Origin of the sequence: Myroides odoratimimus, from assembly GCF_004337635.1 — a bacterium.
GTDB classification, from domain to species: Bacteria; Bacteroidota; Bacteroidia; order Flavobacteriales; family Flavobacteriaceae; genus Flavobacterium; species Flavobacterium odoratimimum.
Map to the genome: position 1 here is coordinate 1 of NZ_CP037427.1, position 57,671 is coordinate 57,671.

Below are 57,671 nucleotides of genomic sequence, written 5' to 3' on the forward strand. Positions count from 1 at the left end.
ATGCACGATAATACAATTAAGACAGCAGAATCTGTATGGAATAATTGTCTTGAATTCATAAAGGATAACATCCAAGAACAAGCATTCAAGACATGGTTCATGCCTATTAAGGCTATTGAGCTTACAGAGAATGCTCTTTATATTCAGGTGCCTAGTAAGTTTTTTTACGAGTGGTTGGAAGAACACTATGTAAAAATCCTAAAAGTAGCCCTAACAAAACAGTTAGGAGCTGAAGCAAAGTTATTGTATAAGATTCAGATGGAAACTCCTTCTGGAAACAAACAACCTTATACAGAACAATTACCAAGTACACAAAGAGGTCCAGTAAAACCTCAAGAGTTAGATGTACCTATTCAAAACAAGAATCCAGAATTAAAAAACCCTTTTGTAATTCCTGGAATCAGAAACGTAAAAATCGAATCTCAGTTAAATTCAAACTATTCATTTGATAACTTCTTAGAAGGTGATTCAAATAGATTGGCACGTTCTGCTGGTATGGCTGTTGCGAATAAACCAGGTGGTACTTCTTTTAACCCACTTCTTATTTTTGGAGGAGTTGGATTAGGAAAGACTCACTTAGCACACGCTATCGGTGTTGAAATTAAAGATCTTTACCCAGAAAAAACTGTCTTGTACATTTCTGCTGAAGTCTTTACTCAACAGTATATTGACTCTGTACGTAAGAATACGCGTAATGACTTTATCTACTTCTATCAATTAATAGATGTACTTATCGTCGATGATATTCAATTCTTATCAGGTAAATCAGGTACACAAGATGTGTTTTTCCATATCTTCAACCATTTACACCAAAATGGTAAACAAGTAATTCTTACTTCTGATAAAGCACCAGTAGATATTCAAGATATCGAACAACGTCTTTTATCTCGTTTTAAATGGGGATTATCTGCAGAGATATCACACCCAGATTTTGAAACAAGAGTAAAAATTGTTGAAGGAATATTATTCCGTGATGGAGTAGATATGCCAAAAGAAATAATCGAATATGTAGCTAAAAATGTAAACTCTAATATTAGAGAATTAGAAGGAGCTATCATTTCATTAATCGCTCAATCTTCATTTAATAAGCGTGAAGTAACAATTGACTTAGCAAGACAAGTTGTTGAGAAATTTGTGAAGAGTGTGAAGAGAGAAATCTCTATCGATTATATTCAAAAAATTGTTTCTGATTATTTCCAAATGGACACAGAAACATTGCGTTCTAAGACAAGAAAAAGAAACATAGTTCAAGCTAGACAACTAGCGATGTTCTTTGCTAAAAAATACACTAAAGCTTCTTTAGCTTCTATTGGTTCACAAATAGGAGATAGAGATCACGCTACAGTATTACACGCTTGCAAAACTGTGGATAATTTATTAGAAACGGATAAGGAGTTTAAGAAATTCCACGATGATATAAATATTAAATTCAGTATGTAATGACAAAAGTATTGATGGTTTGTTTAGGCAATATTTGCCGTTCGCCTTTAGCAGAAGGGATATTACAATCAAAGCTTTCTACAGAAAGTTTTTTTGTTGATTCAGCTGGTACTGGAGATTGGCATATAGGTAGTCAACCAGACAAACGATCAATAGCTGTTGCTAAAAAATACAATATTGATTTAACTACACAACGAGCAAGACAGTTTAAAGTAAGTGACTTTACTAATTTTGATCGCATCTATGTGATGGACAAATCTAATTACGAAAATGTAATTAAGTTAGCACCTAGTCAAGAAGCTAAAAATAAAGTAAAGTTAATTCTTAATGAAAACACACCAGGTCAAAACCTAGAAGTACCTGATCCATATTTTGGAGGAGATGATGGTTTTGAACATGTTTTTCATCTTTTAGATGAAGTTTGTAATGTAATAGCCAAAGATTTAAAATCTTAGATATATGTAAGTAAAAGGAAGAAAGTCATTTTCTTCCTTTTCTTTTTTGTACTATACTTTATCTTTACCTTTGTACTCTATTTGAGAGAAATTTGACAAATGACAAATAATATACCTACAGGTACACTATACCTAATCCCTATCACCCTAGGAGACACTACAAATCCTATGGACGTTTTGCCACAAACTGTAAAACGCGCTATCGAAATGCTTGACATATTCATAGTTGAAAATGAAAAAACAGCAAGACGTTTTATTAAAAGCATATGTCCTGAAAAAAAACAATCAGAACTTATTCTTTTTCCTTTAAATAAACACACTGAAGTAAGTGAATACAAAGAATATATTAAACCATTATTAGAAGGCAAAAGCGTTGGTGTAATGAGTGAAGCAGGTTGTCCTGGTGTCGCAGACCCTGGAGCAGTTATTGTAGACATAGCTCATAAAAGAAATATTAAAGTAACTCCTTTAGTAGGTCCCTCTTCTATCTTATTATCCGTTATGGCTTCAGGAATGAACGGACAAAGCTTTGCTTTCAATGGATACCTACCTATAGATAAAAGTGATAAAAAGAGTGCTCTTAAAGCTTTAGAGAGAACTTCTCAAGAGAAAAACCAATCACAGTTATTTATAGAAACTCCATATAGAAATAATCAACTGTTACAAGATATGGTACAGATATTAAATCCAAACACTCTTATCTGCGTAGCTTGTGATATAACCTTAGAGACAGAGTTTATACAGACTAAACCAGCTTCTCAATGGAAAAACACAAAAGAAGACTTACACAAAAGACCTTGTATCTTTATCATTCACAAGAACTAAATAGAACAAAAAAAGCTGAAAGTATTAACTAATACTTTCAGCTTTTTTATAAATATAATAATTGGTAAACTTCTTATTTATCTTTTGGCACTAAAGAACCAAAACCCATTCTTCTTAGCATTTTCATCACGAAATTCCAAAAAAAGCGATGTTGTCCAAATATAGTACCCACACAAATCAAAATAACTTTATAAACGGGCAGAATTAGCACAATATACAGAACCCAATATATAAACGGATTAGTTGTAGCTCTGTCTAGCCCTATGCTAGTTAAAATAGGTTTCGATATGTAAGCTGCAGTAGAACCTGTAATTGCAAAAACTAATAAGATTACACCCATTTGCCAATTTGATGTAATACCCCAACGTTGTTTTAATTTTTCCATTATTTAATTTAAATCTAAACAAAGGTAAGTCAATTTCCCTGATCTAAAAACATAAATATTACTAAATAAACGATTTACATCGTCTTACCTCTACCTCTACAATTCTAGTTTAGTAAGAGCTTCTATTACATATTCATGCATTACTTCGCGATAATCTAAATGTGTCACCATACGAAGCCATCCCCCTCCCATATCACTGATAAATATATTCTTTTGTTTCAACTTATCTATAAAGACTTTGTTTTGAGCTATTTCTTGCAGCCTAAAAACGACGATATTAGTTTGAACAGGCAAAACCTCCTTAACCCATATTTTCTTACTTAAAACCATCTCTATTTGCTTCGCTCTGAAATGATCTCTTTGCAGGCGACCAACATTATTTTTTAAAGCGAACAAAGCAGCCGAAGTTAAATACCCAATCTGACGCATTCCTCCCCCCATTAATTTACGTAGGCGAATAGCTTTTTTAATATCTTCTTTCGATCCTAACAACACAGAACCCACTGGAGCTCCAAGTCCTTTAGAGAAACACACTGATATCGTATTAAATAAAGCACCGAACTGACTTGGATGTTGTGATTTAGCCACCAATGCATTCCATAATCTAGCCCCGTCTAAGTGCATCTTTAATCCCTTTTCATTACACACCTCACGAATACGCTCTATCTCACTTAGCTCATAACAAGCTCCTCCACCTAAATTTGTCGTATTTTCTATACAAACTAATTTAGTGATTGGCAAGTGAATATTATTGGGGTCATTATAGTTTTCCAAGACTTGCTCTGCTGTAATACGTCCTCTATCTCCATCTATTAATGCACAACTCACTCCACTGTGCACTGCTATCCCTCCCCCTTCAAACATATTGATATGAGAACTTTTATCACAAATTAAATGATCTCCAGGTTGAGTATGCAATTTTATAGCGACTTGATTTGCCATTGTTCCTGAAGGAAAAAAAAGGGCTGCTTCCATCCCAAACAACTCAGCAACAGCAATTTCTAATTCATTGGTACTTCCATCTTGCTTGTAAACATCATCTCCTACCCTCGCTTTCATCATGTAATTCAACATTTCAGGTGTAGGCTTAGTGATTGTATCACTGATTAAATTAATTTCCATAAATTGATAGGAATAAGTATTTTTGTGCTATAAAAGTATTAAAAATTATGGTAACCACAGAACAACAGAAGGATATTATTGATCGCCTTGGTGCGTTAAGGAGGTATCTTTGACATCGATAAGAAGCTTATCGAAATAACAAACGAGGAAGAAAAAACTTTTGCTCCAGACTTTTGGAATAATCCTAAAGAAGCAGAAGTTATCGTTAAAGCCCTGAAGTCCAAAAAGAAATGGGTAGAAGGCTATGAATCTGCTATGTCTAACCTAGAGGAATTAAAGATTCTTTTAGAATTCTATGCAGAAGGTGAATACACAGAAGAAGAAGTAGTAGAACAGTATGAAAAAACGCTTCAGATTATAGAAGAACTAGAGTTTAAAAACATGCTTTCTGACGAAGGAGATAATATGAGTGCTGTACTACAGATTACGGCAGGTGCAGGAGGTACAGAGAGTTGCGATTGGGCAGCTATGCTGATGCGTATGTACATCATGTGGGGAGAGAAGAACGGCGTTAATGTAAAAGAACTAAACTACCAAGAAGGAGAAGTTGCTGGTGTAAAAACAGTAACCTTAGAGTTCGATGGAGAATTTGCGTTCGGATACTTAAAAGGCGAAAACGGAGTTCACCGTTTAGTGCGTATCTCACCATTTGACAGCAATGCTAAGCGTCATACCTCATTCGTATCTGTTTATGTTTATCCATTAGCAGATGATACTATCGAAATCGAAATTAGCCCATCAGATATCTCTTGGGAGACTATGCGATCTAGTGGTGCAGGTGGACAGAACGTTAATAAAGTAGAGACAGCAGTACGATTGCGTCACCACCCTACTGGTATTATTATTGAGAACTCTGAAACGCGTTCTCAATTAGACAACAAAACAAAAGCAATGCAACTTTTAAAGTCTCAATTATATGAAATTGAGCTTAAGAAGAAACAAGCAATGCGTGATGAAATAGAAGCAAATAAGAAGAAAATAGAATGGGGTTCGCAAATCCGTAACTACGTGATGCATCCTTATAAACTAGTTAAAGATGTCCGTACACAATTCGAAACTACTGATGTAGATTCTGTAATGAATGGAGAGATTGACAACTTCTTAAAAGCATATCTAATGATGATGGGACAAAAAGAAGAAGAATAAAAAAAGGAGCTAGCAGCTCCTTTTTTGCTTCATTAACACATCAACTTCCCGCAATAAAAAAAGTGGCACATCGCTGTACCACTCTATATATCTTTTAAACTATATGCTTACATAAAGAATGTAATCAAATAATATACTACCATTGCTATAATAGCTGATACAGGTATAGTTAATATCCAAGCCCATAATAGGTTAATAGTCACTCCCCATCTAACAGCAGAGATACGTTTAGTAACTCCTACCCCGATGATAGAACCTGTGATCGTATGCGTAGTCGATACTGGGATACCTAAATGCTCAGTCACATATAACGCAACAGCACCAGCTGTCTCAGCAGCCACCCCTTCTAATGGAGTTACTTTAGTAATCTTAGATCCCATAGTCTTCACGATCTTCCATCCTCCTGATAAAGTACCTAGACCAATGAATATAAATGATGCTAACGGAACCCACCACCAGTGCTCTACGAATACTTTAAATGTATCTACTCCATCCACTAGATAAGCTTCATCCATATCTATATTAACATGATAGAAGATAACAGCTGCACCGATAATACCCATTACTTTCTGAGCATCGTTACCACCATGTCCTAAAGAGAACATTGCAGATGACACTAACTGCAAACGTTTAAACCATGTATCACATTTATGAGAATTACCATTTCTACAAATCCACATAATACCCACCGTTATAAAATAGGCTAATATCATACCTAAAAACGGAGCTCCGAAGATAAATAAGAAAATTGGAATTACTTTAGAATATACAATAACATCCTCTCCTCCAGGTGCAAAACCACCTGCATGAGCTACTGCTGCTCCAATAAATCCTCCAATTAAAGTATGCGAAGAAGAAGAAGGAATACCCAACTTCCAAGTCAATAAGTTCCAAATAATAGCAGCTACTAATCCAGCGAATATCACCTCTAAACTAATAAAGTTTTCATTCACTGACTTGGCTATCGTATTACCAATTTTAAACTCTCCAATAATATAAAGAGAGATAAAATAAGCAGCAAAGTTAAATGCTGCTGCCCATAATACAGCTTGGAATGGTGTCAACACCTTTGTAGTCACAATGGTCGCAATAGAGTTTGCTGCATCGTGAAAACCGTTAATATAATCAAACCCTAATGCTAAGACGATAATGATCATCAGCATAATACCAGCTTGATTAGTAAACATTCCTAAGAAAAAATCCATAAATAATGTTTCTGATTAATTAAGCGTATTTTACTGTAATTGTCTCAAGTACATTAGCAACGTCTTTACAACTATCTGTTGCTGTTTCTAGAGCCATCATTACCTCTTTATATTTAATAATCTCAATAGCATTGCTTTCATTCTCAAAGATGTCCGCAACAGCTTTATCAAATACTTTATCTGCTTTACGCTCTAAACGAGAGATATTTTTACTGATTTCTGCTAATGCTGTAAAATTTTTATTGTCTTTTAAGATTAAAAGCCCCTTAGCCACTTCACTACAAGCTTCTAAATTAGCCTCAGTTAATTTGCGCAAAGGTTTTGTTACTTTATCGATTTGATATAATCTCATACGAGATGCAGCATCCGATAAGTGATCCGCTATATCATCTACAGCTGTAATCAAATTGTGGATATCCTCACGGTCAAAAGGTGTGATGAAGTTTTTTCCAAGTTCTACACGTGTAGTTTGAGCGATTGCTTCTATCTCTTGTTTTAATACTTCTACATTCTTTAATAACTGATCTCTTTCTTTAGCTGGAGCATTTACTGCTTCATTTAAAGTTTCTGAAATTTTCTTAATCTTACCTGCTGCCTTTTCAAATAATGGATAAAACACTTTATCCTTAGGCACTAAAAACTGAAAAATATTGTTTAATGACATCTTATAAATGATAATAATCGGGCGCAAAAGTAAACCTTTTAAGTTAGCTCAATGTTTCCTTAACGTTAATTTTTACGACTTTATTAATACTATTACTTTACGATAAAAACATAACTATTTGAATTACAAATATAAACCTATTTCCCTATATTAATTTAATGTTATGTAATAAAAGTACACTTTCCCCCTTATATTCTTATTTAGCGACGACAATTACCCTCATTAATTACAATTCATCACACCCTCACTTCTTTTTATCTCATTATTCACCATTCCTGATATATAATTTTAAAAGAAGACAATACTATAACCTCATTACCTAACTCACTTTTATCCCTCTTCATTTCATTACTATATCTTACTCATCAATCTACAGAACTACACTTTTATAAATCACCAAATTATACACATTTATCAACTATTCTCCTGAATCTAAACCTCCTTTTACTTCAACAACTGTCATTATAAATATTAATAAAATGAACAAAAGAAAATAGGTATCATGCTAAAAATCGCATCTCCTCATTTTTGGATAGTCAAAATTCTAGTATATTTTGTATTTTAGCGAAAACGATCAAGGATTAGTACACTATTTACTCTCTAAATATAACTTGTACTAAACCACAGACAACAGTGAATCAACCCAACAAACTATGGATATAAACTTCAATAAAAACGAAGACCACAATAAGCTTTTGCTTTCTGATTTAAAAAGAAAATTAGTAAAAGTAAAACAAGGTGGTGGCGAAAAAAGAATAGCTAAACTACACGAGCAAGGCAAAATGACTGCTAGAGAACGTATCGACTATTTACTAGATGATAAGACCAATAGTATAGAGATCGGTGCCTTCGCAGGAGACGGGATGTATGAAGAGCATGGAGGATGTCCTTCTGGAGGTGTAGTGGTTAAAATAGGTTATGTAAAAGGAAAACAGTGTATCGTAGTAGCAAATGACGCTACTGTAAAAGCAGGTGCTTGGTTCCCGATTACAGGAAAAAAGAATCTAAGAGCCCAAGAAATAGCAATAGAAAATAAACTACCTATCATCTACCTAGTAGACAGTGCAGGTGTTTATCTACCTCTACAAGACGAAATCTTCCCTGATAAAGAACACTTCGGACGTATATTCAGAAACAATGCTGTGATGAGCAGTATGGGTATCACACAGATAGCTGCTGTCATGGGTAGCTGTGTAGCCGGTGGTGCTTACCTTCCTATTATGAGTGATGAAGCACTTATCGTAGACAAGACAGGAAGTATCTTCTTAGCAGGTAGTTATTTAGTAAAAGCAGCTATCGGAGAGAGCATTGACAACGAAACTTTAGGTGGAGCAACTACGCACTGCGAAATATCAGGTGTAACTGATTATAAAGCTAAAGATGACAAAGATGCCCTTGACACAATCAAAAATATCATTGATAAAATAGGAGACTTTGACAAAGCAGGATATAACCGTATCAAAGCTGCCAAACCTGCTTTAGCTCAAGAAGACATCTACGGTATCTTACCAAAAGCGCGTAATGAGCAGTATGATATGATGGAGATTATCAAACGTCTAGTAGATAACTCAGAATTCGAAGAGTACAAAGAAGGGTACGGACAATCGATCATCACGGGATACGCTCGTATCGATGGATGGGCTGTAGGTATCGTAGCGAACCAACGCAAAGTAGTAAAAACTAAAAAAGGCGAAATGCAATTCGGAGGAGTGATATACTCTGACTCTGCAGATAAAGCTACTCGTTTTATAGCGAACTGTAATCAAAAGAAAATACCACTAGTATTCTTACAAGATGTAACAGGGTTTATGGTAGGGTCTAAGTCTGAGCACGGAGGTATTATTAAAGATGGTGCTAAGATGGTTAATGCTGTATCTAACTCTGTAGTACCTAAATTCACTGTAGTAGTAGGAAACTCTTATGGAGCAGGTAACTATGCGATGTGTGGTAAGGCTTATGACCCTAGACTTATCTTTGCATGGCCTAGTGCTGAGCTTGCTGTAATGGGAGGTGCTCAGGCAGCAAAAGTATTATTACAAATAGAAGCTTCATCTCTTAAAGCAAAAGGGGAAGAACTAACTAAAGAACAAGAAGAAGAATTATTCAATAAAATTAAAGCGAGATACGACAATCAAGTTTCGCCTTATTACGCAGCAGCACGTCTTTGGACAGATGCTATTATCGATCCATTAGATACGCGTAAGTGGATCTCTATGGGTATTGAAGCTGCAAACCACGCTCCTATCGAAAAACCGTTTAACTTAGGAGTTATTCAAGTATAATAAATAACCTTAAAGGGCTTTCAAGTGCATTGAAAGCCCTTTTTATTATTTGAGAGTTTCTCCTTTTCATTATGGAAGCTCTGTTCTATAAGTTGTATCGTGTATGCTAAACTTACCTTTTATTGATGCACCTGTTTTAGTCTTTGCTTCTAACCAACATTGAGTAAACCAAAATTCAAGTATTCGTTCTTGTTGCTCAGATAGAGTTTGCATTAACTCGTCATACATTTCTTCTCCATCTTCAGTCTCTGTCCATGATTCTTCTAAATCGTGTAAAGAAAAGTACAATTCTCTTGGAAACAAATTATCACTTAAGTTCTCTGGAATACCCATTGATATACTTGAAATAACTTGCTCTGCCTTATCCTCTGCCCAAACTACAATATCAAGTGTTTCATAGTCATATTCAAAATAAAATGTATCTACATCTCTAACAGTACATGGATCAACTAAAGGTATATATTCCCTTACAAATAAACTACATAAACTATCTATCATAGTAGGTCTTACTACTTCTAATCTATCTTTTAACCCTTTAGTGTAGTAAGCGATATACGTACTTATATTCATGATAAGTGTTAACTATTTATTGCTGATAAACTATAAAGATAATTTCTTTTGTCCAATTTAGTGTGATTTTCAATTTAAACACATTGTTTCCTATCTATTTTAATTCACATACATAATATAAAGCAGTGAAGTCACAGAGATAAATATCCACAGTCCTACTCCTTCTAATAGAGGTTTAAATCCTACAGATTTCACGGTGCGATAAGATAAAGATGTACCGATTAAGAATAAGGTCAAGGTCAATGCTGCTTTAGAAGCTTCTACGATATATGGTCCGATAGACTGTACTGCTGGGATATAAGAGTTCGCTAGCATTGCTAATACGAATAACCCGATAAAGTAAGGCAACTTCACTTTACCTCCTTTATTGTTAAAGAATACCATAGATAAGAATGCTACAGGGATCACCCATAATGCACGAGCTAGCTTCACAGTAGTAGCTACTTCTAGAGCTTGGTCTCCATACTTAGCCGCAGCTCCTACTACCGAACTCGTATCGTGTATCGCAATAGCAGACCATAGCCCGAAATCTACTTGACTTAATCCTAAGGCATGTCCTATAGGCGGAAATATAATTAAAGCTACAGAGTTTAAGATAAACACGATTCCTAAAGCTACTGATATCTGCTTCTCATCTGCTTTAATAACAGGAGAAACCGCAGCGATAGCACTACCTCCACAGATTGCAGTACCTGAAGAAACCAAATACGATATTTTTTTGTCTATTTTCAACACTTTTCCTAATAAGAATCCTAGTGCTAAAGTTAAAAAGATAGAGAAGATAGTAAGTATAAAACCATCCTTACCTGCAGATATTGCACTATACACATTCATACCAAAACCAAGCCCTATCACAGCTACTTTTAACAATAGCCCTGTTGCCTTCTTAGTCTGTTTTGCATACGGGTTCTCGAATAGCTGTGCATAGACTATCCCTATCACTAGTGCTACTGCGGATGAAATAAATGGAAATAAACTAAGCAAAGCTAGCCCTACTAGAAGCACTTTACCTATTGTCTCACGAGTGTTATTTTCTGTTGTCATTTGTATCATTATTTACAGATACAAATTTCCTTTATACACTAAGGAAAAGAAAATACATAATTGTTATAACCTATAACTTTAAGTTATGATTCTGTACAAAGCGAATGAACAGTTCTACCAAAGCGCTTTCTTGTCCTTGACGCTGTATTAAAGAGAAAGTTCTACTGATGTCTAATCCCTCTATATCTACAATGCTCAACTCGTTATACCTCAACTCTTTTAGAATAGCGTGTACGGATAAGAATGCAACGCTATCTGAGTGCATTAAATACATCTTAATACTCTCTGTACTAGAGAAGTTCATCTCATTAGTCAAATCACTTAAAGTTATACCTATCTCTTTAAGTGTAGTATCCACGACATCTAGTGTCCCAGACCCCGTTTCTCTTAATAAAAAAGACAACTCCTTTAGCTCTTGAGGTTTAATACTTCCTCTTTTGGCTAATTCATTATTGCTACTACACACCAAGACGATTTCGTCTTTGATAAAGTCAATATACTTTATCTGAGGATTTTTAGAATACCCTTCTACTAGACCTACATCTATTGTTTTGTTCAGCAGAAGATTCTCGATAGCATTCGTATTATCAGATACTACGTCTAGATGCAGATCATTTACCTTCTTTCTAAACTCTGCTAATAAGGGAGGTAATACATACTGTGATATAGTAGTACTCGCTCCTACTCTAAGGCTTCCGTCCATTTTAGCATTCAGTGCGTGTATATCGAACTCAAGATTGCGATAGATAGAGAATATCTCTTCTGCATACGTATAGAGTAGTTCACCTGCTTCTGTCAAGTGTATCTTCATCCCGTCACGTACAAAAAGTTTAGTCTGATAGCTAGCCTCTATCTCTTGGATATGCTTCGTCACAGCAGGCTGAGAAATCAACAATTCCTTAGAAGCCTTCGTGAAGCTCCCTCTCTTCGCTACTGTATAAAACACCTTTAATCTAAAGTCAAACATATCATCTCTTTTTTATCATAGAAGTAATTCTCTCTTAACATCTCCTCTTTCCCTAAACAACAAAATTAATGAATTAATATGGGTATTTTATACTATTTACACAGAGATAAAATCTGACTTATACCTATATTTGACTGTCCTTTTTAGACAAAGTCAATCCATAAAACTAAAAAACAAACTCAATGAAACGAATAGGAATACTAGGTGGTACAGCATACCCTTCTACAGCGTTATACTACACGCTATTAAACAAAATGGCAAATGAAAAATGGGGTGGATATCACTCATGCCCTATCCTCTTATACAGTATAGATTATCACAATATCAAAACTAGATATGCTAATCAATGGGATGAAGTACCTAATATCTTAAAACACGAAATCGAAATCCTACTATCGCTACAACCAAATTGTTTCTTGATAGCAAACAACACCTTACACAAAGCTTATGATGAGATCAAACAGGAAATACTAACTAATATTCCAATCTCACACAGTATAGAACTGACCAAAAAACATATACTAACGCATAATATGAAGAAAGTACTTCTGCTAGGTACACCCTTCACGATGGAAGATGATTATTTTAAATCTCCTTTACAGCAAGCAGGGATAGAAGTAATCATTCCTAACACTGAAGAAATAGCCCAAATAGGTCAATTCCAATCTATACTCGCTACAGGAGCCATCACAGAAGAGATGCGTTCATTCTTTATGACATTAATAGAAAATTATTCCTCTGTAGAAGGAGTGATTCTGGGTTGTACAGAATTGCCTTTAGTATTTAATTCACTTGATATTAAAATACCTATTATAGACACTATGGTATTACAGTGTGAAGACGCTTTTAGTAAGATATCCTAATCCGTAATCTTACAGATAATATTTCTTCATTAGACAAATCTTTAACTAAGCAGTAAGCAGGACTTATCACCTTTATGGATGAGTATATTGAGTTCTGTTTTACTGCTTATTTTCTATAAATAGAATACCTCTTCTAATCCCCATCGGAGATAATTTCTTAAATATTATCTACTCAACTCATCCCTCGTTATAATGACTCTTTTTCATAGACATATTCACTCGTATGTACTATACCCTTCTTTATTTTAGCATGTACATTATTAGAAGGAGAATACATGGAGAATAGAAGAAGCATTGTTCGACAAACATCTTCTCTGCTCCACTATGTATGGGGTATTCTCCATGAATTGTCGAGGGATTCTAGTCAAGTGCCCTATTTTACTGGGGTTAAGGCAATATCCATATTGGCTAAAAAAAAGTCAAAAACAAATAACAACTTAAATATCAACACTTTACAATAAAACCTATTTAAAAAAAGTATCTATGTTTTTTTAAAATAATCCCCTAAATAGACTTATATCCTCCTGATTTAGAAAAAAAACAGATTTTAAAAGTTTATTTTCCTTGATTTAAAGAAAAAAAGACTTGAAAACAAAAAAAGGATTCCTTTATTTCTTCATAAGCAAAGAATACGGATCATCACATAGATGAAAAAAAAGACTTCATCTTACTCTTTAAAAGAATTATATAACAACTCCTTAAAATCGTATAACAACGATAATGACACACTATCCTACATTTGTAATATAAATTATTAAACAAAAAAGAAATGGCAACAGTATATCAAATTAAAGGAATGGGATGCAGTAGTTGTGTCGGAAAGATTCAAGAAGAACTAAAAAAGTACCCTAATATAGAAGCTACAGTCACTCTAGATACACATAGTATAGAGGTTAAAACTCCTGAAGTGACGAAAGAAGAAGTACAAAAGATATTAACTTCTGCTGGAAAGTATGAGATACTTTAATAAAAATAAGGCTGTCCTTTTTGAACAGCCTTATCTTTTTAAGTATCGTTATATTATTTCTTAGAACGTAGCACCTAAAAACACACCTACTACAGGATATACTTCTGAGCACTTCGCATCATAATCATTAAAGTGTCCTACACCTAACTGTACTTTATAATACATTGGTCCTACTAACTTGCGTTTTATTCCCCAATGTACTTCACTTACTAGAACACTATTTAAGGAATTCATATATTCTTCACTATCTGTACCAAAACTATACTTAGCTTGAAACCCTACATAATTACCTGAATTATTGTCTAAAGTACGATTCTTCTCTATTCTCTTATTCTTATTATAATACCAATCTAGTCCCCCTCTCAGATAAGGAATTGGCTTCTTAAAGGTAAATACAACTGACATACTATTATTCCATACATCATAACCTGCGCCTATCCCCATACCCGTCTGAACGAATATATTCTCACCTATCAAAAAATCTCTTCCTGCATCTACTCCTAAAAAACTAGTCTGTATATAGAATCTACTCTTGTACTCATTTTCTTTCTGCGCAGTCATCAACAATGGCAGTAATAACATTAACAAAACAATTAGTTTCTTCATTTTTTTATATATTTTCATCTAATATATTTTCATCTAATATATTTACTAACAAAAAAGTAAGAAACATAATCTTTGTTTACTTTTAGAAATACTGCTCTAATATTTGAACAACTTCATTATTATTATACACTGTTTGGTAGTGAGTATGTTCTTCTCCTGCTAATCGATGAATTCTCTCTTTTATCTTATCCATACGTTGTATTAATTGTGGGATAAAATAAGCTACACTTCCCGATGGTATATCAGCCATACGCATATAATACTTAAGCATAATGATAGAAGCTTCTATCGGCATACAGTGATATTCTTCATAAGGAGTATAATCCATATCTATCAGATTATAACGCTTAAAGAATCGATTAAACAATTCTGTATTTAAAGTGATATAACGCGTATAATAATCTGTCAACTGTGGATGCTCACGCATAGCTTCTTCTATATCGACATTATCGTATAAGTGATACTTCCACAGTATCGTCCCATCTGTATACATCGACTGAGGAAGAGCTAAGAGCTTCTCTAAAATCTCTAATTGCATTGGGATTTTATAGCCTATTGGCTTATTCTGTGTAGCATATTCCTTTAATTCTAAAAAGTACTCATGCTCTTGGATAGTGCTTAATAAAGGATGGTCAAAGAACTCTTCCATATCAAATGCTCCATACATAATCGCTTTTCTCAGAGTATCTAATGCATGTTCTTGTTTTCCTTCTATACAATACATCAGTATCACATATTTATAACTATCTGCTTCTATCCATAAATAAGGTTCTACTAGACTATAGATCTTCCAAAACGGAATTAACTCTTCCTTGTCCTTCTTATCCTCATATTTCTGAACAATCAATTTAGCATAGTCACGCAATTCCTTTATTTGATAAAATACCCATGGAGTCTTACACTTTTTAGCAAACTCCTTATAATATGCAGCACTTGGTTTCTCTAGGCAGATACGTTCATCCTCTTCCATTCGCCAATATTTATTGCCATACTTATCTTGAAATAATTGTAACAATTGATCAATAGACAATCCTGTTGAACGAATAACTTGACCTTTATTATCTTCTATCAAGTACACAAACAGCCCCTCCTTATCCTCTCCTACAAAACCAGTATAAGAATAGGCTAAACCTTCTAACCTCTTTAAAAAACGAAAGCTCTGAGCATCTACCTCTAGCTTATATTGAGTATAATACACTGCTGTATCTGTGATCAAAAAGTCTGTGTGATAGGGATAACTCTCCACTCTGTAAGTTGAAAAAGAAGATTTAGAAACTACATGTCCCCAATAGTACAGATGAATACTGTCTTCTGCTAAGTAGTCTTCTGTCAGCTTAAAGGTAGTAGCATCGCTTCCCTCTATCCATTCGCCCTTCTCATCTAATACTCCTTCTTCAGATAAATAATAGACCGTCTCATACTTCGCTACTCTTTTAAACTTCTTAGGATTGGTCTTGATACACTTGCCATTAAAAATAACATGCTCTTGATCACAAGCCCCATATACCATTGGCTTAAAAGTAGCTAAATCAATCTGAGGGTACACTATCCCTCCCTCTTTACAACTAAACACCACCTTGCCATTATAATAAAAAGCTCCGAATAAGTGAATCGGGTTTAAAGGCGTTGCCTCTTTTGCAAAAACGGTTAAGTTAGCCAAGCGGTTCTTCCCTTGTAGTGTAGCTATTTTTTTGACTACATTACTATCTACCATTTTTGAATCAAACACTTTCTGCGCAAAAGGCTGATCAAAGTGTTCTAAACAACTAAAGACTAAAACTCGTAATGCTTCTAACTCTACAGCACTGATGGCCTGCACCTCCCATTGGTTATCTACTAACACCTCATAGCATTCTATTTCCTGCCAATTATAAGCATCTAATGTCAGTGCTATTACACCTGTTCTTCCCTCTTTTGCAAAAGGTGCAATGGTCTGAATACTTAGATAAAAATCTCCTCTGATAGTCTCTCTATTACCATGGTTATAAAAAGCTAAACACAGTAGTTCTTCTTTCTTTTTATTGTACTGATAACAATAGTTATCTTGACAATTATAAAGGATACATTGGTGCATCTCTTCACTAATCACAGTGATTGCTTTGGTTTTAAAAAATGCTTTATAATTAACCTCTGTTAGGTGTATTTGAGCAAAGACTCCTACTGGTTCTGCCATAGTGCGAATATTTAGAAGGTGTAAATATACTTATCCTAGATTAAGCATTGACCAAATATTACAAAGCAATTCTACTTCATATCTATTTCATTAGCTCTAAAACCACACTATAATATGCTTTGATCATTAATTCAGTCCTATTTGTATAATTCCTTTTCATTTATATGTCTATCTCTTATTCTGGGCTTATCGAAATGTTATCTTTGTCAATAAATCTAATTCTCTGTAGTCTTATGTCAGAAAGTAAACCTCGTCTAAACCGATTAACAGCTATAGTGACCCAGTTACAATCTAAGCGTATCGTAACCGCTACTGAGATAGCCGAAAAACACAATGTAAGTATACGTACGGTGTATAGAGATATCAGAACGTTAGAACAATCTGGTATTCCAATTTATACAGAAGAAGGTAAAGGATACTCTCTGGTAGATGGGTATGCTCTACCTCCTGTCATGTTTACACAAGAAGAGGCGAATGCTCTTATCACTGCTGAGCAACTGATATTAAAGAATAAAGATGCTTCTCTAATCAAACAATATCAAAATGCTATTCTCAAACTAAAAGCTGTACTGCGCTACACCCAAAAAGATAAAGCTGATCTGCTCTCTCAAAGAATAATCGTAAGAGATAATCCTGATAAAGCACAGACGAGTGATTACTTAATACAAATACAGACTGCTATTGTCAATCATCAGGTGCTTGTTATTGATTATTTGTCTTTAGAAAACCAAAAGAGTCAGCGAGACATAGAACCCTTTGCTATCTATACTACACAGGACAACTGGATATTAATAGCCTACTGTAGATTGAGACTAGACTTTAGAGCCTTTAGACTAGACTGTATCCAACACTTAAAAGATACCTTGCAAACATTCGAACCTCATCAAATCACAATGGAGCAATACTTAAAAGCGTGTAGAGAAAAATATTACCCACAAGACAACACCCCTGACATACCTATGTCATAAGGGGAACCTAACTTTGCTACATAATCTTAAACTCATGTATTATGAATCAAGTAACCTTAAAGAAATTCCACATCATCGGAATAGAAGTACGCACTACCAATGAACAAAACAAAGCAGCTAATGATATTCCCTTACTATGGGAACGCTTTTGGAAAGAAGATGTGCTAAACCGTATACCAAATAAAGTATGTACTGCTGTCTACTCCATGTACACGAATTATGAAGGGGACCATACGATGCCCTATACTACAATAATAGGCTGTGAAGTATCTGACCTATCTAATATCCCAGAAGGAATGACAGGGCATACTATAGAAGCAAGTACTTATAATAAAATAACTGCTACTGGAGATCTAACAAAAGGGTTGGTTATCAATGAGTGGTTTCAAATATGGGAACAACAGTGGGATAGAAAATACACAGCTGATTTTGAAATATATGACGAAAAATCCATGAACCCACAGGATGCTGAAGTAAGCATTTATGTAGCTATAAAATAACAATTATGAAAGAAACAGAACAATACTATTTACGACAAGAAGAACCCAATAGAGGTTGCTTACAGGCATTAAGAAACATTATCTTGCAGTTAGATGATCATGTCACAGAGTCGTTAAAGTGGGGGACTCCTTGTTTTAGCTATAAGAATCGTATGTTCTGTTTTCTCGCTTTGACTAAAGAACCTAAAACACCTTATCTATTAATAGTAGAAGGAATGCGTATAGAACATCCTTTATTAGAAATAGGAAGTAGAAAGCGCATGAAAACATTAAGTATAGATGCCAATGCTGATTTACCTATTGATGCTATAATAGATGTTCTACAAGAAGCCTTAAACCTATATCGAAATGGGGTTATCAAAACAAAGTAATTTAGACTCAGACCATTTAATAAGTGTTAATTATAAAAACAACTAAGACTAATTGCCCATACAATTAGTCTTTTTAATTCTCATAATGCATGTTAACCAAACACTAAACCCCTAATAAACAATCAATAACAACACAACGTTATCATATCAAAAAGTTTAATATTTTGTTATTGAAAACTATAAAATATGTCATACATTTGTTTATACTCAATCTAAATAAAATGCATACCTTATTATTTTCAATTACAGCATTTGCTTTCTTTATGCTATATAACACTTCTCAGAAAGTAAAATATGAGAAGAAATGTACATTAACTACCTGGATTAGGTCAAACACTAAATTATCCAAGATTATCGCTTACTCACTATTAATAATAGCCTTAACAACAGAGTCTATTTATGAAGGTCTAGGAGTAGGAAGCTTAACGTTCTTTATCTTCTTAATGTTTATTGGTTCTGCTATTCTAACATTATATCCTATGTTATCATTTAAGACTAAACACATCGTTAGTTTTATAGGGTTAGGATTATTTCTAGAACTACTAATATTTTAATTATGCCCGCAAATAAAAAGCATTTAGAAAGTTCAATTATACAACGTATACTGAAGATAACTGCAGGTCTATTCGGAGGATTCTTAGTAAGTACAACATTTCACATGTTTCTAATGTACTTTTTCCCTTCTCATCCTATTTATACAACGATGTTCGTCACAGGATATGTATTATGGACCATCTTATTCATTATGGCCTTTATCATTGGCAACGGATATAAAATATGGTTAGCCTATATCGTGCTAACACTGGTTTTTTATTCACCTTATTTAATCGCTCCAATACATACCTAAACACAAGACACATCACTATTATGAATATTAGAAATTATAATAAATACTTCCACCTACATACGATAAGTGGGATTATTATTACAGTATTACTATACATTATCTTCTTCGCAGGTTCTTTCTCTTTCTTTAAAAATGAAATAGCGAATTGGCAAAGTAATAAACCACAAGAAAAAATAGCTGTTCAATCTATCAACTACAATACCTTATTAGACTCATTAGACAATCAAATAGGATTACAGGGTAGAAATATTTACTTCCGAATGAATGATAGAAGTAGAGTCATGAGCTATAATATCTCTACTTCACAAGACACCTTGTTACCTAAAGCGAAAGAACGTGACTTCGGTCTATATGACACTGCTACAGAAGAAAAACACGGATATGAAGAATCGTATTCTTTAGGAGGATTCTTATACAGACTTCACTTTTTAGCACAATTAAATGGTCTAGTTAATATCCATATCTCTCCATTTGGTTACTTTGTAGCTGGGTTAGTTTCTTTCATTTACATTTTTGCACTTATTACAGGCTTACTTGTACACTGGCAAAAGATAGTATCTAACTTCTATGTATTTAGACCTTGGGAAAAGCTAAAAACCGTATGGACTGACCTACATACAGCATTAGGTGTTATTACCTTTCCTTTCCAATTAATCTTTGCTATCACGGGAGCTTATTTCTTATTAAACTATCGAATAGTCGCAGCTACTATCATTGCATTAGGATATGGTGGTGATGCAGACAAATTTAGCAGTGATACCACACAAGATAGAGGAGCTAAAGAGATCGTATACCAACATAAAGCCATTGATAAAGAAATAGATCTAAACGCCTATATTCTTCAAACAGTAGAAAAATGGGATGATCCATATATCTCTAATATCTCTATACTTAATTATGGGGATGAAAGTATGACTGTAGCCATCAGTGGTAGAGCGCATAATGAAAAACAGTTAAATAGTCGTGGAGAAATAAAATATCACATTCATTCAGGAGAAGTAGAAGAGATAAGTAATCCTAATGAAAATCCTGGATATAGTTATATATTCTCTAACTTAGTTTATTTACTTCACTTTGGTTCTTTCGGAGGTTTAGCGACTCGTATCGTTTACTTCTTAGTAGGGATAGCTGGATGTATAGTCATTATATCTGGAGTACTGATCTGGTTAGTGGCCAGAGATAAAAAGAATGTTCCTGAACACAAACGCAAGTTTAACTTCTGGCTAGCAAATATCTATATGGCTATCTGCTTATCTATGTATCCTGTAACGGCATTAGCTTTTATAGCAGTAAAACTAAACCCAACAGGAGGGCAAAACTTTGTTTACTCCTTTTATTTCTGGACTTGGTTAGCTATCACGATCTTATTAAGCATCAGAAAGAATATTTATAAAACCAATAGAGACTGTTTATTAGTCGGAAGTATTATTGGTCTTACTATTCCTATCTTTAATGGTGTCATGACAGGTAACTGGATATGGGTAAGTTGGGTTAAAGGTTATTCTGATATCCTGCTTATTGATTTATTCTGGATCATCGTTCCACTTATCACACTATACTCGTGGAAACTAGTCAAAGATAAGCAAGAGAAAAAATTAAATACAGCAGTAGAATAGTTTACTCATTATTTCTATAAATCGAAAAAGCCTTTATATGATAAAACATATAAAGGCTTTTTACTTATCTAGTCTTTAACCATCCTGTAATGCTATAACGAGTATGATTTACCATCTTCACCTCGTGTTCTATACTCTTACTGTCAAACACGACAAGGCGTCCTGGTAAGGCATGTACAATCTCTTCTCTTTCATTTCCATGTTCGTCTTGTAGGTAAAGTGCTAACTCTCCGCCATAAGCTGGAGTCCATTCTTGATCATTCAAATATAACACTACAGACAGCGTTCTACGGCTATCTGATTGGAAAATATCTAAATGACGCTTATAACAAGTACCTGGAGGATAACACGCATAGTGAAACTCTCCTTCTTGAATACCTAGATAGCAAGTTCTGTTTACATATTCTAAGAAGTGATTCACTTTATTGAAATACATCTGCTCTACTTCATCAGGTTCTTTCTCATCTAACCATAAGATAGAGTCTCCTCTAATTTCTTCTACTATTTGTTCGCTACTTGCCTGCCCTATAGCTGCTTTTTTAAAACTGTGTAAGTCTTGTTTTAAAAGCAAATTTGCTCTTAACAAGTTGATCTCTTCTTCCGAAAAAAAACAGTCAACCACCGAGTATTTACGATTCACTAAATCGTCTATTATTAACTCATAAAATGGATTTAATTCAAAATCACCCATACATTAACAAATAAAAAGTACACAAATATAATTTACAAGACAAAAAAATCAACACACAAAAAGGTGTTTTTTTAAGCCAATTCACTGTTAATATGCACTTTTACAGATTTGATAATTCAAGAGGTTTCAAAAGCTTTTATCGAAGAGAGTATTGGCATTTTTTTAGAATATTTTGCAGGATTTTCATCAATATTCCACATCCTTTTACATGTCAAATAACCTCTTTAAAGTTATGAGGCTATAATTGCTTATAATAAAGATCAAAAACAGACTCAAAGCATATCAAATGAGCATATTATTATCAATAAAAAAAGGAAACTATAAGCTTCCTTCTTCTATATTTTATTTCTTTATAAATCATTATTATTGATTACTTTTAGTGCTAATTTGGGGATTAGCTATAGCTCCACAAGCAATACCATCAATAGTAATAGCTGTAGGACGAGACTTACCTCTTTTTCCATTACTTCGATTATCCCCTTCAATAGTATAGTAGACCTCAGCCTTATCCCCTCCTACGATATCCACAGCATCTACACCTGTTGCCTTTTTCCCTTGTGCAGCTACAGTATTATATATTTCTTCTTTTACAGTATTCTCTTTTAATATCTCTGTGATATTCTCTACTACAGTCTGCTTCACATCTATAGTAGCCACTGGTATATCCTTACTTCTTCCATCGAAGAAAAGATACTTTCCATCTTTAGTCGATTCGATACGTAGGGTATTAGAATCAAAAGATTCTCCTACAGATCCCTCTATAAATTTTCCGTCTTTGTCAAAACAAGCTTCGTTATAATATGTCAAAGTACCATTACCATTATCTTTTAACAGCGTAATTGCTTGGTTCAGTGACAAGATTTCTTTTATAGAATCATCCGTAGCACTTACCCACTGTACATCTCCATTCTTAGCCGTAATTAAAAAAGTACCTATTGCACCAGGTGCTATTTTATTAGGTGTAATACCTTTCTCAGCTACAGAGACTTGCATTGGGTTTAATACAGCCTTCCCTCCATTATCGATCTTGATAGAAGTATCTGCTGGAGTAGCTGCCTTCCCATTATTAGCTACATTAGTATATATTTCATTAACGACTTGTTCGTCTTTCAGTATCTCTGTAATATTATTAATAACACTGCCTGTCACATCGATAACCTGTGCTACACCTGCCTCATTCGTATACGTATATATACCATTTGCACCTTCCTTAATAGTGGTAATGATATTCAAGTCTTTAATAGGAGTGTTCACTTTTCCTCCTTTAGTATCTTCTAATACTAAGTCATCCCCTTTAACACCTAATACTTTATTTCGAGGAAAATTGTCTATATTATCAATAACGTCCTGATTATTTACTAATCTAACCCATTCTTTTCCTTTCCAATAGTAAAACCCAGAAGTAACCACACTATTCTCTGTTGTATTAAACACCAATAAGCTAGTCTCTACATCCCCTTTGTTTATAAGTGATTTATCGGTTAAGTCTTTTAAAGGAATACGCGGAATCAATACCCCTCTATACTCACCTGCATCTGCTTTTAACTCTAATAATGCTGATTTGTGCGGTGCTCTTATCCCAATACCAACTTGTGAAAAAGCTAATCCACTCATCATTAAAACTCCAATAGTAATTACCTTTTTTTTCATATCTCTTTGTTATAAACTAGCCTAAAAGTACTCAATTATTAACAATTTTTACAGCAATTAAATATCGTTTTCACAATCGTTACAAGATTCGATTTTAATAATTAACAACAATTACACTGTTTATAGAATACTTTTTTATTAATTTATTAAATCTTAAAATTTAACTATCAACTTTCGTTTAGCTACTTCTAATTTTTAGTTTTAAAAATATTTGATTTTTAAAACTTTTATACCCATATCGTATTAATTTAAGCAAATATCAATATAGATACAGCACAGATTAGGTATATTAACGATTAATCAAATCTTAAAAAGATCTACTATTAAAAAGCCAAAAATCATACCATAAATGGTATGCATATAGAGATAAATGAAATCCTATTATTTGTTTTAAACCCTTACCTGCTATTTGTTTCTAAATAAAAAAAGCAATAAGAAGAATTCTTCTTATTGCTTTTTTTTATTTCTCTTACTTGTATATTTAAGGAGTAACTATTTCTGTAGATACATATTTTAGTACAACAATATAATTTTTAGCCACTGGCAAAGTGTTATAAAAATTACCACTACCAAAACGGAATTTAACAGATGTATTTTTACTATTAGTTACACCATTAATTCATAATTTATTACTACTATCATAAATATGAGCTGTTAATAAATAATCTATATTACTCAATGGAATAGCCTTTATTTCTGAATTATACGTTAAGCTTGTCCCTGGAGGGGTTTCTACTTCTCCATTTATAATTCTAACAGTATAAACTCTTTGTCCCTCAACAGTTTCATTGGTCGCTATTGGTTTAGTAGTAATTTTTATATCGCTACCTTTCAAAGTTTCCCATTGTGGTTTACCATTTATATCTGTTACTAAATGCATATTCTTTTTCTCAGGAACAGTAGCTAATTTATCTATTGTAAGAGTACTAGGTGCTATCTTATCATTATCAATAGATTCTTTTTTAATCGACAAATTTACTCCTTCAAGAAGTGCTCCTGTGGCTAGCTGAGTTCCTGTTGTAGCATCCCCTACCACGATAATACCATCAGTAGTTAAATCAGCTTTTGTTGGTTTAATATCACTTTTAAGTGCCCACTCTACTCCACCTGTAGCATTAGTAGTTAATACTTTATCATTACCTTCTCCCTTTATCTTTTCTTTTGATACTGCATTATTAGCAATATGTCCTTCTTCAATACCTAGAGCTTTTACTTTTATTGATGCTGCATTTACTAATGCTAAATCTCCATCTGTTACTTCAATAGAAGCATCACCACTTAACTTAGTTCCTGCTGGTTTAATATCACTTTTAAGTGCCCACTCTACTCCGCCTGTAGCATTAGTAGTTAATACTTTATCATTACCTTCTCCCTTTATCTTTTCTTTTGATACTGCATTATTAGCAATATGTCCTTCTTCAATACCTAGAGCTTTTACTTTTATTGATGCTGCATTTACTAATGCTAAATCTCCATCTGTTACTTCAATAGAAGCATCACCACTTAACTTAGTTCCTGCTGGTTTAATATCACTTTTAAGTGCCCACTCTACTCCACCTGTAGCATTAGTAGTTAATACTTTATCATTACCTTCTCCCTTTATCTTTTCTTTTGATACTGCATTATTAGCAATATGTCCTTCTTCAATACCTAGAGCTTTTACTTTTATTGATGCTGCATTTACTAATGCTAAATCTCCATCTGTTACTTCAATAGAAGCATCACCACTTAACTTAGTTCCTGCTGGTTTAATATCACTTTTAAGTGCCCACTCTACTCCACCTGTAGCATTAGTAGTTAATACTTTATCATTACCTTCTCCCTTTATCTTTTCTTTTGATACTGCATTATTAGCAATATGTCCTTCTTCAATACCTAGAGCTTTTACTTTTATTGACGCTGCATTTACTAATGCTAAATCTCCATCTGTTACTTCAATAGAAGCATCACCACTTAACTTAGTTCCTGCTGGTTTAATATTACTTTGAGGTACCCACTCCGCTTTTGTTCCATCATCACTTGTAACTAAAACTTGATTAGCTTTATCTTCAGCTGATATTTTAATAGGCATAACACTATTATCACCTATACCAATAGTAACATCATTCAACACAGAAGCTGTCCCATTAGTAATACTAATACCATCTAATACCTTCAGTTCTTTCTTATCAGTGATATTATTTCCATCTACTTTAGGTTTTCCTGGAGTCCATTTAGTTCCATCATAAACAAGTGCAAGGTCTTTATCTGTTGCAGGATTTGCTTTAGCTACTTCTACTCCTTTAATCTTATCTACGCTTGTACTATCCGCCTTTCCTGACACATCTCCTCCTAAAGTGATACCTGAAGGGTCAGCATTAACTGTATATGTAATTTGTCCATTTACTGGAGGTGCCTCATCAACTTTAATTCCTGTTCCTTCTTCAACCTTAACTTTAGTTGCTGCACTAGTAACTAAGTCTTTAATCCAAGTCTCAAAATTTGTACTTGATTGTAATTCTTTAGATATTTCTATTTCAGTATCTTTTCCATCCTCTGCTTTATACACTAAAACAGTTTCTCCTGCCTCTTGTTTAACGGATAATTTTGTTAATGTTTCAGATAAATGCTCACTCGATTTAGACATCAAAGCTCTCCAAAGTGTTCCATCCCAAAAATAGAATCCAGATTTCAATACATCTGTTGGAAGTTTTGCCTTGTGGTACACTAATAAACTCTCAGGATATATCCCCCCTTTAATAGTAGTAATATCTTTCTCACCTGTTAAAAAAACACGTGGGATTAAAACACCTTTAGTATCTGATCCTACATCTAACACTGCTGTCCCATCAGGTATAATTGATTTACCAATACCAATACCATCTTGAGCTTGCATCGTACTCAGTGCCATAAATGCTACACCAGCAAATAGTAATTTCTTTTTCATAGTATTCTTTTTATTTCACAATATTTTCACAAACAAAAACAGTTAAAAACAACCCATAACAAATACAAATTATCTTAACATAAAACAAAACTAATAAAAATATTAACACATTTAACAATAAAAGACAAAATAATTAATACCATTTAATCCTTTACGCTAAAAAAACACGCCTACATTCTCCTTAAAACCAAAAATTATCTCAGTAATCAAAAAAGAACTATTGCTTTAATGCAATAAAATACCAGATATTCCTAATAATAAATAACTCCTCTCTACTAGAAAGCCAACTAATCCGAATCACTATACCACAAAAAAAATCCCTCAGTAACACATGCTACTGAGGGAATCTTATTATCCTAGTATATTATCTACTTATTCTTCATCTGCGACTATGGCTTCCCATTGTCCGAATAGGGTGAAACCTACTGCCTTAGCTAAAGCTATAGAAGTATCATTATCTGTCTGGCATCTATACTGAGGTACATGCCCTCTATCAATCACCTCTAGACAAATAGCCTGAACTAAACGTGTCGCAATCCCCCTACCTCTATAGGCATCATCCGTTATCACTCCTATATCTGCTAGCTTAGTTTCTTCCCATGGATACACACTCACAGCGCCTACTAGCCGATCTCCATCGAAGGCGCCATATACGATCCAATGCTTTAAAGAAACATAAGCTCCATCGAGATCTTCTTCTGAGCATACAGATTCGAACTTTCTAAACGCCTCTTTATCCGTTTCTATAGACAAAGCTCTGATCACTATCCCTTCTGTGATATCACTAAGCTGAGAGACTCTATTATCTAATAGATAATAAATATAATCTGGTGAGTGCAATTCTAACTTACAGGTAGAGATAGCCTCTCTAAGAGTATGGATAGAGTACTCCTCTAATTCCCTTAGCTTTAATGCTTCTGCTACCATTGGGGTGACTACAGCCATGGTATGCTTATTCGTCATTTCTAAAATCATGACTTTATACAGCTCATCTAAGGCTGGATTAGACACTAATGTAAACACCTCATCTAGATGAATAATACTTCCCTGCACCATCTGAGATCTCCAGTAAGTATGTACTTCTTCTACAAATTCGCCCATGATCTATATACTTCTTATACCTTATTACTTTATCGTTGTCCCTATCAGAGCACGAGAGTCATAATGACTTATCCCTCTCAACTTATCCTGAAACACTAACATCAATACTCCTATTAATATAAACGGAACACTTAACCACTGCCCCATATTCAACATCATATCTTGTTCGAAGGCTACCTGATTCTCTTTAAAGAACTCTAACACAAATCTAGTCAGGAACATCAGAATTAAAAAATAAGAAAAGATCACTCCATTATTCCTTACCTTCTGACTGCGGTATAAAAACCACAAGATCACTCCTGTCAATATATACCCAAAGGCTTCGTATAGCTGAGTAGGGTGACGTGGAATCATATCATCATGAGCAAATATAACTCCCCAACTCCCACTCGTCGGCTTGCCATAGATCTCTGAATTCATAAAGTTACCAAAGCGAATAAATGCTCCTGCTATCGGTACTCCTAAGGCTATTCTATCCAAAATCCAAAATGCTCCTATCTTATACTTACGACAGTATAGATAGATCGCTAGCAGTACTCCGATAGCTCCTCCATGACTAGCTAACCCCATAAACCCTACATACTCATACACTCCATCGACCTTAGCGAAAGGGATAATAATCTCTAAGGGGTGCTGCATATAGTAATCAAACTCATAAAATAAACAGTGTCCTAACCTAGCTCCTAATACTGTACCTACGATAATATATAATAACAGTTTGTCTAAATACGCCTGCGGAATGCGCTCTTTCTGAAAAACATAACTCACAATCTTATAGCCTAGGATAATCCCCAAGGCAAAAAGAACTCCATAATAACGCACAGGTACAGCACCTATTTTAATCATTTCGGGATTGGCATCCCATAGCACAGCAGCTAAACTCATCTATTTAGTTTAATTATTAACAAGGGTACAAAGTACTGCATTTATAATAACCTAGAGATATAATATTTTGTTATTTTGTTAGCGCGATTTACTATTTGGGTACTCATTTATACATCTGCTAACACGGGAACATCTATGGTACTTAAAACCTCCTCACCCTGCGAATCCTCATCCAATAAAAGAGAATAATAGCACTGCAGCCACATTACTACTATCATCATAGGAGTAGATATCATCCCATAATCTCAGATTACCTTTTATAGATGATACAATGATACTTTCTAAGATAGAAGAATATTATACTTATTTAATGAGAATATATCGTCTTATTTTATGACCTCCTTGCGATTAAAAAAACTGTATGCATAGGCCCATCTTGATACTATCTTAGACTGATATTATGAATATACGAAACAAGAAACAAAATACTTAGCTTGCACTTCTTAGGAGATTCCTAGGAGATTTCTAGGGCTTTTCTTGCCCAGGAGGCGTCTTTGTCGAAGAAAGGTGCAAGAAACCCTCAAGCAATCTCCTAGCAAATCAATACAAAACTAGCCTTAGTTTATGAATAAAGACAGATAAGAAATAGGTCTTTTACGTACTTTTTTTAATCATGATATTTGAATATTCTATTATTCAAATATTTGTATTACTTTTTTTATTTTATTGCTTATATAATTACAACATTTTATTATTATTCGGACTCATATTTATGTTTCCATCTTAAAACCAGCTTGTTTTTTTCTATATATTTGGATATTATAATGTAAGTAATCTAAAGATTATTATGAGAAATATTTTTTGCTTATTGCTAGTTCTATTTTCTACACTTTGTTTTGGACAGAAGTCTGTGGATGTTATGATTATTAGAAATAATAATGACACTATTTATTCACAACTTAGGATAGAAAGAAATCTGTTTGATAGAAAGTTAATCGATGAAGCATCTTTTTATAGGAGATTAGTTCTTTTAGATAGCAATGGGAAAAAAACAGTCAAATTAAAAGCTAGTGATGTAAAGAAATTACAGTTTATTGATTTAAAAGGAGTGGAAAAAATTTATGTAAATGGTGGAGATGTTTTGCAACGCCTTGTATTTGATGGAAAAAAAATAAAATGGTATAAATTTCTTAGCCAACATATGATGGATAGATCTATTCAATATTTTGATTATTTAGTTGATCAAGATAATAAGAGATATAATATGGGTCTTTTTAATAGTAAAAGAAAAAAACTTCTTGAGGCTACTGCTTCTAAACCAGAGCTAATCGATCGAATAGAAAATTCAAGTTTAAATGATGCTGAAATACTTGGGATTTTAAGCGATTTTGAAAACTTAGATTAATTTTATAATAGAGTTTAATTATTCTTTTTTTAATATCGCTTATAGAGTTATTGACAGTATTACGCTTCTACTTTTATTAGATAAAATTAAATAACTAGAGAATAATAAAGTGAATTAGAAAAACTACCTTTGCTCCATGAATAAAGCAGAGATACTTAAAAACTTAAATATTGAGGCATTAAATGAAATGCAAACCAAAGCATTTAGTGCAGCTCAGAAGAACCCAAATATTATCCTTCTTTCCCCTACAGGATCAGGTAAGACAGTTGCATTCTTAATGCCTTTGTTAGAACGATTAGACCCTGCTATCAAAGGAGTACAGGCAGTTATACTAGTACCAACTAGAGAACTTGCTCTACAGATAGAGACTGTATTTAAGAAGATGGGAACACCTTTTAAGATTAACTCTTGTTATGGAGGGCATTCTACTAAAACAGAAATAAAGAATTTTAGCACACCACCAACAGTATTAGTGGGTACACCAGGTCGAGTGGCTTTTCACGTAGAAGAGTTTTCTTTTAACACAGAGACTGTGACTAGCTATGTAGTAGATGAGTTTGATAAAGCTCTAGAGATGGGCTTCCAGACTGATATGGATTATATTATCAATTCGTTTGATAATATCTCTTTCAGAATGCTTACATCTGCTACTGCTTTAAAGAAGATTCCTGAGTTTACAGGTATAGTAGATCCTGAGCGTATTCACTTCTTAAAGAAAACAGAGGTAATGCCAGACCTAACTTTTAGTCAGGTTATTTCTACTGCAGAAGAGAAGTTAGAGACTGTGATTAAGCTTATTGGTAAGATAGGTAAGGACACTATTCTTATCTTCTGTAATCACCGTGATGCCGTAGCTCGTATTAGTGAAACATTGACTAAAAAAGGAGTTGCGAATAGTGCTTTTCACGGAGGAATGTTACAAGAAGATAGGGAGCGTGCTATCATGAAGTTTAGAAATAAAAGTGCACATATTCTTATCGCAACAGACTTAGCAGCTAGAGGACTTGATATCCCTGAGATTGGTCATGTGATTCACTATCAGATACCACAGAAAGAAGATGCTTTTATTCATAGGAATGGACGTACTGCACGTATGAAGGCATCAGGTAAAGCCTATGTGATGATTACTAAAGAAGAGAATATCGAGTTTATCAACCCTGATATGCCGATAGAAGACCTTGATGGAAGCTATACTATCGACAATAAAACAGATTTTAAAACAATCTATATCAGTGCTGGTAAAAAAGATAAAGTCAACAAAGGGGATATAGTAGGCTATTTAATCAAGACAGGAGGATTAACTAAAGAAGATATAGGAATGATAGATGTACGTGATACACAGGCTTTCGTAGCAGTGAATACAAAGAAAGTTAAGGCTCTACTGACTGCACTAGTAGATACAAGACTTAAAAATAAGAGAGTAAAGATAGAGATAGCTAGAGACTAATTTAGCTAATATATACAATGAAAGCCTTGGTACATATCTTGTATCAAGGCTTTTCTTATTTAAACTTCATTCTATGACGCGGTAGATTGATTTCAGAAGCTTTAGGATAAGGCTGGCGATGAGTAAGACTCACATCTTCTCTTACCTTAGACTCTGTAGTCTGATAGTGTTCATCCTCATAGTGATAACGAGGATCAGCCATAAAAGGCAATCTCGCCATTTTTAGAATCTGTACATTGGGAAAGTGATATTCTACCTCCACCGTTCCTAATAACAAATAACAACCACCTCCTACGAAAGGATATTCCTCTAAGCTATCAGGGAAGTGTACCGTGTCAAAATACTGTCCATTGGCATCTATCCAAGTACCGAAGTACATACTCCCTTTAGAAGTAGGTACGTGCTTACGAGCAATTAAGTAACCGAGCATTCTTACTGTTTTCTTATGATGGTGTATTAAATCACAGACCATTACATCTCCTCTGAACTTCGTTTTTAATAAATCAAAAGGCATACAAGAAATAGGAAAGCCCAACAACTCTAACTCATCAAATGCGTCTTCGTATACAGAGCGCGTTAAGGTCGGAAAAGTGTATTCCTGTATAGGTTCTTGTAATAAAGTAAGTGTAGGAGTTGGCTCCTTTTTACTCAACAGTAGTTTTGCCTGAATCAATAACTCATTCTTTTGTTTGCCAAAGGATTGAAAAGCACCGATGAATATTAACTTCTGTAAAGAGTCCATCGCTATAGAAATACGTTGTATAAAGTCATAGAGAGATTCATATCTACCATTGGCTTTTCTCTCTTTTAAAATAGCTTTAAGCAACTCTATATTTAATCCTTCTATGAGTTTTAACCCTAAGAATAGCTCTTTACCTATTAAAGTAGTCTGCAATTCACTAGCATTAATACAAGGTGGCAATACATGAGCACCTGACATCGCTGCTTCGTGTATATAAACTTCTGTGCGATAGAACCCTCCTTCGTTATTGATAACCGCAGTGATAAATTCTAATGGATAGTAAGTTTTAAGATATAGACTTTGATAACTTTCTATGGCATAAGAGGCAGAGTGTGCTTTACAAAAAGAATACCCTGCGAATGACTCTATCTGTCTGTATATTTCTTCACTAAGTGCCCTAGGATGTCCTTTAAGATCACAATGCTCAAAGAACCTGTCTTTCACAGCCTGTAACCCTGCTAGAGAACGGCTTTTGCCACTCATTGCCCTGCGCAGAATATCTCCATCAGCAGCAGGTAGTCCGCCGTAGTGTAACGCTATTTTGATCACATCTTCTTGATAGACCATGATGCCATAGGTTTCGCCTAATTGTTCTTTAAATACAGGATGAAAGTATTCAAATTGATTAGGGTGGTTATGGCGATAGATATATTCTTGCATCATCCCACTCTGTGCTACCCCAGGGCGTATAATAGAAGAAGCTGCTACTAGTATTTTGTAATTATCACATTGCAACCTTCTTAATAATCCACGCATAGCAGGACTTTCTATATAAAAACAGCCAATCGTATTACCTATTTTTAACTGTTGGTTACACAGCTCTTCATCTTTAGATAAAGCAATATTTCGAATATCAACTTCTATTCCTTGATTTTGAAGAATGAGTTCAGTAGCTTCATCTATATGCCCAATGCCTCGTTGGCTAAGGATATCAAATTTATCAAAACCAATATCTTCAGCAGTATGCATATCAAACTGTACCACAGGAAATCCCTTAGGAGGAAAGTCTAATGCGGTATAGCGAGTAATAGGATCCTCCGAAATCAAAATACCACAAGCATGCATTGTACGCTGATTAGGAAAACCTTCTAACAATTGTCCGTATTGATGGATTAGAAGCACGATACTGTTCGTTTCGTGGTCTTCTATAGGATTACGCGTTAGTGTGTCTAATTCGTTCTTAGATAGCCCGTACACCTTTCCTATTTCTCTAATAATAGAACGATATTTAAAAGTAGATACTGCACCACAGAACGCCACGTGCTCTTTTCCATATCGCGTAAAGATGTATTGAAGGATATCATCCCGTTGATTCCAAGACCAATCAATATCAAAATCAGGAGGAGACTTTCTATTCTGATTTAAAAAACGCTCGAAGTACAAGTCTAGTTCTAAAGGACATACATTAGTAATACCTAGGCAATAGCCCACTATACTATTGGCACCACTACCCCGTCCGATATGCATATAGCCTTGACTATTGCTATACTGAATAATGTCCCAGGTAATCAGAAAATACCCCTCAAAGTTAAGTTGATCTATTACGCTGAGTTCTTTAGCTAATCTTTCTTGGGCAAGAGTATGATCTTCTCCATATATTTTGACCATCCCTTCATAGGCTAGTTGTTGTAATAAATTCAAGTCACTAACCTTATCTTCAGTATAGTGTTTTTTATTTCTAGGAACTTTAAAAGAAAAAGAATAATTGCACTCACTCATTAGTCTTTGAGTGTTCTCTATCAGCTCAGGATAATCCTTAAACTCTGCTATGATTTGTTCTTCAGATTTAAAACTATCTTGAGGAGAAGCGCAGTCTTTCTCTATTAATTTAGAGAGTAGAGTATTCTTATCTATTGCATGTAGAATACAGTGTAGTTTATATTCTTCTTCATTCAAATGATTGACTGTATGCAGGACAACTAGCTTATCCATTAATGATCTCCACTTCTCTGCATAGAGTAGAGAAAGTTGATTATTTTGTACTCCAATATATTCCCACTCTTTTAGAGTAGGAACCACAGTTGAGAATGGATAAATCACAAAACAGTTTTGAAAGTCTGGAGCAGTAGAAGATACTGTAATAATCTCTTCATTTATATCCGTCAAGAACTGACCTATTTCACTAAAGCCTTCTTCATTTTTAGCAATGAGAATATAGTGTAATTTATCCTCAGTTCTGATTTCAGTACCTATTATTGGTTTGATAGCGGTCTCTTTACAAGCTGTAATAAACTCATATACACCACTTAGATTATTGATATCAGTCAGCGCCATTGTACTAATATGATATTGTTTACCTAATTCTACAAGACGCTGTATAGGAATAGTCCCATAGCGCAAGCTATAATATGAATGACAGTTTAATAACATGTTTTTATTTAATTATGAATTTAAATTAGGAATTAGGAATCACTGCCTTTGGCAACAGATGATACACACAGCGCATACCACACTACATCAACACACAGTAAAGGCGATTACTATACGCCCCAAAACGTAAATACAATGTTGTATATCGCCATAAATCAAGACGATAAGAAGACACTGCTTAGATGTTTTGTGAAATCAGATAGTTTAGTTTATCATATCAATTGTCAGTTTATCACGTCACATAAGTACATCATAGCCTAGCCAAAAATTCCTAATTCTTAATAATCGTCCCTACGATTGGGTGTCGATAGGACGTGATATACATTGTGGTTACGTTGTCGGACGTATGTAATACGTCCCTACGGTTGTGTGCCGATGGAACGTGATATACATTGTGATTACGTTGTCAGACGTATGTAATATGTCCCTACGGTTGGGTGCCGATAGGACGTGTTATACATTGTGGCTACGCTGTCGGAAGTATGTAATCGTCCCTACGATTATGTGTCGATAGAACATGATATGCATACTGAATGCCGCAGGCAATATTCCTAATTCTTAATTCCTAATTTTTAATTCCCCGAAGGGTCTCATTCTTTCTTCATTTTCAAGAAAGCCCCAGAACACCTTGCTACAGCATCTACACCATAGCGTTTCTTCATTTTATCCATTGCCTGATAGAGCGCCATCATCTCTTCTGTATCTTCGAATAAGTTCATTTGGTATGTTCCTCGTACCAGCCCACTAAACTGAACACCTATAAGGCGAAGACGCATTCTTCTTTGGAATACTTTATCAAATAACTCATGGACTAATTTAATAAGCGTATGATCTGCTGATGTATAAGCTATCCGAGTTTGTTTGGTCTCTGTATCAAAGTTCGTATAGCGTATTTTCACAGTAATGATAGAAGTAAGCCATTCTTCGGAACGCAGTTGATAAGCCAGTTTCTCCACCATACCTGTAAAGATAGATTTGAGCATAGGGATGTCTATGGTATCTTGGTCAAAAGTGTGTTCGGACGAAATAGACTTTCGCTCTCTATAGGGCTCTACAGGTGTGAGGTCAATGCCATTAGCTTTTTTCCATAAGTCTATACCATTTTTACCCAATAACTTTTGGAGTATTTGATGTGGCATTTCAGATAGCGTCTGTATATTCCGAATACCAATGCGAGAGAGTAGCGTATAACTAACTTCTCCTAACATAGGGATTTTGCGGATAGACAGTGGATTGAGGAAGGGCTGTACTTCAGGTGTTGTAATATTGAGAGCTCCTTTAGGCTTAGCCTCTCCTGTCCCTATTTTAGAGACTGTTTTATTAATAGATAAAGCATAACTTAAGGGTAATCCAGATTCGTGTTGTATCGTTTGCGTCAATTCTTTGATCCAAAGTGCTGATCCAAAGAATTTGTCCATTCCTGTTAGATCTAAGTAAAACTCATCTATACTCGCCTTTTCCATAACGGGAGCTTTCTCTGTAATAATATCCGTAACGAGATGAGACATCTTAGAGTATAACTGCATATCTCCTTTTCGGACGATGGCTTGTGGACATAAACGAGTAGCCATACGAATAGGCATGGCAGACCTCACCCCGAATTGCCTTGCTTCATATGAACAACTAGAGACGACTCCGCGATCTCCTCCACCGATAATGATAGGTAGCCCATTTAGAGAAGAATCTACTAAACGCTCACAAGACACAAAGAAAGTGTCTAAATCTAAATGTGCAATCGCCCTTTCCATAATAGAAATAATTAAAAAATCTTGTACGAAATTACTATCTATATTAGCAATAATACGTATATTTGATGCTATAAATAATAGCAAATGTCGTTTTTATCAGATAATATAAGGTATCTACGTGCTCAGAAGATCATGTCTCAGCAGAAAGTAGCAGATGAGTTAATGATAACTCGTGCACGTTATTCAAAGTATGAAGAAGGAGCCTCTGAGCCACCTTTAGAAGTATTATTGCGTATTTCTCGTTTCTTTCATGTCAGTGTGGACTTGATGATTTCTGTTGATTTGCGCAAAGTTCCCATGCAAGATTTACTAAAGCTTGAGGACAACCGTATTCTATTGCCTATTATGGTAGATCCTCATGGCAATAACTTTATTGAGATTATTCCTCATAAAGCGAGAGCAGGATATTTGACAGGGTATGCAGATCCAGAGTTTATTCAGAACCTAGACCAGATCTCTCTTCCATTCCTAAAAGAAGGGAAGTATAGAGCCTTTCCTATAGAAGGGGATTCTATGCCTCCACATCAGGAAGGTTCTTTTATCATCGGTAGTTATATCGAGCGTCTAGATTATATCCGAAACGGACATACATATATCATCATTACAGCAAATGAAGGGGTGGTTTATAAACGTGTATATCGCATAGATGATGAGACGTTAGAACTACACTCAGACAATACCTTTTACGAGCCTTATCGCATTAAAGCGTATGATGTATTAGAAATATGGGAATATGCGAGTAGTATCGCTACAGAAGAGTTTAAACCAGAAGACCTAGGAGAACCAGATACTAAGGCAATGTTCCAAGAAATTAGACATATGCTAGGAGAAGTGATTAAGAAAGTGAAATAAGCCACTAAGAAATTACGAATTACCTTTAGATTTGCTAACTGAGAATATGATAATATTGTAGAGAATAAATAAAACAACCTAATCAACAAAGTGAACCAGACGAATTACAAGGATAACGCCCTAAAATTCGAGTAGGACTTTGTTGATTTTACTAAAGAGTATCAGACTAGTAATTAAGACGTCGAGGTCTAGTATTAAGGTTTAGATGATATTTTAGTAACAGGTTGCCTTAAATAATTATCATATGGACAAATTTACACAATTTATCGGAATAGATATTTCCAAAGATTATTTTGATGTAGCTATTTATGTAGATGCTAATTCTTGTAAACACAATCAGTTTGAAAACACTAAAACGGGAGTTGATCAATTTATGAAGTGGATGAAAAGCGAAGGATGTTGTGTAGAGGAAACATTGATATGTATGGAGCATACAGGTATTTATAAAAATATTTTAGTAGATATTTTGCTTTCAAAGAATTGTAATCTATGGGTAGAAATGGCTTATAGAATTATAAGAAGTAGTGGAATACAAAGAGGAAAGAATGACAAGATAGATTCTAAAAGGATAGCATTGTATGCTAAGAAAAATCAAGAAGAAGCGAAGCTCTTTAAAGCATCAAAGGCTGTATTGAATAAGATTCAGGCTCTATTGGGACAGCGAGAGATGAGTATAGCTCATAAGACAGCTATAGAAGTAAGAACCAACGAATTTAAGGGGTTTAATGATGAACTGTACAAGGTTTTGTCTAAAAATGATAAGGCTATTATCAAGGCTTTAGAGAACGCTATAAAGGTGATTGAAGAACAGTTAAATACTCTTATTAGAGAAAATCAAGAGGTATCTGAGATATTTGATTGTGTGATTTCTGTAAGAGGTGTTGGAGATATTACAGCGATGTTTTTAATATGTTATACCAATGCGTTTACATCATTTGAAGACTCTCGACAATTAGCATCTTATTGTGGTGTTGTCCCTTTTGAATATACTTCAGGTAAAAGTGTAAGAGGCAAAGCTAAAGTACACTTTATGGCTAATAAAAAGCTTAAAAAACTTTTACATCTCTGTGCTTTATCAGCTGTTAGATGGGACCCAGAGATAAGGGCTTATTACGAGAGGAAAGTTGGAGAAGGTAAGCATAAGATGCTTGTTTTAAACAATGTTAGAAACAAGCTTGTACAGCGTATATGTTCTTGTGTTAGGAATAAAAAAGCTTATGAGGTACGACAAGTAGCATAAACATCATACATTGAATTAGAAACAAAAATAGAGGATAATACGGATATAATCCTCAGGTTAGATATGCCTTGTTTTATTGAGTTATTCTCAAAAATAAGGTGTAAAATATATTAATAATGATTTGCTTTTATCATAGTAATCGAATTACGAGGCTTGCCTTTTAGGCATTAATAAAAGAATTAAAAATGTTGCTTGCAACACTCATTAATTAGGAATTGAGAATTAGGAATTTATGACTTCAGCATAGGTATGTATATCTGGCAGATAAAATCATAAGTGTTAAACCCATCAAAAAAGCCATTACTTGTTTTTAAGTAATGGCTTTTGTATTTATTAATAGAATCCTAATTCCCGAAGGGAAAGCATTCCTAATTCCTAATTTATAACTCCTAATTAAAAGTTATGCTCTATTGATATCAATAAGGATTTTAACTTGTTCTGGATTGCTTACTAAGGCTTCAAAACCATTTGTTACAATCTCGTCTAAACCAATTTTATTTGTCACTAATTTTTCTACCTCCATACGACCAGAGTCGATTAAGTTAATTACTTCAGGGAAGATATTTCTATAAGCGATAACCCCTTTTACAGTGATCTCTCTTAATACTTGATCTAAAGCATCGTGTTGAACTGGTTTTCCGAATAAAGCAACTAATACAGCAGTACCTCCATTACGAGTAGAAGCAATACCTGTATTATAAGAAGCTTGTACTCCAGCACAATCTAAGAATACATTAACTCCTAGACCACCAGTCAAGGCTTTAATCTTAGCAGGAAGATCAGCTTCCATAGCATTGAATACATGAGTAGCTCCGATTTCTTTTGCTTTCTCTAAGCGTTTCTCTGCTACATCTGTAACGATCACAGTAGACGCACCAGCTGCTAAAGCTGCTTGAGCACATAGTAACCCGATAGGTCCTGCACCAGATACTAATACTGTCTGTCCTACTTTTAGACCACTCTGTAGTACTGAGTATACAGCTACTGCAGCAGGCTCTACTAAAGCACCTTGTTCAAAAGACATCGTATCAGGAATTTTGTGAATCATATAATCTTCAACCACTACGTATTTTGCAAATCCTCCATTACCTGCTAATCCGATGAAACCTAAGTGTTCTCCTAAGTTGTATTCTCCAGAAGCTACGAATGGACTATCGAAGTTTTTATAGATAGGCTCAATTACTACACGATCCCCTACTTTAATATTTTTTACACCTTCACCTAATTCTTCAACGATACCTGAGAACTCATGTCCTAAAGTAGTTACACCCTGATGACCATTTAATGGATAAGGTTTGTCTAATGGAATTAATTGAGGCCCGTGTACATATTCGTGTAAGTCTGATCCACAGATACCAGCATATTGAACTGCTACTTTTACCTGTCCTTTAGCTGGAGTAGGGATTTCTGTTTGTTCTACTCTAATATCTTTGGCTGCATACCAGCGTGCTGCTTTCATTGTGCTCATAATAATATTCTTTTTTATGTTTCACTCAAATATACTGAGAAAACTAGAGAATATTCGTTTCCCGCGAAGCTTTGGTTGTTAATTATTAATCAATATTGTGTTATCATTTTAAGACTGCAAGTGTTTTAGAATGATAACTTCTAAAATGAAAGAGATAATGTAGTTTGTTAAGTATCTATGTTTAAATTTTAACGTAAAAGAGAGGAGTGTTTTTATAAGAAAACGATTATTGAAATAAGGTTAGATTGAGATTAGAATAATTGCTTTTACGAACTTTTTAAAGAAAGGTGCAAACTAGGTGCTCAAGGGCATAAAAAAAGCCCGATAACGAGTGTTATCGGGCTTTTCAGCGGAGAAAGAGGGAATATAACCTATATATAAATAGAGTGTGATAAAATACTATTATTTTGATTTATTGACAGTTATGTTTTTATTAAGTCGATTAAATACCTTAAAATACTATATGATAGTATCAAAATTGGGTGTATATTTGGGTGCTATTACAAATAACTATGACTATAAAAAGAAAGATAACTATTGCTATTGAAAAGAGAAAGAAAGATGGTGTATTAATCACAGAGAACGTTCCAATTCGTGCAAGAGTGGTATATAATGGTGGCCGTGTAGAACTCTTTACAGGCTACCGCATTGATGCTTCTAAATGGGATGAAGCAAAAGAAAAGGTACGCAATGGGTGTACCAATAAGCTAAAACAAAGCTCTTCCGAAATCAATACAGCAATACAGGAGCTATCTACTACAATTGATAGAATCTTTAAAGAGTATGAATTGAAGAATGAAGTACCTTCTTTTGAACTCTTTAAAGATGAAATAAAACGCTACTCAGATAAACAAACCATATCAGCGACAGAAAAGAACTTGTTTACGGCTTTTGATGAGTTTGTCAAAAACAGCGGAAAACGCAACGATTGGACAACTGCTACTTACACTAAGTTTAATACTGTTCGCTCACATCTTTTTTCTTTCAAAAGCAACTTTCAGTTTACTGATATTAACGAAAAGACGTTATTAGACTACGTTTCATTTCTACGCATTGAAAAACAGATGCGTAACAGTACCATCGAAAAGCAGATTAGTTTTGTAAAGTGGTTTTTGAAGTGGTGTAAAAACAACAATTATACAATTACCTATAATTTTGAAGAGTTTAAACCAAAGTTAAAAGAAACCTCTAAAAAGATAATCTTTTTAACTCAAGAGGAAATCGAACAGATTAAATCAACGGATTTAGGCACAAAGTCGTACTTAGAACGTGTGCGTGATGTATTACTTTTCTGTTGTTACACAGGACTTCGCTATTCAGATGCTTTTAACCTAACAAGACACGACATTAAAAATGATGCGATTGAGTTTGTTACCAAAAAGACAAATGATATGCTGAGAGTTGAATTAAACAAACATAGTAGAGCAATATTAGAGAAGTACAAAGATGTACCTTTTGAAAAAGGAAAGGCGCTACCTGTCATTTCTAATCAAAAGATGAATGACTATATAAAAGAACTTGGAGAGTTAGCTGAAGTTAACGAACCAATCCGAGAAACGTATTATGTAGGCAATGAAAGAATAGATGAAGTAAAACCTAAATACGAACATTTAAGCACTCACGTAGGGCGAAGAACATTTATATGTACAGCTTTATCGTTAGGGATACCTGTACAGGTTGTAATGAAATGGACAGGACATTCAGACTACAAATCAATGAAACCTTATATTGATGTAGCTGATACGATTAAAGCGAATGCAATGACTAAATTTGATATGATATGAATACAGTAGATGCCCAATTAGAATTAACAAGATTTATGACTGATAACACAATAGTGATGTGGGAAAAAGAATTAAACACATCAGGAAATTCGTTTAATTTCGATTCCCAAGATATTTATAGACAATATATGATTAATATCTTAATGTTTGATTTTAAAGACCGAATAGATTCTGCAAAAGACACACAAGAAAGAAAAGAAATTTTATCTATTGTTAGAGAAAATTTGGAGACAATAATTAAGTTGTATGAAAAAAATTCTGATTTCTTCACTAATCTTGATAGAGATGGACTTCGGTTAAAGAAATACCGAGAAAGAAATAAAAATAGTTTGTCAGATAATGATTTAACAATGGAATTGTATAGAGAAACGGAATTGCCTGAACGTAAAACCTACTTTGAGTCAAGTTTTTACAAAGAGATAGGTTTTTTAAACTACGACTACCACCAAGAGATATATAATCATAGTAAAAGGCTTTTAAAAGATGTGAAATCAAATTTTAAGGACTATGAAATGTATGACAATGATTATCTTTTTATTAATGACAAGCCTATATTTTCAATGAGACTTATTAGTAAACTACATAGTATTGTAAACAATCAATTTATTGAAGATATATCAGAATATGATTTTTATAGAGAGATAAATATCTTACATACAGTGAATAAAATAAAAATCAAAGAGGATTTTCTATACACTTTCTTTTATGTAATTCATTGCTTACATAATAACATAGAAAACAAAAGTTTAAAGAAAAAGTGGTTTGCTCAAATATTAAAAGAATTTAAGATTAAGAAAGCAACTTATGACTCTAAGTATAAACACATAACAGGTAGCAATGCCAATGATACATTAAAAGAGTATCGCAATCTCATTGATTCAGCTTTTAAACAATAAAGTACTATAAAAGCCTTTAAAATTTATAAATCCACCTTTGAACCACTTTAGAATTTTACTAAAGTGGTTTTTTTGTGCAATAAAGTGTGTATTTCCACCTCCTCTCCACCTTACCCTCTTCGTAGTTTTGAATTGTTCGAACATCACAAAATCGTATAATTTAAAAACTAAAACTATGTATATAAGTGAATTAAAAGAAAAGCCAGTTTGGCAAATGACAGGAGAAGAACTATTACAGTTATTACAAACAGTATCTATAAAGGAGTTCCAACAGCTCAATACTCCACAAGAAACGCAACAATCTACAAAGCGTTATGTTTACGGAATACGTGGTATAGCAGACCTACTTGGGTGCAGTATTACCACTGCTAATAAAATCAAGAAAGAAGGTCACATCAAAAAAGCGATTATCCAAAGAGGTAGAAAAATCATAGTCGATGCTGACTTGGCATTAGAACTATTCGCTAAAAAATAAAAGGGACAACCTCCGCAAATCGCCCCTTAATATCCAATTAAAGTATAACTCAATTCTTATCGTGTAAAGATAAGGATTATTAAAAAATAAGTAAATATGAGCTTAGATATACCCTATATCCGAGTAGGAACTGCTTACTTTAAAATCATCGAAAAACCTTTGATATCAGGCGATAAAGTTAAAGTAATGGTGCGTTGGACTCGTGAAACGATTGTATCAGATCACGGAAAGTCCTACTTAGAAAACGTCTTAAAATTAGATGGCTTTTGCTGTATTCCAGACCATCTTAACTATCAACCAATCGTAGAAAACTTTTTTAATACCTATAATGAATTAAATATGAAACCAATAGAAGAAGATTTTAACTTAAATGAATTAGAACAATTGATTCCAAACTCACTACACTTTGTAAAGCACATATTCGGAAGTGAACAATACGAATATGGTTTAGACTATCTAAAGCTATTGTATGAGAAGCCAACGCAAACCTTACCAATATTGTGCCTTGTTAGTAAAGAACGTGCGACAGGAAAAAGCTCTTTTATCAAATGGCTTAAAAATATTTTTGGGCTCAATATGACTTATATCAAAGGAGATTCTTTTGGTTCTCAATTTAACGCTGATTGGGCAAGTATGTTATTAGTTGCCATAGATGAAGTATTCTTTGATAAGAAAGAGATTACAGAGCGTTTAAAGTACCTTTCTACTACTGACAAAGACAAAGTTGAAGCAAAGGGAAAAGACAGACAGGAAATAGAGTTTTTCGCCAAGTTTATTCTTTGCTCTAACAATGAGGATGATTTCATTCAAATAGACGAAGAAGAAATACGTTTTTGGATTCGAAAGATTAAACCTATTGAATCAGAAGACGTTCACTTTATCAAGAAGCTAACAAGTGAAGTTCCTTATTTCATCAAATACTTACTTCTACGACCTTATTACACCACGCAACAAACCCGAATGTGGTTTACACCTAAACAGATACTTACAGCTTCCCTTTTAAAACTAATTAGTAAAAACAAAATAGAGATTTCACTTTTAGAACTTTTAAACCTGTGCTTTGAAAAGGTTGCCGAGGATGAAATTTGCGTAGCTCCCAATGATTTACTCTTGTTATTACGCAAGACAAACCCAAAACTAATAATATCTGCTAGTGAAATAAGAAAGATTTTAAAGAAATGGGATTTTGAACCACAAAACAACACAAAATCTTATCAAGGAATAGAGCTTTTATCTCACGGAGAATTTGTTAAAATAGAACGTAGAGGACGTTACTACATCATTAAAAAAGATTTATTCTATAAAATATTTGATGCAATGATGCAAGAATAGATTAAACTATTGTTTACTAACAAGTTATACTGCATCAAAGTTTGCATCAAACTAAAAACACGTCAAGTTTGATGCAAGAGTGATGCAAGAAACAAAATGAGTTTGATGCAGTGATGCAAGAGTGATGCAGAGTATTTTATTGAAATACAATTGATTAACACCTTTCTGCATCATTGCATCAAAAAAAAACAGATTTTTAACCCGACTATTTCAAAACGTATGAATTGTGAATTAGCTAAACAAATTAGCCTAACAGACTTACTTAAAAAGTTAGGTTATACCCCAACTAAAACAACGAGAATTGATTGGTGGTATCTCAGTCCTTTTAGAACTGAAAAAACAGCATCATTTAAAGTGAATATTGCTAAAAATGTGTTTTATGACCACGCGGAGGGATTTGGTGGAACAACACTTGATTTCGTGATAAAGTACAATAATTGCGATATTAAATCAGCTTTAGAATTGCTCAAAAACGATTCTTTTTCTTTTCATCAGCCAATTATTGTGAGTTCTAACATTATTCAAGAACCAACATATACAATTCAAGCGATTAAGCCATTAACACATCCAAACTTGGTACAATATATAAGAGAGCGTAATCTTAGCCTTAAAATGGCTCAAACTTATTGTAAGGAAGTACACTATACTCTAAACAACAAATCATATTACGCTGTTGGTTTTCCCAATACCACCATAAATGGTTTCGAGCTAAGAAACGTTTATATAAAAATGTGTCTTGGAAAAAAGGCAGTAACCTACTTTGACAACAAAAGTAAACATATTGTCTTGTTTGAATCTTGGAGTGATTACATCAGCTTTTTAACCCTTTATCCAAATGCAGAAAAGCAATATGATTTTTTGATTCTTAATTCTGTATCAATGCTGAATAATACAATAATTAAAACACCAAATAATTATTTGTACAAATGTACAAATGGGGAATTGTATAAATGTATCAATGTACAAATGGATAAAAGTATCAATAATACTTTGTACAAAGAATTAAAGTATGAACGTATTATTTGTTGTTTCGACAATGATAAAGCTGGAGAAAGTGCATTTCAAAAGGTAGTTCAGACCTATACAAACGTTATTGATGGACGAAAACTGTACGAGAATCACAAAGACTTGAATGATTATTTACTAACTATTAACCGCAATGATTTGACGTGAGAATTATCGAGATGTGTCTTTGTCCTTACAAATTGGAAATTTGACAACCAAAGACCACTCGTTTTTCTCCCGAAGGTCGCAAAATGGGTAAGACGATGAAAAAAACAAAGAAGATAGAATTTAGAGTAACTCTTACAGAGGCTCTAATCATAAAAAACAAAGCAGAAAAAGTAGGTTGTAGCGTTTCAGAATACATCCGAAACACCGCACTCGACTATTCTTTATCTTATAAATTAAATCCTGATGAAGTTGAAGTTTACAAATTACTCAACAAATACGCTGATAATTTTAGGCGAATAAGCAACCTTTTTAAGCTTGGTGATACAACAGGAGTTAAACAGCATACTATTGAAACAGCTAATCTAATTCGGACTCACTTACAAAAACTACTGTAATTATGATAGCTAAAGCAAAATCTTGTATTGGTGGTACAGCACTGTTTAATTACGTGATTGATTCCAAAAAAGGATATGAACTACTGAGAAATAATCTTTCGGGGGAGACTCCGAAAGATATGTTTCAAGCGATGCAGATATTACAAAATCAAAACAGTAGATGTAAAAACAATACAATATCCGCTGTTATATCTCCAACCATTGCAGATAGTCAAAAGATGAATGATAGAGATTTACGAACATTAGCTGTTGAGTTTTTACTTGGTTTAAAAATTGATCCTACCAAAGCTCAATACATTGCTTTTGTTCATACAGAAAAAGAGCACAAGCACATTCATATCATCGCCAATCGCATTGATGAAAACGGAAAAGCTCTAAAGGATAATTACATTGGTTTTGAAGCTCAAAGAGTAGCTCACGAAATAGCACTTAAATTTGGATGGACTTCTATAAGACAAGAAAATGAAAACAAGAAGCAAAGAGTCAACAATATCAATTTAATAGCTAAAAATGCTATTAAAACAGCTCATAAAGAAGTTTTAAGGCAGAAGCCGAAAGATTTACAAGAGTACATTCGCTTAATGCTAGAAAAAGAGATTGAAGTTAAACCAACAATTAATAAAAGGGGAAATATTCAAGGATATCGCTTTATTCATTTACCAACAAGTACAAACCTAAAAGCAAGTGAAGTTGACCGAAATATGAAATTAAATGATTTGTTTAAAAATACACTAAGTGCAGAGCCTAAGGATGAAGTAAATAAACTACTTACTAATCAAGAACTATCCGAACCACAAATACAGAATTGGAAAATAGATGTATCTGTTTTATTTAGTATGCTATCTGCTTTACAGTTTGGCGGTAATAATGAAGATGATGAACAAAAAAAACGCAAACGAAGAACATTAAAAAGATAAATTATGGCAAAGAATCAACCTAAACTTACTGATATTACCGAAATATTACTTCTGCAAATCATACAGTTAGAGCGCACGATAAAGCAAAGTGAAAAAGCGCATTTAGAAACAATCGAAGAATTGAGCAATATCAAAGTAACAGTAAATGTTACTGAACTTCGACAGATAGAAAAAGAACAACGTAAACGTTTACAGAATGACTTTAATGAGTTTCATCGAGAGATAACAAAAAACAATGAAGAGCTTTTAAAGGTTCATAAAGTTGTTAGCTCTAAAAGGTTGTTGTATTTGATTGTATTGAATATTTTTCTACTTTTAACAACAGGGTTTTCTATGTATGTAGCTGTTAAGAATACTATTGATAAATCTCTGTATGAACGTCTAACAAATGAAATTGAAAGAGTAAATCAGTTTTTAAATGAAAATCCAAAGACAGCTAAATCTTTCAAAGAATGGAAAAAAAGAATAAAATGCTAATCAAAGTTATTTCCGTTAAATTTTTAGAGCTGTGAAGACTCAAAATTTTACAGAATAACTTTATGGAATATGTACATACTATTTTAAAAGATTTACTAACTGTTCTTAGCTTTGTGAAGTAGCGGATATTAAAGCGAAAACTTTAAATTAAAAACCAACTTAAACGAAAGCCATTAATTGAATATTTTGTTTAAATATATTCAATTAATGGCTTTGGCGATACTTTTTCTTAAAACTTTAATTTTATGCCTAACCCCGACATTTTACAAAACCGATGTTAGCGGTTTAGGCTTTATTTGCTAATAATTCCTTTTGTTTCTTTTAGTAATTTAAGTACAATATCAATCGGAACTGAATCTTTATTTTCCTCTTTAATTAGATTGGTTTCTGTTAACACATCTGAAGATAAATTACGATTTAAATGATTTTCTAAAAGTCTGTTGATTGCATTATTAACACGTTCCGTAGAATCATTTATATTAAGTGAAAGTGAATTAATAGATAAAAGTAGTCCTTCAATATATTTAATTTCATGTATATGCTTTCCTAAAATAAGCAATTGTCTTTGAGTACGATTCAATTGAACTATAAATCCCCACAATAGACCACCAAATATTGGAATGGGAGTTAGAGCAACTATATAATTTTTCCATTCAGGAAATACATCACTATTATGTAATTTGGTAAAAATATAGATTTCTAGAGAAACAATTATTATGAATATTACAGTAATTAATGATGAATAAATCCAAAACATTCGATTCAGTCTAGTATGCTCATTTTTGATAGGAGATAAGCAAATTGTTAATTCTTCAAATGTAGATTTGATTTTTGAATTCCACTCAATAATAGCATTTTCACTTTTCTTTTTCTCTTCAAGCTCGTGCTGATAAAGTTTAATTTGCTCTTTAGCTTTTAATAAGGACATTTCTTTTTCTTGAATAATTTTCTTATTTTCAGCTATCTCTTCCTGACTTTTTCCCTCAATACTTTTTTGATCTAATAAATATTTTTGTAGTTCTTTTTTTTGATTTTCTAATTCAAGTATCTGTTCAGTATAATATTTTTCTGAATTATAAATGTTTTTGGATTTATGGATGTAACTATTTAGCTGATTTCTAATTCTTTGAATTATCAAATTCAGTGAATTGCTTAGAGTTGTAATTTTATTTTTAACCTCTGGTAATTCCTCAATACCAGATTCTATAGACTCTAGTATGTTTGATAGTCTATGGTACAAATAGCGTAAATCATTGTTTGTTAATTCGGCAATTAAATCAATTACTTCCATCGATCTATTGTCGAGATTATATATTTTTTCTCTTAAATCTCTTAATCCAAAAATAATTTGCTCTGATTCTATATTTTCGAAAATATCGTTAGAATAAATTGAAATAAGGCCATCAATGATTGAAATGCCCTCCTCATATTCCATTAGTCTTTTTTTAGCTTGCCCCATGAATAGGTATTATATTTTAGACACTTAGTTTTTAGCCTGACCGCTAACGTTTCGGGGCTTGGTGTCAGTGGCGGAAATTGAAGCGAAAAGTTTCAATTTAGCGACACTATAAGTAAAAGCCAATTAATTTGATTAGTTTAAGAAAAAAAGTCAATATAATTGGCTTTTTGCGGAATATAAAGTCAAAACCCTAATTTTAGCCTTAACCCGCCATTGCGCCAAACCCATGTTGAACTAAACCTTCGGTAGCTTTTCCGTTAGAAGTCATATATTTAGGATATTAAAAAAATAAAATTATGGTAACTAAAAAAAATCTCCGGAGGAATTAAGAGCGAACAAATATTTGAATCGCGCTTGTAGTGAAATTAATGGTTTCTCTGAACTTCTGCAACGTTTCGAACGAAATATTTCCATTTTAGGTAGAAGTAAACGCACTTTTGATAATTATTCCCGCCATGTGGCTGCAATGGCACTTCATTTTGGCTGTTTACCTACCGAATTAGATCCCGAACAAGTTAAAGACTATCTTTTTGAACTACAACAACGGTCGAATTCTCCTTCTCAATCGTATTTTAAACACACGGTTTACGGACTAAGGTTTCTATTAAAAACCGAAAATCTTCCGTACGATTATCTTCATTTACCTTCCATTCCTAAAGAAAAAAAACTTCCCGTAATTCTTAGTCGAGATGAGATTTGGAAATTGCTTCAACATGCCGATTTACTTAAACATCGCATTTTAATTGGTTTGATTTACAGTTGTGGACTTCGTTGTATGGAAGTGAGAAACATCGAATTAAAGCATTTAGATTTTGATCGGAAACTCCTTCATATCGTTCAAAGTAAAGGGAAGAAGGATCGTTATGTTCCGCTTTCTGATCATATCATTCGAGGGATTAAAAAATATATTTCAGTCGAACATCCCACCACATTTTTATTTACGGGTAATACCAAAGATACCAAAGGATTTGATTCTCGATACAGCCAACGCGGGGTTCAATGGGCGATTCAATCGGTTTGTAAAAAAGCAGGCATTTTAAAAGATGTGCATACACACACGCTGCGCCACAGCTATGCGACCCATTTATTGGAAGATGGTGTAAATATTCTGCAAGTTCAGAAATTGATGGGGCATGAACGCATCGAAACTACGATGGAATATTTACATGTTTGTCAGCTCGAAAACCAAAAAATACACAGTCCAATTGATACCGTTTTTGCGCTATGCAGCCGCAATGGGAAGTAGCTGATGTGCTGAGAAAAGTTGATTTATCCCATCAAAACTTCACGGTTCATCAGGAGAAAACACTCCGAGCACTGACTTTATGCCGAACTGCTGCTTTGGGCGGACATGTAGATGCGTGTGATACCTGTGGAAACATCAACATCAGTTACAACAGTTGTCGCAACAGGCATTGCCCGAAATGCCAAGGTCATAAACGAGAAGAATGGATTCAGGCGCGCGAACATGATTTATTGCCCTGTTCGTATTATCATGTGGTTTTTACTATTCCAGATTCGCTTAATGGTTTGGCGATTCATCAACCACAATTGATTTATAAAATCTTGTTTGATTCGGTTTGGGCAACGCTTTCTCAATTTGGTAAAACCGACGGTTTGCAATTGGGTATGATTGCTATTTTACATACTTGGGGACAAAATTTGAGTTTGCATCCGCATCTACATTGTATTGTTCCAGGTGGAGGAATTGATGCAAATGGTAAGTGGAAACGAAAGATAAAAACCGATAAATACTTGTTTGCAGTAAAAGCCTTGAGTAAGGTTTTTCGTGCCAAATATGTAGCCTTGTTGCGCAAAGAAAAATTGGCAGATGCTCAAGTCTTGCTAAGTTTGTTTGAAAAGGATTGGGTGGTTTATGCCAAGCGCCCCTTTGGTGGTCCCAAACAAGTCATTGAATATTTAGGGAGATATACGCACAAGGTGGCTATTAGCAACCATCGGATTAAAAACGTAACTCATCAAGAGGTTACCATTCATTACAAAGATTATAAAGACCACAGTAAAACCAAGCAATTAACATTAAAAAACGAAGAATTTGCCCGCCGCTTTAGTTTACATATTCTGCCTAAACGCTTTGTTCGAATTAGGCATTACGGTATTTTAAGTAGCAGTTGGAAACGGTGGGTATTTCGGTCAGACCGTGCCACCTATTTCGGTCAAATGGTGCCACTTTGAAAAGTCATACAATAATACAAAAAAAGTTATTTCAAACTCTAAAAGTTTGTCTTCCTCATTGATTTACCATTAAGGTCTATTCTATGTGAAGAGTTTACTATTCTATCAAGAACAGCATCCGCAATAGTGTTTTCGCCAATTAACGGATACCAAGCAGATACAGGTATTTGTGATGATAAAATAATAGAAGCCTGATTATATCTTTGATCAACGATATCAAAGAGTACTTCTCTAATAAGGTTGTCAAAAGGTTGTAGTCCAAAGTCATCTAAAATAAGTAAGTCACATTTAAGTATCTTCTTAATTTCTCTCTGATAAGTTCCATCTATTTTACTTGATTTTAGAAGGTTAAATAAGTTAGCTGTATTAAAGTAAAGTACTCTGTGTTCCATTAAACAAGCTTGATAACCTAAAGCTTGAGCTAGATAACTTTTACCAACCCCACTAGCGCCAGTTAAAATAATGTTCTGCTTTTTTAGCATAAAGTCTAAAGTAGTTAGTCTATTAAAAGCATTTTTGTCAAGGTCTCTATGATGGGTATAGTTGATATCAGCTATACTGGCACTTTGTCTAAAGTTAGCTTGTTTAATTAATCTCTGTACTTTTCTGTTTTGTCTATTTTCATATTCATGATCTGTTAGTAAGGCAATATACTCATCTATAGTAAAGGATGAGATTGTGTTGTCTTTAAGGTGTCTACTGTGTAGTAAAGCCATGTCATTTAATCGCATTGCTTTTAGTTTTTCAATTGTCTGATTGTTATCCATATAATTAATTATTAAAGTTTATTGATAAGAAGAAGCTCCTCTAATATTGATGTGTGAAGGGATGTGGGGTGTATTAGCATTAAGCTGTTGTATCGTTTCTTGATTGAGATCCATCTTGTGATGAAGAATGTTTTTGATGTGAGTATAGGTAGCAATATTTTCTTTTAAGGCTAGTTCACAAGCTTTATCTAATCTTTGTGAGCCATAGCTTTTAGATAACTGTATTAATCCCATAACTCGTTTATATCCTATTTCTGGATATTCAACGTTATCAAGTATTCTCTCTACACATTTAACTACATTATATCCATGTGTTTCTGCTTGCTTTTTAAAGAACTCAGGACTCCAATTGGTATAATATTGATGTGTACTAGATAGATGTTCCTTCTCTGTTGTATAAATCCCTTTAGCAAAACTTCTTTTATGTAATGCTATGCGCAAGTGATTATAATAAACTTCAACTGAAGTATTAGTGTAATGAATGGTAGTTTGGTGACCTATATAGCGATAAGGGACGCTGTAATAGCTCTTATCAGGTGAAAAGTATACATAACCTATCTTCTGTACTTTAGCTCTTGTATAGTCTTTGATTTGATAGTTAGTACAAGGCAAAGGTTTTAGATACTGTCTTTCTACAGATTGGAATAACTCTACACGACTTGCTTCTTTACGTTGAAAAAGAAGTTGATTATAATGAACTAACCTTGCTTGTATTTCTTGGTTTAATTCTTCTAATGAAAAGAAGGTCATCTCTCTAATAGGATAAGAGATTCTTTGATATACTAGATGAACCGCATTCTCCACTAAGGCTTTATCTTGTGGAGAGTAAGCTCTTGTTGGATTTACAATACAACCATAATGTGAGGCGAAGTCTTTAAAACATCTATTTATCTGTGCTTCATATTTACTAGAACGAGACACAGCTGATTTTAAATTGTCAGATACAATAGCTAAAGGGACACCTCCATAGAAGTGTAAAGCATTGGTACAGCACTGAATTAAATCTTCTTTCTTTTGACTAACACATGCTTGAACATAGGTGTATTGACTGTTGGGAAGAATAGCCACAAAGACCTCCACAGGTATTATTTCTCCTGTCTGTTTGTCTATATAAGAAAGCTTTTTACCTGCAAAGTCAATATACATTTCCTTACCAGGTTCATGCTCTAATTTCATGGAACCTTTTACTTGTTTATACTTGCGATTATAGTGTTCCATAAACTGAGTATAACTATAAGGATTGACTACACTATCGGCATATTGGCTATAGTGATACAAGAAGGTAAAACCAGGATGGTTACGAGCTTTATTAACTGTTTCAAAGTACAGCATAAGCTCATTATGACGCTGTGTATCAACAGTGGTAAAGCTAGAGAATAACTCTGATAATTGTAGAGTTTCAAACGATAAGAGCTGCTCGAGTGAATACTCACTGGCAGCAAAGAGTTGCATATAGGTATTGACTGTATTGCGTGAAATACTTAGTGTATTAGCTATCTTTCGATTGCTGTAGCCATCTAAATGCAAGGTAATAATTTGTTTTAAGTCCATTGGATCAAGTTTATTAGCCATATCTTATCATTTTGAAAACAACAAGATAATGGTATTAAACTTTTCAAAGTGGCACGGTTTGAACCGAAATAACTACAAGTGTTATTCTAAGTGGCACAAATCAAACCGAAAACTGGCACTATTCGAAACGGAATCACTGGCACAGTTTGACCGAAATAGGTGGCACAAATACTCCGAAATCACTGGCACAAATCAAACCGTAATATCCAAACGGGGTAAATTGCAACAATTACAAGAAGATTTAAATATCATTCGACCGATAGTTGAACCTAAAACACAACATCGAAAATGTTATTGTTGCAAAGTTGGTAATTTGGTTACGTTACATGTTTTTGGGCAAAGAGGTCCGCCAAAAGCATATCTTATCGAAAACACAATTGCTTCTGTGAATTAGGTTTTACGGGTAAGGGAACTTGTGTTTAATTGTTCCAAAAAACACCAAAAAACAATTGAAACAGCACAACTTTAACCATAAAAAAAGCAGTAATCCTAAAATTACTGCTGGTATATCTTAAAGTCATACTTCGAAAACTCCATAATACGTATTAAGCTTCCTACGGTTCCGTTCAACGGGCTTTCATCTCGTGCCCTCCGGGCAAGACGAAAGCTTAGTTATTAGCAGAAGTGTTTTTTTTCAGTTAGTTTATTTATAATTTTCAGACATTTCTTTGATAGTATTTGTAATATGTTTTCGGAAAGATTTGGGAGAAATTACTGTAACATTTCGTCCGTGAGAAAGAATTTCCTGTGTAAAATCGAAAGTAGGATAAAGCGTAACTTTTATTCTCAATTCTTTTTCAGTATCGGTTATTATTTCTTGTGAATGATGTAGTGGTAAAGATTTTATGTATTTTCCTTGATGTGGAGTGAAAGACAAAATAATTTCTTGCGGAACTTCATTTAATGTTGAAGAAACTCCAAATGAATTTTTGAATGATTCATCCAAAATTTCATCGTTACGTAATTGTCTTGTGTGATGAATTTCAACATTAGAAATACGGTCTAAACCGAAACTTTTAATCTTTGGCTTTTCATTGTTAGATGTGAAATCTTCAAGAGATTTTTTATTTTCGACAGAGAAATCAGTTGCCAAAAGATACCAACGATTTTGAGATTCTTTTAAAGCATAAGGAACTACAGCTCTTTTTTCGGGTTGGTTTTCATAGAATTTTTGGTATTGAAAAGAAACTATTCTATGTCTTTTTATTGCATCAACAAAATCTGTGAAATGATACAAACCTTTGGGTTCTCTTTTTTCAAACAGAATAATTTTAGAATTTCTTTTTGATTTTCGATAAGCTTCGATAAGCAAAACATCTTCTAAAGTACCTTCTGAATCTTCCTCTAATTCATCGTTGTTTAATGCAAAAGTTCCAAAGCCCTTTTTGTATTTGCTTTCTAAACCCAAAATTTCGCCAATCAAATTTCGGTCACGTTTAAAAGTTTTTTCGCTAAATTTAAGCTCAAATCCTTTTTCTTGAAATTTTTCTTCAAGAAAGACTTTGGTTTCTTCATACGTAATTCCGTTTGGTTTACTTTTTAGTAATTCTGCGATATACAATAAACGTTGAATTTGTTCGAGTTTTGCCATTATTTTAAATATTTTTTCCAATTGTATTCTGTCCAGGTTTTTCCGAAAGTTACGGATTGGAATCTTCCGAGAGAAGTCTCCGCAAACAAGGTATGTTGATTTTTTGCAAGCTCTGTAAAATTGCCAATATAGCTGCTTTCTATAACCGACCAAGAAATTCCTGCATTATCCGAAATTTCTAATTTAGATGCATCTTCCCTTGAAATGCGAATGAGTTTCATCCCAATATAGATGATTTCTGCCATTTTACCTGTTTTACTCTTCGATATTAAACTGGTAAAGAACATCCAATTCGTACCAAAAATCATCTGTTGCCAAAATATCTTCAATCCATAAATCATGATCTGCATGAAACAATGCACAATGCATGGTATAACCGAAATGCAAATCCTGCAAAGGTCCTTTTTTACTCCAATTGAATTCGTTCCAATTGGTATTGAAAAAGTCATCATCTGTTTGTATGAAATTGCTGGTTTTATACTCCAAAAAAGGATTTCCCAATTCTACATTTTTGCTTTTGCAAAAATTTTCATCGAAACTAAAAAAAGAATAGTGTTCTTCAATTTCGTAATCGCTGATGATGTTGTCTTCTACCATTTTGTCCAACTTAGGACGCAAATCGAGATACAGCTTTCGGGCACGGATTTCTTCGTTGCGAATTTTGGTGTTGATTTCGGTAAATCTTTGTATTTCTTGTGGAGTTAAAGACATTTTCTATTATTATATTGATTCAATTCCTACTAAGTTCCTTATGAAATTTACTCTTACTTTTTCGGTTTCGTCTTCTACTAAATCATCGGGTGCATAAATGATTTCTTTGGTTACGAAATCATATACAAAGCATTCATCTTTATGATAGTCAAAGCACATTGCTTTTCCATTGTTTACGATTTTTATTTCCGAATAACTTACAGTTGGAACAATGATTTCTCCTTTCAGATTGAGGATTCCAAATTTTAGCAATTTATCATCTTGAAAATCTAATAACTGCTGATTTTCTTTGTCATAATTTTCTATAACTTCATCCGATTTTTCGCCAAAAGATACATAATCATCGTTATATGTGATACTTAAACGATCATATACAAACGGAAGAATTATCTCATTCTTGAAATTGACAAGACCATATTTTAGTTTGTCGTGAGAAACACAGAGATAATCATCCGTGGCAGAATTTATTTCTTTGTACAGAAATGGGAAAACAATTTCATTTTTTGTATTGATGAATCCCATATTACCGTTCTTTCTTGCGATTGTTTCTCCATTTCGAAAATATCCAACAGTTCCTCTGAATGAACCATTAAATAAAAACTCCGCACCAATTGCAGAACCGTAAGTTCTTAGATTTTCATATTCAAAAGGGATAACGATATTGTGATTTTTATCTACATATCCCCATTTGTCATTTTTTTTCACAGCAAGCAATCCTTCGGAAAAAAGCATTGCACAGTGGTAAATTAACGGAATTACAGCTTCTCCATCTCGATTAACCGCACCATAAATTCCATCAACGGAAACAACTGCTAAATCAGTTACTTCATCAAAAAATGTTACTTGTTCCCATTCTGTCGGTAGTTCTCCTGTTGATTCGTAATAACAACGTAAATCATCATCGATGTCTTTGGGTTGGAGGGTTTTCATTTATTTATAATTATTATGATGCATTAATAATCTTATGATAAAGATTCGTGAGATCTGTCGCAATTAATTGATATAGAGCAGAAAGATTATCAAATTCATATTGTGAAAAGAATTTTTGTACCATCCAACTATTTGTTTTGAAAAATAAAGGTTTCGTAATCGTGCTGATATATAAATCCGCATTTTCAATATTTATATAAAATCGATTGGGAGAACCTGATGTTTTTGCATTGAAATCCCTAATACCAAAATATTTATCCTTTACAGAAAATCGAACTAAAATTTTATTTGTACCATTATCTATTATCCAATCATAAACATTTTTATTTTGCACAAAATCAGCTTTTATTCCTTTTTCTTCAATAATTTTTTCAATATTATTAATTGAAAATTGTGAGAAGTTTATTTTTTTAAATTCATAATTAGTAAAGGGTTTCTCTTCAATTAATTCTAAAATATTTGTATTAATAGCTTCAATTTCTTTTTCAGTTATTGCCATTAGTGACGGATGCGGAATTGCTATAACTTTTGTATTATTATAGTCTGCGGAAATCAATAATCTTTGATGATTTCCTGATAGAATTAGTCTTTTATTTTTAAACTCATCAAGTTGGTCAATCCCTTTTGAAGTGCCTAAAACTACAATTAGTTTAGGTTTGATGAGTTGAATCATTTCATAGGTCAGTTTTTTACATTTCTCGAATACATCTTTATGAAATGTTTCTGCTTCATAAAAATCAGCTGTACTCAAATAAAAATAATTAGCTAACACAAATTTGTTTTCATTTAAAGCCTTATCGAACATCGATATTTTTCGAAGTCCCTTGATAAATTTCCATTCATCCGAATTTATTTCAAAAAAAGGATTTCCTCCAAGCAATCTTTCAGGTTTCATTACCTTTATAGACTTACCCTTTTCGTCAAAATAGTCAATAAACTCCCATTTATCTTTTGTAGACTGACTTTCGTAACTACTTCCTCCTCCTGGATTCAATCCCAAAAACAAAATATCTGGATTTTCTATTGCCTTTGATTGAAAGGGATAATAGTCTTTATTCAAGTTTATTGCATCTGGAGTAATTTCTTTAATAACTTTCTCTGCCCAATTTTGTAATTCTTTGTTCATAATTTCAATTTTTTTTAAACCTTCAAATACAATTATTTACTCAACGTATATTGTATCACATCATTAGCTTCCGTATTTACTAAAATCAATTCGTTATCAGAGAGGCTCTTAATCGCATAAATCAGCACGTCATTCTGTGTATTTTTTGCAGTGATTTTTTTGCTGTTTTCATCAACAGAATAGGTGTACGTATCAGTATCTGTCACGCAATTGTTATTAACAACCGATTTGTGATTTTCAAATAATTTTTTGTCCGGTTCAAAAAAAAAATTCCCAAGATTGGGACAAGGTAAAGAAGCGGGAACATTGGCTCCGTTGCTTTCCTTTTTAACTATTGTCCAAGTTCCTATAATTTTTTGACTAATAGGAGTTTGTTCAGTAGTATCTTC

At 33.7% G+C, this 57,671-nt stretch carries 52 protein-coding genes and 2 pseudogenes (1 of these 54 running past the window's edge); 28 read left to right on the forward strand and 26 right to left on the reverse strand.

Going from position 1 to position 57,671, the window contains the following annotated elements; genetic code table 11:
* The 3 genes from dnaA (at position 1) to E0Z07_RS00015 (ending at position 2,720) form a co-directional block, all read left to right on the forward strand.
* On the forward strand, positions 1-1,440 hold the full coding sequence (gene dnaA, locus E0Z07_RS00005; RefSeq protein WP_006258586.1) for a chromosomal replication initiator protein DnaA: 1,440 nt from the start codon (positions 1-3) through the stop codon (positions 1,438-1,440).
* Positions 1,440-1,895, forward strand: coding sequence for a low molecular weight protein-tyrosine-phosphatase (locus E0Z07_RS00010; RefSeq protein ID WP_006258587.1), 456 nt, complete (start codon positions 1,440-1,442; stop codon positions 1,893-1,895). The genes dnaA and E0Z07_RS00010 overlap by 1 nt, the downstream gene beginning before the upstream one ends.
* A 99-nt stretch (positions 1,896-1,994) precedes the next feature.
* Positions 1,995-2,720 (forward strand): SAM-dependent methyltransferase, encoded by a 726-nt coding sequence (locus tag E0Z07_RS00015; RefSeq protein ID WP_006258588.1) that lies wholly within the window; start codon positions 1,995-1,997, stop codon positions 2,718-2,720.
* A gap of 73 nt (positions 2,721-2,793) precedes the next feature.
* On the opposite strand, the gene E0Z07_RS00020 is transcribed toward E0Z07_RS00015, so the two are convergent.
* Both E0Z07_RS00020 and E0Z07_RS00025 read right to left on the reverse strand, forming a co-directional pair.
* Positions 2,794-3,105, reverse strand: coding sequence for a DUF6787 family protein (locus E0Z07_RS00020; protein ID WP_006258589.1), 312 nt, complete (start codon positions 3,103-3,105; stop codon positions 2,794-2,796).
* 96 nt (positions 3,106-3,201) lie between these two features.
* Complete coding sequence (locus tag E0Z07_RS00025; RefSeq protein ID WP_006258590.1) at positions 3,202-4,227, reverse strand: threonine aldolase family protein; 1,026 nt, start codon at positions 4,225-4,227, stop codon at positions 3,202-3,204.
* Between the two features lie 47 nt (positions 4,228-4,274).
* On the opposite strand from E0Z07_RS00025, the gene prfB reads away from it, so the two are divergent.
* A protein-coding gene (gene prfB / locus E0Z07_RS00030) for a peptide chain release factor 2 (RefSeq protein ID WP_115660748.1) occupies positions 4,275-5,373 on the forward strand; the annotation gives its coding sequence in 2 pieces (ribosomal slippage) (positions 4,275-4,337 and positions 4,339-5,373; 1,098 coding nt in all).
* 107 nt (positions 5,374-5,480) lie between these two features.
* Here prfB and E0Z07_RS00035 read toward each other — a convergent pair.
* Entirely contained in the window at positions 5,481-6,578 is a 1,098-nt protein-coding gene (locus E0Z07_RS00035; RefSeq protein ID WP_006258592.1) for an inorganic phosphate transporter, read from the reverse strand.
* A 19-nt stretch (positions 6,579-6,597) separates the two neighbouring features.
* Complete coding sequence (locus E0Z07_RS00040) at positions 6,598-7,242, reverse strand: DUF47 domain-containing protein (RefSeq protein ID WP_029988676.1); 645 nt, start codon at positions 7,240-7,242, stop codon at positions 6,598-6,600.
* A gap of 653 nt (positions 7,243-7,895) precedes the next feature.
* Here E0Z07_RS00040 and E0Z07_RS00045 point away from each other — a divergent pair.
* A complete protein-coding gene (locus E0Z07_RS00045) occupies positions 7,896-9,524 on the forward strand; it encodes an acyl-CoA carboxylase subunit beta (RefSeq protein WP_006261778.1) in 1,629 nt (542 codons plus the stop codon).
* A gap of 69 nt (positions 9,525-9,593) precedes the next feature.
* Here E0Z07_RS00045 and E0Z07_RS00050 read toward each other — a convergent pair whose 3' ends face one another.
* The 3 genes from E0Z07_RS00050 to E0Z07_RS00060 all read right to left on the reverse strand — a co-directional run bounded on the left by E0Z07_RS00050 (position 9,594) and on the right by E0Z07_RS00060 (position 12,105).
* Positions 9,594-10,094 (reverse strand): hypothetical protein, encoded by a 501-nt coding sequence (locus E0Z07_RS00050; RefSeq protein WP_006264257.1) that lies wholly within the window; start codon positions 10,092-10,094, stop codon positions 9,594-9,596.
* Between the two features lie 99 nt (positions 10,095-10,193).
* Complete coding sequence (locus E0Z07_RS00055; protein WP_006258596.1) at positions 10,194-11,138, reverse strand: YeiH family protein; 945 nt, start codon at positions 11,136-11,138, stop codon at positions 10,194-10,196.
* 70 nt (positions 11,139-11,208) lie between these two features.
* Complete coding sequence (locus tag E0Z07_RS00060) at positions 11,209-12,105, reverse strand: LysR family transcriptional regulator (RefSeq protein WP_006258597.1); 897 nt, start codon at positions 12,103-12,105, stop codon at positions 11,209-11,211.
* A 182-nt stretch (positions 12,106-12,287) separates the two neighbouring features.
* Between E0Z07_RS00060 and E0Z07_RS00065 the strand changes: the two genes are divergently transcribed.
* Positions 12,288-12,968, forward strand: a complete 681-nt coding sequence (locus tag E0Z07_RS00065; protein ID WP_006258598.1) for an aspartate/glutamate racemase family protein — start codon at positions 12,288-12,290, stop codon at positions 12,966-12,968.
* Positions 12,969-13,737: 769 nt separating this feature from the next.
* Positions 13,738-13,935, forward strand: a complete 198-nt coding sequence (locus tag E0Z07_RS00070; RefSeq protein ID WP_006258599.1) for a heavy-metal-associated domain-containing protein — start codon at positions 13,738-13,740, stop codon at positions 13,933-13,935.
* Positions 13,936-13,995: 60 nt separating this feature from the next.
* Here the strand turns inward: E0Z07_RS00070 and E0Z07_RS00075 are convergent, their stop codons facing one another.
* Positions 13,996-14,541, reverse strand: coding sequence for a hypothetical protein (locus E0Z07_RS00075; protein ID WP_225581761.1), 546 nt, complete (start codon positions 14,539-14,541; stop codon positions 13,996-13,998).
* A gap of 82 nt (positions 14,542-14,623) precedes the next feature.
* A complete protein-coding gene (locus tag E0Z07_RS00080; protein WP_006258601.1) occupies positions 14,624-16,714 on the reverse strand; it encodes a hypothetical protein in 2,091 nt (696 codons plus the stop codon).
* 233 nt (positions 16,715-16,947) lie between these two features.
* Here E0Z07_RS00080 and E0Z07_RS00085 point away from each other — a divergent pair, with 233 nt between their 5' ends.
* The 6 genes from E0Z07_RS00085 to E0Z07_RS00110 all read left to right on the forward strand — a co-directional run bounded on the left by E0Z07_RS00085 (position 16,948) and on the right by E0Z07_RS00110 (position 21,016).
* On the forward strand, positions 16,948-17,682 hold the full coding sequence (locus E0Z07_RS00085; protein ID WP_006258602.1) for a helix-turn-helix transcriptional regulator: 735 nt from the start codon (positions 16,948-16,950) through the stop codon (positions 17,680-17,682).
* A 41-nt stretch (positions 17,683-17,723) separates the two neighbouring features.
* Entirely contained in the window at positions 17,724-18,182 is a 459-nt protein-coding gene (locus E0Z07_RS00090; protein ID WP_006258603.1) for a GyrI-like domain-containing protein, read from the forward strand.
* A gap of 5 nt (positions 18,183-18,187) precedes the next feature.
* Complete coding sequence (locus E0Z07_RS00095; RefSeq protein ID WP_006258604.1) at positions 18,188-18,553, forward strand: DUF1801 domain-containing protein; 366 nt, start codon at positions 18,188-18,190, stop codon at positions 18,551-18,553.
* Between the two features lie 221 nt (positions 18,554-18,774).
* Positions 18,775-19,107, forward strand: coding sequence for a hypothetical protein (locus E0Z07_RS00100; RefSeq protein WP_225581760.1), 333 nt, complete (start codon positions 18,775-18,777; stop codon positions 19,105-19,107).
* 2 nt (positions 19,108-19,109) lie between these two features.
* Complete coding sequence (locus tag E0Z07_RS00105) at positions 19,110-19,400, forward strand: hypothetical protein (protein WP_006258606.1); 291 nt, start codon at positions 19,110-19,112, stop codon at positions 19,398-19,400.
* 20 nt (positions 19,401-19,420) lie between these two features.
* Complete coding sequence (locus E0Z07_RS00110) at positions 19,421-21,016, forward strand: PepSY-associated TM helix domain-containing protein (protein WP_006258607.1); 1,596 nt, start codon at positions 19,421-19,423, stop codon at positions 21,014-21,016.
* 64 nt (positions 21,017-21,080) lie between these two features.
* Here E0Z07_RS00110 and E0Z07_RS00115 read toward each other — a convergent pair whose 3' ends face one another.
* From E0Z07_RS00115 to lgt, 5 genes are all read right to left on the reverse strand, one after another.
* On the reverse strand, positions 21,081-21,707 hold the full coding sequence (locus tag E0Z07_RS00115) for a 2OG-Fe(II) oxygenase (RefSeq protein WP_006258608.1): 627 nt from the start codon (positions 21,705-21,707) through the stop codon (positions 21,081-21,083).
* A gap of 363 nt (positions 21,708-22,070) precedes the next feature.
* Positions 22,071-23,357: a hypothetical protein gene (locus E0Z07_RS00120; RefSeq protein WP_006258609.1), complete on the reverse strand. Its 1,287-nt coding sequence runs from the start codon at positions 23,355-23,357 to the stop codon at positions 22,071-22,073.
* 619 nt (positions 23,358-23,976) lie between these two features.
* On the reverse strand, positions 23,977-26,283 hold the full coding sequence (locus tag E0Z07_RS00125; RefSeq protein WP_115283933.1) for a hypothetical protein: 2,307 nt from the start codon (positions 26,281-26,283) through the stop codon (positions 23,977-23,979).
* A 372-nt stretch (positions 26,284-26,655) separates the two neighbouring features.
* Complete coding sequence (locus E0Z07_RS00130) at positions 26,656-27,384, reverse strand: GNAT family N-acetyltransferase (RefSeq protein WP_006258612.1); 729 nt, start codon at positions 27,382-27,384, stop codon at positions 26,656-26,658.
* A gap of 24 nt (positions 27,385-27,408) precedes the next feature.
* A complete protein-coding gene (lgt, locus tag E0Z07_RS00135) occupies positions 27,409-28,269 on the reverse strand; it encodes a prolipoprotein diacylglyceryl transferase (RefSeq protein WP_006258613.1) in 861 nt (286 codons plus the stop codon).
* Positions 28,270-29,056: 787 nt separating this feature from the next.
* Between lgt and E0Z07_RS00140 the strand changes: the two genes are divergently transcribed.
* Positions 29,057-29,614, forward strand: coding sequence for a hypothetical protein (locus tag E0Z07_RS00140; protein ID WP_006258614.1), 558 nt, complete (start codon positions 29,057-29,059; stop codon positions 29,612-29,614).
* 136 nt (positions 29,615-29,750) lie between these two features.
* On the forward strand, positions 29,751-31,061 hold the full coding sequence (locus tag E0Z07_RS00145; protein ID WP_006258615.1) for a DEAD/DEAH box helicase: 1,311 nt from the start codon (positions 29,751-29,753) through the stop codon (positions 31,059-31,061).
* Positions 31,062-31,116: 55 nt separating this feature from the next.
* On the opposite strand, the gene E0Z07_RS00150 is transcribed toward E0Z07_RS00145, so the two are convergent.
* Together E0Z07_RS00150 and dinB are read right to left on the reverse strand one after the other, a co-directional pair.
* Positions 31,117-34,173, reverse strand: coding sequence for a DNA polymerase III subunit alpha (locus E0Z07_RS00150; RefSeq protein WP_006258616.1), 3,057 nt, complete (start codon positions 34,171-34,173; stop codon positions 31,117-31,119).
* A gap of 590 nt (positions 34,174-34,763) precedes the next feature.
* Positions 34,764-35,921, reverse strand: a complete 1,158-nt coding sequence (gene dinB, locus E0Z07_RS00155; RefSeq protein WP_437440461.1) for a DNA polymerase IV — start codon at positions 35,919-35,921, stop codon at positions 34,764-34,766.
* A gap of 84 nt (positions 35,922-36,005) precedes the next feature.
* Here dinB and E0Z07_RS00160 point away from each other — a divergent pair, with 84 nt between their 5' ends.
* Both E0Z07_RS00160 and E0Z07_RS00165 read left to right on the forward strand, forming a co-directional pair.
* Positions 36,006-36,773, forward strand: a complete 768-nt coding sequence (locus E0Z07_RS00160) for an XRE family transcriptional regulator (protein WP_006258618.1) — start codon at positions 36,006-36,008, stop codon at positions 36,771-36,773.
* A gap of 244 nt (positions 36,774-37,017) precedes the next feature.
* Positions 37,018-38,013 carry an IS110 family RNA-guided transposase gene (locus E0Z07_RS00165; RefSeq protein WP_006258619.1) on the forward strand — a complete coding sequence of 332 codons (996 nt, stop codon included), beginning with the start codon at positions 37,018-37,020 and terminating at the stop codon, positions 38,011-38,013.
* Positions 38,014-38,413: 400 nt separating this feature from the next.
* Here the strand turns inward: E0Z07_RS00165 and E0Z07_RS00170 are convergent, their stop codons facing one another.
* Positions 38,414-39,481 (reverse strand): 2,3-butanediol dehydrogenase, encoded by a 1,068-nt coding sequence (locus tag E0Z07_RS00170; protein ID WP_006258620.1) that lies wholly within the window; start codon positions 39,479-39,481, stop codon positions 38,414-38,416.
* A 512-nt stretch (positions 39,482-39,993) separates the two neighbouring features.
* Here E0Z07_RS00170 and E0Z07_RS00175 point away from each other — a divergent pair.
* From E0Z07_RS00175 to E0Z07_RS00210, 8 genes are all read left to right on the forward strand, one after another.
* Complete coding sequence (locus E0Z07_RS00175; RefSeq protein ID WP_131540115.1) at positions 39,994-41,265, forward strand: site-specific integrase; 1,272 nt, start codon at positions 39,994-39,996, stop codon at positions 41,263-41,265.
* Positions 41,262-42,161 (forward strand): hypothetical protein, encoded by a 900-nt coding sequence (locus tag E0Z07_RS00180; protein WP_131540116.1) that lies wholly within the window; start codon positions 41,262-41,264, stop codon positions 42,159-42,161. The genes E0Z07_RS00175 and E0Z07_RS00180 overlap by 4 nt, the downstream gene beginning before the upstream one ends.
* A 175-nt stretch (positions 42,162-42,336) precedes the next feature.
* Positions 42,337-42,636: a DUF3853 family protein gene (locus E0Z07_RS00185; protein ID WP_131540117.1), complete on the forward strand. Its 300-nt coding sequence runs from the start codon at positions 42,337-42,339 to the stop codon at positions 42,634-42,636.
* Between the two features lie 96 nt (positions 42,637-42,732).
* Positions 42,733-43,968 carry a primase-helicase family protein gene (locus tag E0Z07_RS00190; RefSeq protein WP_006260873.1) on the forward strand — a complete coding sequence of 412 codons (1,236 nt, stop codon included), beginning with the start codon at positions 42,733-42,735 and terminating at the stop codon, positions 43,966-43,968.
* Positions 43,969-44,187: 219 nt separating this feature from the next.
* Positions 44,188-45,141, forward strand: a complete 954-nt coding sequence (locus tag E0Z07_RS00195; protein ID WP_131540118.1) for a toprim domain-containing protein — start codon at positions 44,188-44,190, stop codon at positions 45,139-45,141.
* A gap of 95 nt (positions 45,142-45,236) precedes the next feature.
* Complete coding sequence (locus tag E0Z07_RS00200) at positions 45,237-45,536, forward strand: plasmid mobilization protein (protein WP_131540119.1); 300 nt, start codon at positions 45,237-45,239, stop codon at positions 45,534-45,536.
* 2 nt (positions 45,537-45,538) lie between these two features.
* Positions 45,539-46,453 carry a relaxase/mobilization nuclease domain-containing protein gene (locus E0Z07_RS00205; RefSeq protein ID WP_131540120.1) on the forward strand — a complete coding sequence of 305 codons (915 nt, stop codon included), beginning with the start codon at positions 45,539-45,541 and terminating at the stop codon, positions 46,451-46,453.
* Between the two features lie 3 nt (positions 46,454-46,456).
* Positions 46,457-46,930: a hypothetical protein gene (locus E0Z07_RS00210; protein WP_131540121.1), complete on the forward strand. Its 474-nt coding sequence runs from the start codon at positions 46,457-46,459 to the stop codon at positions 46,928-46,930.
* 292 nt (positions 46,931-47,222) lie between these two features.
* Here E0Z07_RS00210 and E0Z07_RS00215 read toward each other — a convergent pair whose 3' ends face one another.
* A complete protein-coding gene (locus E0Z07_RS00215; RefSeq protein WP_131540122.1) occupies positions 47,223-48,389 on the reverse strand; it encodes a hypothetical protein in 1,167 nt (388 codons plus the stop codon).
* Positions 48,390-48,732: 343 nt separating this feature from the next.
* Here E0Z07_RS00215 and E0Z07_RS00220 point away from each other — a divergent pair, with 343 nt between their 5' ends.
* Both E0Z07_RS00220 and E0Z07_RS00225 read left to right on the forward strand, forming a co-directional pair.
* Positions 48,733-49,635 (forward strand): tyrosine-type recombinase/integrase, encoded by a 903-nt coding sequence (locus tag E0Z07_RS00220; protein WP_073028679.1) that lies wholly within the window; start codon positions 48,733-48,735, stop codon positions 49,633-49,635.
* Positions 49,614-50,531: pseudogene (locus E0Z07_RS00225) on the forward strand (IS91 family transposase); the annotation flags it as partial. The gene E0Z07_RS00220 and the pseudogene E0Z07_RS00225, both read left to right, overlap by 22 nt.
* A gap of 92 nt (positions 50,532-50,623) precedes the next feature.
* Here the strand turns inward: E0Z07_RS00225 and istB are convergent.
* A complete protein-coding gene (gene istB / locus E0Z07_RS00230) occupies positions 50,624-51,352 on the reverse strand; it encodes an IS21-like element helper ATPase IstB (RefSeq protein ID WP_131540124.1) in 729 nt (242 codons plus the stop codon).
* A gap of 18 nt (positions 51,353-51,370) precedes the next feature.
* Positions 51,371-52,924 (reverse strand): IS21 family transposase, encoded by a 1,554-nt coding sequence (istA, locus tag E0Z07_RS00235; protein ID WP_131540125.1) that lies wholly within the window; start codon positions 52,922-52,924, stop codon positions 51,371-51,373.
* A gap of 208 nt (positions 52,925-53,132) precedes the next feature.
* Between istA and E0Z07_RS18440 the strand changes: the two are divergent.
* Positions 53,133-53,318 (forward strand): annotated as a pseudogene (locus E0Z07_RS18440) (IS91 family transposase); the annotation flags it as partial.
* Between the two features lie 249 nt (positions 53,319-53,567).
* On the opposite strand, the gene E0Z07_RS00245 reads toward E0Z07_RS18440, so the two are convergent.
* The 6 genes in view from E0Z07_RS00245 to E0Z07_RS00270 are tightly spaced (at most 32 nt apart) and all read right to left on the reverse strand, a layout consistent with a single transcriptional unit that may run on beyond the window.
* Positions 53,568-54,515 carry a helix-turn-helix transcriptional regulator gene (locus E0Z07_RS00245; RefSeq protein WP_131540126.1) on the reverse strand — a complete coding sequence of 316 codons (948 nt, stop codon included), beginning with the start codon at positions 54,513-54,515 and terminating at the stop codon, positions 53,568-53,570.
* Positions 54,515-54,760, reverse strand: a complete 246-nt coding sequence (locus E0Z07_RS00250) for a hypothetical protein (RefSeq protein ID WP_131540127.1) — start codon at positions 54,758-54,760, stop codon at positions 54,515-54,517. Before E0Z07_RS00250 ends, E0Z07_RS00245 begins: the two co-directional genes overlap by 1 nt.
* A 10-nt stretch (positions 54,761-54,770) precedes the next feature.
* Positions 54,771-55,226: a hypothetical protein gene (locus tag E0Z07_RS00255; RefSeq protein ID WP_131540128.1), complete on the reverse strand. Its 456-nt coding sequence runs from the start codon at positions 55,224-55,226 to the stop codon at positions 54,771-54,773.
* Between the two features lie 9 nt (positions 55,227-55,235).
* Positions 55,236-56,156, reverse strand: coding sequence for a WG repeat-containing protein (locus tag E0Z07_RS00260; protein WP_131540129.1), 921 nt, complete (start codon positions 56,154-56,156; stop codon positions 55,236-55,238).
* Between the two features lie 13 nt (positions 56,157-56,169).
* Complete coding sequence (locus E0Z07_RS00265; protein ID WP_131540130.1) at positions 56,170-57,282, reverse strand: uracil-DNA glycosylase family protein; 1,113 nt, start codon at positions 57,280-57,282, stop codon at positions 56,170-56,172.
* 32 nt (positions 57,283-57,314) lie between these two features.
* Positions 57,315-57,671: the 3' portion of a lipocalin-like domain-containing protein gene (locus E0Z07_RS00270; protein WP_131540131.1), read on the reverse strand. Its footprint extends 69 nt past the window's final position; only the last 357 of its 426 coding nucleotides appear in the window; its start codon lies off the right edge, out of view; its stop codon occupies positions 57,315-57,317.

Excerpts from the sequence above, each read along its gene's own strand:
- E0Z07_RS00085 (WP_006258602.1), top strand. The coding sequence starts at position 16,948 with ATGTCAGAAAGTAAACCTCGTCTAAACCGATTAACAGCTATAGTGACC.
- E0Z07_RS00100 (WP_225581760.1), top strand. The coding sequence starts at position 18,775 with ATGCATACCTTATTATTTTCAATTACAGCATTTGCTTTCTTTATGCTA.
- E0Z07_RS00095 (WP_006258604.1), top strand. The coding sequence starts at position 18,188 with ATGAAAGAAACAGAACAATACTATTTACGACAAGAAGAACCCAATAGA.
- lgt (WP_006258613.1), bottom strand. The coding sequence starts at position 28,269 with ATGAGTTTAGCTGCTGTGCTATGGGATGCCAATCCCGAAATGATTAAA.
- E0Z07_RS00245 (WP_131540126.1), bottom strand. The coding sequence starts at position 54,515 with ATGGCAAAACTCGAACAAATTCAACGTTTATTGTATATCGCAGAATTA.
- E0Z07_RS00065 (WP_006258598.1), top strand. The coding sequence starts at position 12,288 with ATGAAACGAATAGGAATACTAGGTGGTACAGCATACCCTTCTACAGCG.
- E0Z07_RS00180 (WP_131540116.1), top strand. The coding sequence starts at position 41,262 with ATGAATACAGTAGATGCCCAATTAGAATTAACAAGATTTATGACTGAT.
- E0Z07_RS00170 (WP_006258620.1), bottom strand. The coding sequence starts at position 39,481 with ATGAGCACAATGAAAGCAGCACGCTGGTATGCAGCCAAAGATATTAGA.
- E0Z07_RS00195 (WP_131540118.1), top strand. The coding sequence starts at position 44,188 with ATGAATTGTGAATTAGCTAAACAAATTAGCCTAACAGACTTACTTAAA.
- E0Z07_RS00130 (WP_006258612.1), bottom strand. The coding sequence starts at position 27,384 with ATGGGCGAATTTGTAGAAGAAGTACATACTTACTGGAGATCTCAGATG.
- E0Z07_RS00110 (WP_006258607.1), top strand. The coding sequence starts at position 19,421 with ATGAATATTAGAAATTATAATAAATACTTCCACCTACATACGATAAGT.
- E0Z07_RS00010 (WP_006258587.1), top strand. The coding sequence starts at position 1,440 with ATGACAAAAGTATTGATGGTTTGTTTAGGCAATATTTGCCGTTCGCCT.
- istA (WP_131540125.1), bottom strand. The coding sequence starts at position 52,924 with ATGGCTAATAAACTTGATCCAATGGACTTAAAACAAATTATTACCTTG.
- E0Z07_RS00205 (WP_131540120.1), top strand. The coding sequence starts at position 45,539 with ATGATAGCTAAAGCAAAATCTTGTATTGGTGGTACAGCACTGTTTAAT.
- E0Z07_RS00140 (WP_006258614.1), top strand. The coding sequence starts at position 29,057 with ATGAGAAATATTTTTTGCTTATTGCTAGTTCTATTTTCTACACTTTGT.
- E0Z07_RS00015 (WP_006258588.1), top strand. The coding sequence starts at position 1,995 with ATGACAAATAATATACCTACAGGTACACTATACCTAATCCCTATCACC.
- E0Z07_RS00105 (WP_006258606.1), top strand. The coding sequence starts at position 19,110 with ATGCCCGCAAATAAAAAGCATTTAGAAAGTTCAATTATACAACGTATA.
- E0Z07_RS00215 (WP_131540122.1), bottom strand. The coding sequence starts at position 48,389 with ATGGGGCAAGCTAAAAAAAGACTAATGGAATATGAGGAGGGCATTTCA.
- E0Z07_RS00125 (WP_115283933.1), bottom strand. The coding sequence starts at position 26,283 with ATGAAAAAGAAATTACTATTTGCTGGTGTAGCATTTATGGCACTGAGT.
- E0Z07_RS00265 (WP_131540130.1), bottom strand. The coding sequence starts at position 57,282 with ATGAACAAAGAATTACAAAATTGGGCAGAGAAAGTTATTAAAGAAATT.
- E0Z07_RS00070 (WP_006258599.1), top strand. The coding sequence starts at position 13,738 with ATGGCAACAGTATATCAAATTAAAGGAATGGGATGCAGTAGTTGTGTC.
- E0Z07_RS00025 (WP_006258590.1), bottom strand. The coding sequence starts at position 4,227 with ATGGAAATTAATTTAATCAGTGATACAATCACTAAGCCTACACCTGAA.
- E0Z07_RS00200 (WP_131540119.1), top strand. The coding sequence starts at position 45,237 with ATGAAAAAAACAAAGAAGATAGAATTTAGAGTAACTCTTACAGAGGCT.
- E0Z07_RS00020 (WP_006258589.1), bottom strand. The coding sequence starts at position 3,105 with ATGGAAAAATTAAAACAACGTTGGGGTATTACATCAAATTGGCAAATG.
- E0Z07_RS00150 (WP_006258616.1), bottom strand. The coding sequence starts at position 34,173 with ATGTTATTAAACTGTCATTCATATTATAGCTTGCGCTATGGGACTATT.
- dnaA (WP_006258586.1), top strand. The coding sequence starts at position 1 with ATGCACGATAATACAATTAAGACAGCAGAATCTGTATGGAATAATTGT.
- E0Z07_RS00175 (WP_131540115.1), top strand. The coding sequence starts at position 39,994 with ATGACTATAAAAAGAAAGATAACTATTGCTATTGAAAAGAGAAAGAAA.
- E0Z07_RS00035 (WP_006258592.1), bottom strand. The coding sequence starts at position 6,578 with ATGGATTTTTTCTTAGGAATGTTTACTAATCAAGCTGGTATTATGCTG.
- dinB (WP_437440461.1), bottom strand. The coding sequence starts at position 35,921 with ATGGAAAGGGCGATTGCACATTTAGATTTAGACACTTTCTTTGTGTCT.
- E0Z07_RS00165 (WP_006258619.1), top strand. The coding sequence starts at position 37,018 with ATGGACAAATTTACACAATTTATCGGAATAGATATTTCCAAAGATTAT.
- E0Z07_RS00045 (WP_006261778.1), top strand. The coding sequence starts at position 7,896 with ATGGATATAAACTTCAATAAAAACGAAGACCACAATAAGCTTTTGCTT.
- E0Z07_RS00190 (WP_006260873.1), top strand. The coding sequence starts at position 42,733 with ATGAGCTTAGATATACCCTATATCCGAGTAGGAACTGCTTACTTTAAA.
- E0Z07_RS00055 (WP_006258596.1), bottom strand. The coding sequence starts at position 11,138 with ATGACAACAGAAAATAACACTCGTGAGACAATAGGTAAAGTGCTTCTA.
- E0Z07_RS00145 (WP_006258615.1), top strand. The coding sequence starts at position 29,751 with ATGAATAAAGCAGAGATACTTAAAAACTTAAATATTGAGGCATTAAAT.
- E0Z07_RS00185 (WP_131540117.1), top strand. The coding sequence starts at position 42,337 with ATGTATATAAGTGAATTAAAAGAAAAGCCAGTTTGGCAAATGACAGGA.
- E0Z07_RS00090 (WP_006258603.1), top strand. The coding sequence starts at position 17,724 with ATGAATCAAGTAACCTTAAAGAAATTCCACATCATCGGAATAGAAGTA.
- E0Z07_RS00255 (WP_131540128.1), bottom strand. The coding sequence starts at position 55,226 with ATGTCTTTAACTCCACAAGAAATACAAAGATTTACCGAAATCAACACC.
- E0Z07_RS00050 (WP_006264257.1), bottom strand. The coding sequence starts at position 10,094 with ATGAATATAAGTACGTATATCGCTTACTACACTAAAGGGTTAAAAGAT.
- istB (WP_131540124.1), bottom strand. The coding sequence starts at position 51,352 with ATGGATAACAATCAGACAATTGAAAAACTAAAAGCAATGCGATTAAAT.
- E0Z07_RS00120 (WP_006258609.1), bottom strand. The coding sequence starts at position 23,357 with ATGAAAAAAAAGGTAATTACTATTGGAGTTTTAATGATGAGTGGATTA.
- E0Z07_RS00260 (WP_131540129.1), bottom strand. The coding sequence starts at position 56,156 with ATGAAAACCCTCCAACCCAAAGACATCGATGATGATTTACGTTGTTAT.
- E0Z07_RS00080 (WP_006258601.1), bottom strand. The coding sequence starts at position 16,714 with ATGGCAGAACCAGTAGGAGTCTTTGCTCAAATACACCTAACAGAGGTT.
- E0Z07_RS00250 (WP_131540127.1), bottom strand. The coding sequence starts at position 54,760 with ATGGCAGAAATCATCTATATTGGGATGAAACTCATTCGCATTTCAAGG.
- E0Z07_RS00060 (WP_006258597.1), bottom strand. The coding sequence starts at position 12,105 with ATGTTTGACTTTAGATTAAAGGTGTTTTATACAGTAGCGAAGAGAGGG.
- E0Z07_RS00115 (WP_006258608.1), bottom strand. The coding sequence starts at position 21,707 with ATGGGTGATTTTGAATTAAATCCATTTTATGAGTTAATAATAGACGAT.
- E0Z07_RS00210 (WP_131540121.1), top strand. The coding sequence starts at position 46,457 with ATGGCAAAGAATCAACCTAAACTTACTGATATTACCGAAATATTACTT.
- E0Z07_RS00160 (WP_006258618.1), top strand. The coding sequence starts at position 36,006 with ATGTCGTTTTTATCAGATAATATAAGGTATCTACGTGCTCAGAAGATC.
- E0Z07_RS00075 (WP_225581761.1), bottom strand. The coding sequence starts at position 14,541 with ATGAAGAAACTAATTGTTTTGTTAATGTTATTACTGCCATTGTTGATG.
- E0Z07_RS00040 (WP_029988676.1), bottom strand. The coding sequence starts at position 7,242 with ATGTCATTAAACAATATTTTTCAGTTTTTAGTGCCTAAGGATAAAGTG.